This is a genomic window from Carboxylicivirga litoralis (genome assembly GCF_025499605.1).
In the GTDB taxonomy this organism is placed as follows: Bacteria; Bacteroidota; Bacteroidia; order Bacteroidales; family Marinilabiliaceae; genus Carboxylicivirga; species Carboxylicivirga litoralis.
This window is the reverse complement of sequence record NZ_JAFMVC010000020.1, coordinates 1-57,671: the sequence shown is the minus strand read 5'-3', so window position 1 is coordinate 57,671 and position 57,671 is coordinate 1. Positions and strand designations below refer to the sequence as shown.

Annotated in this window: 48 protein-coding genes (1 of these 48 running past the window's edge); 32 read left to right on the top strand and 16 right to left on the bottom strand. The window is 39.4% G+C overall.

Translation table 11 applies throughout. From position 1 onward, the window contains the following. Positions 1–841 carry the 3' portion of a DEAD/DEAH box helicase gene (locus J1N10_RS16180; protein ID WP_262327774.1) on the top strand. Its footprint begins 491 nt before the window's first position, so the window shows 841 of its 1,332 coding nt (coding positions 492–1,332); its start codon lies beyond the left edge, outside the window; the stop codon is at positions 839–841. A gap of 19 nt (positions 842–860) precedes the next feature. Next, a complete protein-coding gene (locus tag J1N10_RS16175) occupies positions 861–1,841 on the top strand; it encodes a diacylglycerol/lipid kinase family protein (RefSeq protein ID WP_262327773.1) in 981 nt (326 codons plus the stop codon). A gap of 171 nt (positions 1,842–2,012) precedes the next feature. On the opposite strand, the gene yidC is transcribed toward J1N10_RS16175, so the two are convergent. Together yidC and J1N10_RS16165 are read right to left on the bottom strand one after the other, a co-directional pair. Beyond that, positions 2,013–3,857, bottom strand: a complete 1,845-nt coding sequence (gene yidC, locus J1N10_RS16170; protein WP_262327772.1) for a membrane protein insertase YidC — start codon at positions 3,855–3,857, stop codon at positions 2,013–2,015. Between the two features lie 21 nt (positions 3,858–3,878). Continuing rightward, a complete protein-coding gene (locus J1N10_RS16165) occupies positions 3,879–5,480 on the bottom strand; it encodes a CTP synthase (RefSeq protein ID WP_262327771.1) in 1,602 nt (533 codons plus the stop codon). Between the two features lie 293 nt (positions 5,481–5,773). Here J1N10_RS16165 and J1N10_RS16160 point away from each other — a divergent pair, with 293 nt between their 5' ends. After that, on the top strand, positions 5,774–8,341 hold the full coding sequence (locus J1N10_RS16160) for a phosphoenolpyruvate carboxylase (protein ID WP_262327770.1): 2,568 nt from the start codon (positions 5,774–5,776) through the stop codon (positions 8,339–8,341). A gap of 77 nt (positions 8,342–8,418) precedes the next feature. On the opposite strand, the gene J1N10_RS16155 is transcribed toward J1N10_RS16160, so the two are convergent. The 5 genes from J1N10_RS16155 to J1N10_RS16135 all read right to left on the bottom strand — a co-directional run bounded on the left by J1N10_RS16155 (position 8,419) and on the right by J1N10_RS16135 (position 15,023). After that, positions 8,419–9,675, bottom strand: a complete 1,257-nt coding sequence (locus tag J1N10_RS16155) for an alginate export family protein (protein WP_262327769.1) — start codon at positions 9,673–9,675, stop codon at positions 8,419–8,421. 210 nt (positions 9,676–9,885) lie between these two features. Continuing rightward, positions 9,886–11,400, bottom strand: a complete 1,515-nt coding sequence (gene nrfA, locus J1N10_RS16150) for an ammonia-forming cytochrome c nitrite reductase (protein ID WP_262327768.1) — start codon at positions 11,398–11,400, stop codon at positions 9,886–9,888. Between the two features lie 28 nt (positions 11,401–11,428). Beyond that, positions 11,429–12,013, bottom strand: coding sequence for a cytochrome c nitrite reductase small subunit (gene nrfH, locus J1N10_RS16145; protein WP_262327767.1), 585 nt, complete (start codon positions 12,011–12,013; stop codon positions 11,429–11,431). A 190-nt stretch (positions 12,014–12,203) separates the two neighbouring features. Next, positions 12,204–13,832 carry a hydroxylamine reductase gene (gene hcp, locus J1N10_RS16140; protein WP_262327766.1) on the bottom strand — a complete coding sequence of 543 codons (1,629 nt, stop codon included), beginning with the start codon at positions 13,830–13,832 and terminating at the stop codon, positions 12,204–12,206. A 219-nt stretch (positions 13,833–14,051) separates the two neighbouring features. Next, complete coding sequence (locus J1N10_RS16135; protein WP_262327765.1) at positions 14,052–15,023, bottom strand: ATP-binding protein; 972 nt, start codon at positions 15,021–15,023, stop codon at positions 14,052–14,054. 118 nt (positions 15,024–15,141) lie between these two features. Here J1N10_RS16135 and J1N10_RS16130 point away from each other — a divergent pair, with 118 nt between their 5' ends. The 9 genes from J1N10_RS16130 to rimO all read left to right on the top strand — a co-directional run bounded on the left by J1N10_RS16130 (position 15,142) and on the right by rimO (position 22,628). After that, on the top strand, positions 15,142–15,807 hold the full coding sequence (locus tag J1N10_RS16130) for a Crp/Fnr family transcriptional regulator (RefSeq protein ID WP_262327764.1): 666 nt from the start codon (positions 15,142–15,144) through the stop codon (positions 15,805–15,807). Next, positions 15,808–16,512 (top strand): N-formylglutamate amidohydrolase, encoded by a 705-nt coding sequence (locus tag J1N10_RS16125; protein ID WP_262327763.1) that lies wholly within the window; start codon positions 15,808–15,810, stop codon positions 16,510–16,512. It abuts the gene before it with no gap. Positions 16,513–16,633: 121 nt separating this feature from the next. Continuing rightward, entirely contained in the window at positions 16,634–17,869 is a 1,236-nt protein-coding gene (locus J1N10_RS16120; RefSeq protein WP_262327762.1) for a M48 family metallopeptidase, read from the top strand. Positions 17,870–17,989: 120 nt separating this feature from the next. After that, positions 17,990–19,243: a competence/damage-inducible protein A gene (locus J1N10_RS16115; RefSeq protein WP_262327761.1), complete on the top strand. Its 1,254-nt coding sequence runs from the start codon at positions 17,990–17,992 to the stop codon at positions 19,241–19,243. Between the two features lie 149 nt (positions 19,244–19,392). Beyond that, complete coding sequence (rpmB, locus tag J1N10_RS16110; RefSeq protein ID WP_262327760.1) at positions 19,393–19,635, top strand: 50S ribosomal protein L28; 243 nt, start codon at positions 19,393–19,395, stop codon at positions 19,633–19,635. 12 nt (positions 19,636–19,647) lie between these two features. Beyond that, on the top strand, positions 19,648–19,836 hold the full coding sequence (rpmG, locus tag J1N10_RS16105) for a 50S ribosomal protein L33 (protein ID WP_200465062.1): 189 nt from the start codon (positions 19,648–19,650) through the stop codon (positions 19,834–19,836). 12 nt (positions 19,837–19,848) lie between these two features. Beyond that, the gene (locus J1N10_RS16100; RefSeq protein ID WP_200465063.1) at positions 19,849–20,001 is read left to right on the top strand and encodes a DUF4295 domain-containing protein; all 153 of its coding nucleotides are present in this window, start codon (positions 19,849–19,851) and stop codon (positions 19,999–20,001) included. A 201-nt stretch (positions 20,002–20,202) separates the two neighbouring features. After that, positions 20,203–21,153, top strand: coding sequence for a signal recognition particle-docking protein FtsY (gene ftsY / locus J1N10_RS16095; protein WP_262327759.1), 951 nt, complete (start codon positions 20,203–20,205; stop codon positions 21,151–21,153). Between the two features lie 164 nt (positions 21,154–21,317). Beyond that, positions 21,318–22,628 carry a 30S ribosomal protein S12 methylthiotransferase RimO gene (rimO, locus tag J1N10_RS16090; protein WP_262327758.1) on the top strand — a complete coding sequence of 437 codons (1,311 nt, stop codon included), beginning with the start codon at positions 21,318–21,320 and terminating at the stop codon, positions 22,626–22,628. A gap of 68 nt (positions 22,629–22,696) precedes the next feature. Here rimO and J1N10_RS16085 read toward each other — a convergent pair whose 3' ends face one another. From J1N10_RS16085 to gldB, 3 genes are read right to left on the bottom strand one after another with little or no spacing between them, the layout of a single operon-like run. Next, positions 22,697–23,239, bottom strand: coding sequence for a 5-formyltetrahydrofolate cyclo-ligase (locus J1N10_RS16085; protein ID WP_262327757.1), 543 nt, complete (start codon positions 23,237–23,239; stop codon positions 22,697–22,699). Beyond that, positions 23,232–24,029, bottom strand: coding sequence for a nitrilase-related carbon-nitrogen hydrolase (locus J1N10_RS16080; RefSeq protein ID WP_262327756.1), 798 nt, complete (start codon positions 24,027–24,029; stop codon positions 23,232–23,234). The genes J1N10_RS16085 and J1N10_RS16080 overlap by 8 nt, the downstream gene beginning before the upstream one ends. A 10-nt stretch (positions 24,030–24,039) precedes the next feature. After that, positions 24,040–25,038, bottom strand: a complete 999-nt coding sequence (gldB, locus tag J1N10_RS16075) for a gliding motility lipoprotein GldB (protein ID WP_262327755.1) — start codon at positions 25,036–25,038, stop codon at positions 24,040–24,042. Positions 25,039–25,167: 129 nt separating this feature from the next. Here gldB and J1N10_RS16070 point away from each other — a divergent pair, with 129 nt between their 5' ends. The 3 genes from J1N10_RS16070 (at position 25,168) to J1N10_RS16060 (ending at position 28,274) form a co-directional block, all read left to right on the top strand. Further along, positions 25,168–25,797: a porin family protein gene (locus J1N10_RS16070; RefSeq protein ID WP_262327754.1), complete on the top strand. Its 630-nt coding sequence runs from the start codon at positions 25,168–25,170 to the stop codon at positions 25,795–25,797. Between the two features lie 33 nt (positions 25,798–25,830). After that, positions 25,831–27,480, top strand: a complete 1,650-nt coding sequence (locus J1N10_RS16065) for an NAD+ synthase (protein WP_262327753.1) — start codon at positions 25,831–25,833, stop codon at positions 27,478–27,480. 86 nt (positions 27,481–27,566) lie between these two features. Further along, positions 27,567–28,274, top strand: a complete 708-nt coding sequence (locus tag J1N10_RS16060; protein ID WP_262327752.1) for a Crp/Fnr family transcriptional regulator — start codon at positions 27,567–27,569, stop codon at positions 28,272–28,274. A gap of 64 nt (positions 28,275–28,338) precedes the next feature. Here J1N10_RS16060 and J1N10_RS16055 read toward each other — a convergent pair whose 3' ends face one another. The 3 genes from J1N10_RS16055 to J1N10_RS16045 form a co-directional block, all read right to left on the bottom strand. After that, the gene (locus J1N10_RS16055) at positions 28,339–28,506 is read right to left on the bottom strand and encodes a DUF362 domain-containing protein (RefSeq protein ID WP_212191099.1); all 168 of its coding nucleotides are present in this window, start codon (positions 28,504–28,506) and stop codon (positions 28,339–28,341) included. 177 nt (positions 28,507–28,683) lie between these two features. After that, positions 28,684–29,868: a M20 metallopeptidase family protein gene (locus J1N10_RS16050; protein WP_262327751.1), complete on the bottom strand. Its 1,185-nt coding sequence runs from the start codon at positions 29,866–29,868 to the stop codon at positions 28,684–28,686. Between the two features lie 123 nt (positions 29,869–29,991). Next, complete coding sequence (locus J1N10_RS16045) at positions 29,992–32,298, bottom strand: family 20 glycosylhydrolase (RefSeq protein ID WP_262327750.1); 2,307 nt, start codon at positions 32,296–32,298, stop codon at positions 29,992–29,994. A gap of 330 nt (positions 32,299–32,628) precedes the next feature. Here J1N10_RS16045 and J1N10_RS16040 point away from each other — a divergent pair, with 330 nt between their 5' ends. The 5 genes from J1N10_RS16040 (at position 32,629) to lpdA (ending at position 38,878) form a co-directional block, all read left to right on the top strand. Then, entirely contained in the window at positions 32,629–33,714 is a 1,086-nt protein-coding gene (locus J1N10_RS16040) for a DUF1573 domain-containing protein (protein ID WP_262327749.1), read from the top strand. Between the two features lie 79 nt (positions 33,715–33,793). Continuing rightward, positions 33,794–34,906 (top strand): methylmalonyl Co-A mutase-associated GTPase MeaB, encoded by a 1,113-nt coding sequence (gene meaB, locus J1N10_RS16035; RefSeq protein ID WP_262327748.1) that lies wholly within the window; start codon positions 33,794–33,796, stop codon positions 34,904–34,906. Between the two features lie 42 nt (positions 34,907–34,948). Further along, positions 34,949–36,049 (top strand): redoxin domain-containing protein, encoded by a 1,101-nt coding sequence (locus J1N10_RS16030; RefSeq protein ID WP_262327747.1) that lies wholly within the window; start codon positions 34,949–34,951, stop codon positions 36,047–36,049. A 152-nt stretch (positions 36,050–36,201) separates the two neighbouring features. Then, positions 36,202–37,299: a TlpA disulfide reductase family protein gene (locus J1N10_RS16025; RefSeq protein ID WP_262327746.1), complete on the top strand. Its 1,098-nt coding sequence runs from the start codon at positions 36,202–36,204 to the stop codon at positions 37,297–37,299. 187 nt (positions 37,300–37,486) lie between these two features. Then, complete coding sequence (lpdA, locus tag J1N10_RS16020; protein WP_262327745.1) at positions 37,487–38,878, top strand: dihydrolipoyl dehydrogenase; 1,392 nt, start codon at positions 37,487–37,489, stop codon at positions 38,876–38,878. 48 nt (positions 38,879–38,926) lie between these two features. Here lpdA and J1N10_RS16015 read toward each other — a convergent pair whose 3' ends face one another. Further along, positions 38,927–40,393 (bottom strand): sensor histidine kinase, encoded by a 1,467-nt coding sequence (locus J1N10_RS16015; RefSeq protein WP_262327744.1) that lies wholly within the window; start codon positions 40,391–40,393, stop codon positions 38,927–38,929. Between the two features lie 191 nt (positions 40,394–40,584). Between J1N10_RS16015 and J1N10_RS16010 the strand changes: the two genes are divergently transcribed. The 7 genes from J1N10_RS16010 (at position 40,585) to J1N10_RS15980 (ending at position 50,558) form a co-directional block, all read left to right on the top strand. Then, the gene (locus J1N10_RS16010; protein WP_262327743.1) at positions 40,585–42,360 is read left to right on the top strand and encodes an alanine/glycine:cation symporter family protein; all 1,776 of its coding nucleotides are present in this window, start codon (positions 40,585–40,587) and stop codon (positions 42,358–42,360) included. Continuing rightward, on the top strand, positions 42,360–42,896 hold the full coding sequence (locus J1N10_RS16005; protein ID WP_262327742.1) for an RNA polymerase sigma-70 factor: 537 nt from the start codon (positions 42,360–42,362) through the stop codon (positions 42,894–42,896). The genes J1N10_RS16010 and J1N10_RS16005 overlap by 1 nt, the downstream gene beginning before the upstream one ends. 544 nt (positions 42,897–43,440) lie before the next feature. Continuing rightward, complete coding sequence (locus J1N10_RS16000) at positions 43,441–44,424, top strand: FecR family protein (protein WP_262327741.1); 984 nt, start codon at positions 43,441–43,443, stop codon at positions 44,422–44,424. 168 nt (positions 44,425–44,592) lie between these two features. Next, positions 44,593–47,949 (top strand): TonB-dependent receptor, encoded by a 3,357-nt coding sequence (locus J1N10_RS15995; protein ID WP_262327740.1) that lies wholly within the window; start codon positions 44,593–44,595, stop codon positions 47,947–47,949. Between the two features lie 19 nt (positions 47,950–47,968). Beyond that, positions 47,969–49,489 carry a RagB/SusD family nutrient uptake outer membrane protein gene (locus J1N10_RS15990; protein WP_262327739.1) on the top strand — a complete coding sequence of 507 codons (1,521 nt, stop codon included), beginning with the start codon at positions 47,969–47,971 and terminating at the stop codon, positions 49,487–49,489. Positions 49,490–49,662: 173 nt separating this feature from the next. Continuing rightward, on the top strand, positions 49,663–49,950 hold the full coding sequence (locus J1N10_RS15985; protein ID WP_262327738.1) for a lysine exporter LysO family protein: 288 nt from the start codon (positions 49,663–49,665) through the stop codon (positions 49,948–49,950). A 2-nt stretch (positions 49,951–49,952) separates the two neighbouring features. Beyond that, on the top strand, positions 49,953–50,558 hold the full coding sequence (locus tag J1N10_RS15980; protein ID WP_262327737.1) for a LysO family transporter: 606 nt from the start codon (positions 49,953–49,955) through the stop codon (positions 50,556–50,558). A 142-nt stretch (positions 50,559–50,700) separates the two neighbouring features. Here J1N10_RS15980 and J1N10_RS15975 read toward each other — a convergent pair whose 3' ends face one another. Together J1N10_RS15975 and J1N10_RS15970 are read right to left on the bottom strand one after the other, a co-directional pair. Further along, the gene (locus J1N10_RS15975; protein WP_262327736.1) at positions 50,701–51,006 is read right to left on the bottom strand and encodes a GIY-YIG nuclease family protein; all 306 of its coding nucleotides are present in this window, start codon (positions 51,004–51,006) and stop codon (positions 50,701–50,703) included. Between the two features lie 89 nt (positions 51,007–51,095). After that, a complete protein-coding gene (locus tag J1N10_RS15970; RefSeq protein WP_262327735.1) occupies positions 51,096–51,554 on the bottom strand; it encodes an META domain-containing protein in 459 nt (152 codons plus the stop codon). Between the two features lie 82 nt (positions 51,555–51,636). Here J1N10_RS15970 and J1N10_RS15965 point away from each other — a divergent pair, with 82 nt between their 5' ends. The 5 genes from J1N10_RS15965 (at position 51,637) to J1N10_RS15945 (ending at position 57,355) form a co-directional block, all read left to right on the top strand. Then, entirely contained in the window at positions 51,637–52,176 is a 540-nt protein-coding gene (locus J1N10_RS15965) for a hypothetical protein (protein ID WP_262327734.1), read from the top strand. A 240-nt stretch (positions 52,177–52,416) separates the two neighbouring features. Then, positions 52,417–53,520: a DNA polymerase III subunit gamma/tau gene (locus tag J1N10_RS15960; RefSeq protein ID WP_262327733.1), complete on the top strand. Its 1,104-nt coding sequence runs from the start codon at positions 52,417–52,419 to the stop codon at positions 53,518–53,520. Between the two features lie 365 nt (positions 53,521–53,885). Then, positions 53,886–54,146 carry a hypothetical protein gene (locus J1N10_RS15955; protein ID WP_262327732.1) on the top strand — a complete coding sequence of 87 codons (261 nt, stop codon included), beginning with the start codon at positions 53,886–53,888 and terminating at the stop codon, positions 54,144–54,146. A gap of 223 nt (positions 54,147–54,369) precedes the next feature. Beyond that, on the top strand, positions 54,370–56,598 hold the full coding sequence (locus J1N10_RS15950; RefSeq protein WP_262327731.1) for an NADP-dependent isocitrate dehydrogenase: 2,229 nt from the start codon (positions 54,370–54,372) through the stop codon (positions 56,596–56,598). A gap of 283 nt (positions 56,599–56,881) precedes the next feature. Beyond that, a complete protein-coding gene (locus J1N10_RS15945) occupies positions 56,882–57,355 on the top strand; it encodes a DUF4199 domain-containing protein (RefSeq protein ID WP_262327730.1) in 474 nt (157 codons plus the stop codon). Positions 57,356–57,671: the final 316 nt, after the last annotated feature.

Here is a 57,671-nt window from a genome sequence, read left to right as displayed (position 1 = left end):
GTTGGAGCAAATTCAGGAGTTATTACCCGATAAACGCCAGAATTTAATGTTTTCGGCAACCGTGACAGATGATGTTGAAAACCTGATAAATCAATGGTTTTATAACCCGATAAGAGTCGAAGTAGCGGCTACAGGGACACCATTGGAGAAAATATTTCAATCGGGGTATATCGTTCCCAACTTTTACACAAAACAAAACTTACTGGTTCATTTGCTGAACGCTGATGAATCCATGGATAAAGTATTGGTGTTCGTTCAGAGCAAAAGCATTGCTGACTTATTATTCGATCTTCTATCTGCCGATTTCCCGGATGAGATTGGGGTCATACACTCCAATAAATCACAAAACTTCCGTTTCAGAATGGTGGAGGAGTTTTTGGAAGGGAAGAAGCGAGTACTGATCGCTACCGATTTGATTGCCCGAGGAATGGACATCAGTCATGTGAGCCACGTTATTAATTACGACTTACCCGAAACAGCCGAGTCGTACATTCACCGTATTGGCCGAACAGGACGTGCCGATGCTGATGGTTTATCCATTGCTTTTGTCACTGAGAACGATGAAGAAATTTGGACATCTATTCAGCGCCTGATGAAAAAGGATGTTAGCCTTGACCCGATGCCCGAATGTGTGAAGGTAAGCGAGCGATTACTTGAGTCAGAAAAAGAGGTGTTGGCGGGTATGAAAGTGATTAAAACTCCTAAGATCACTGTTCAAAAAGGCACTGCTTTTCATGAAAAGAAAGAGAAAAATAAAAAGACCAACCAGGGGGGCTCTTACCGTCGTAAGTTAGCAGCCAAATATAAAAAGCCCAAAACAAGAGGGCAAAAGAGAAAATAAGCTGATGTAATCTCCTACTATGAAGAATCGTGTTTTATTTATTATCAACCCCATTTCAGGCATAGGCAAGCAACGCACCGTTGAACAAGCAGTTGAAAGTGAAATTGACCATGAAAAGATAACTGTTTCTATTGCCTATACCGAATATGCTGGTCATGCGCGCGAATTAGCGGCTGACGCGGTTGGTAAATCTGACGTGGTTGTTGCTGTAGGCGGCGATGGAACGGTTAATGAAGTTGGATCGGCATTGATCAACACAACAACAGCATTGGCTATTATTCCTACCGGATCGGGTAATGGGTTGGCGAGGTTTCTTGATATTCCTTTGCGTGTTAATCGTGCTTTGCAGGTCATTAATCATATGGTGGTTAAAGATATTGACACGCTTCTGGTTAACGATCAGGTGTCGTTAAACGTGGCTGGTATAGGTTTTGACGGCCACATTAGCCATAAATTTGCCAAACTTAAAAATAGGGGACCTGCCGGTTATATGCGCTTAATCACCAGTGAATATGCCAAATATAAGTCCTCGGTGTATCGCATCTCAATTGATGGTAAAACCTATGAACTGCCTGCTTTTATGATAACACTGGCTAATTCGTCGCAATGGGGCAATAATATCCATATTGCACCCCAGGCAAAAATTGACGATGGGCTTATTGATGTTTGCATTATCAAAGAGTTTCCGATATACGATGGTCCTTCGCTGTTAATTAGTATCCTCGACCAAAGTGTTGACCAACGCCGTTATGATGTTGTAACGAAAGCCAAACATATTGTCATTGAAAGCAATAACAAACTGATTGGTCACCTGGATGGAGAACCGATTGAACTGGGCAAGCAGGCCGAAATAAAAATAAAACCGCTTTCACTTAGGGTGATTGTGCCACCAAAAGACTTCCGTAAAAACCTGCTGGATCCTTTAATGGAACTCAAGGAATTACTACCTCCTTTGCCAACTATACCAGGTATCCCCAAAATCAGGGGCGAGAGGGAGTAGACTTCCCGTCGCTGATGAAGTATTTCCCATCGCGAAAGTAACTGAATAGAATATACATGATTTAGGGAAACGCAAACTGGCATACATGACTCGCAAAGTTGATAAAAGACTTTTCAGAAAAAAAGCCGTTCTGCAAATGCAAAACGGCTTTTGTATATCTGATAACTTCCGTTACTTTTTCTTTCCCTTTTTAGCTGCCTGAGCTTGTTGCTTCTGCATGTCTTCTAGACGCTGCTGGAATTTAGACTTCTTAACAGGCTTCTTCTTATTGGCATTCAACTTAGCTAATAACGCATCCTCATCCACAAAACGACGGATTAATAAGGTCTGTCCAATGGTAATCAAGGTTGAGATAAAATAGTAGTAACTCAAACCTGATGCATAGTTGTTAAAGAAGAACAAGAACATCACCGGCATCATGTACATCATACCTTTCATACCAGGCATTTGCTGACTGCTTTGTGTCATTTCCTGGTTAATCTTGGTGTAAACAATGTTGGTAATGGCCATCAACAAACAGAATAAGCTTACATGGTCGCCATAGAATGGAATTTCAAATGGTAACTGGAAGATGGAATCATAAGACGATAAATCTTCAGCCCACAAAAATGCTTCTCCGCGTAATTCGATTGACGCTGGGAAGAACTGGAACATGGCAAACAGGATAGGCATTTGTAGCAACATCGGTAAGCATCCCCCCATAGGGTTAACACCAGCTTTGCGGTACAAGGCCATGGTAGCTTGCTGGCGCTCCATTGCTTTTTCCTTTGGTATCTTATTGTTAATCTCTTCAATCTGTGGCTTCAATACCTTCATCTTAGCTGTAGAAACATAAGACTTGTAGGTAAGCGGGAAGAGAATAAGTTTAATAAGAATGGTCAACAACAAGATGATTAAACCATAATTTCTGATAAAACCTTCGAAGAAGTGGAATACTTCAATAACACCAAGGTTAATGTAGCGTAATGGTCCCCATCCTAAGTAAACTAACTGACGAAGCTGATATTCTTCTTCATAAGGTTGAAGCTCTTTAAAATCATTAGGTCCAAAATAGAAATGAAAGCCTAAGTTATCGTTACCTGTGTAAGGCACGTTTAACTGAGCCTTAGCATTCATAATTAAACGCTCATTTTTGTCTTCAGGACCTTCAGTCGATACTTCGCCACTTAAAAAGTTGTCTTTGGCAATAAATACAGATGAGAAGAACTGGTCTTTAAAGGCGACCCATTGTACTTTAGTACTTAGTTTTTCAGTATCAGAGCTGGCTGCATTAATATGGTCAACATCTTCCTGGGCAAACTTAAAATACACACCTGATCGCTGACGCTCAAAATCAGGTGCTTTCTCCTGAGCATCCATACGCATGTTCCACTCAAGCCCCAGTGAACCAGTGCTTGTAGTCATGATGCTGCCCATATCGCGTGTGGTGATATTGAAATCGGCCATGTAACTGTTGTCTGGTAATTCATACGAGAACACCATTTCACCTTCAGCGGCCTTGATAACAAAATCGGCTTTATTAGATGACGATTTGGCTACATTAAAAAATAAGTCGTTGGTGTGGAAGTTACGGTTGCTGTGCGTAAAGTAAAAACCAAAGCGGTTTTGATCGCCACTCATTAGTTCAACCGGGTTGCCTTCAAACGTGTTGTATTCTTTTAATACAACAGAGTAAATACGTGCTCCTTTGGTTGATATCTTAATTTTAACCAGGTTATTCTCTAATGTTACAAACGACTGCTGACCCTCAGAGGCCTCAGCAAATAAACCATAACGGCTTGTTTTTTCAGCAGCGATCGTAGACGAGTCTTTTGTTGCTTCAGCTTTTTGGGCCTGTTGCTCTTTTACGAGAGCCGCTTGTGCCTCAGCTTCAGCACGCGTTTTTTCTACCATTGCAATAGAGTCACGGCGGTGTTGCTGTTGAGCCAATTGCTCTTCCGATGGTTTGTTAATCCACCAGAAGAAAGCCAGAATAACGGTGATTAGTATAATTCCGGTTATCGAATTTCTATCCATTTTATTTTTTTGAGTGTTAGATTATTCTTGAATTGCAGCTTTAATAAAAGCCATAAAAATTGGGTGTGGTTTTAAAACGGTACTACTGTATTCTGGGTGAAACTGAACACCAACAAACCACTTGTGTTTTGGAATTTCCATAATTTCAACCAAGCCAGTGTCGGGGTTGCAACCAGCAGCTTTCATACCCGCTTTCTCGTAGGCTTCCAAATACTCATTATTGAACTCATAGCGGTGGCGGTGACGCTCTTTCACGTCGGCTTTACCATATGCGTTAAAAGAGTTACTGCCTTCTTTAAGATTACAGTCGTATGCTCCTAAACGCATGGTGCCACCCATATCAGTTACATTTTTCTGATCCTCCATTAAGTCGATGACCGCATCAGGTGTGCGCTCGTTCATTTCACGCGAGCTAGCATCTTTAAGGTTTAATACATTGCGTGCATATTCAATTACAGCACACTGCATACCAAGACATATTCCTAAGAATGGAATGTTGTTTTCACGCACATATTTAATGGCTGATAATTTACCTTCAATACCACGATGTCCAAAACCAGGTGCCACTAAAACGCCATCTAAGCCATTCAGTTTTTCTGCCGCATTCTGGTCGTTTAATTCCTCTGAATGAATTAACTCAACCTTGGTTTTACGGTCGTTGTAAGTACCTGCATGATTTAATGCTTCAATAATTGACTTATAGGCATCGGCTAACTCAACATACTTACCAACTAAACCAATCTTAACAGTTTTTTCGGCTTTGTACAATTTATTAAGGAAGCCTTTCCACTCTTTTAATGCCGGCTTTTTATCAATAGGTAAATCAACTTTCTTCAAAACGATTTCATCCAATCCTTCTTCCTGCATTTTAACAGGTACTTCATAGATGGTTTTTACATCTATTGATTGAATAACGGCTTTGCTGTCAACGTTACAGAATAACGCCACTTTACGGCGGATATCCTGCGAAAGCTCATGTTCGGTACGCAACACCAATACATCGGGTTGAATACCGTTTTCAAGTAATTGCTTAACGGAGTGCTGCGTAGGCTTTGTTTTTAACTCGCCCGAAGCATTTAAGTAGGGCACCAGTGTTAAGTGAACAACGGCAGCATGATTGCCCAGTTCCCATTTTAACTGACGAACAGCTTCAACGTATGGCAAGGACTCAATATCGCCCACCGTACCACCAATTTCAGTAATGACAAAATCATACTTGTGCTTTGAGCCCAGTAATTTGATATTGCGCTTAATTTCATCGGTAATGTGCGGGATAATCTGAACCGTTTTACCCAGGTAGTCACCTTTACGTTCTTTATTAATGACGTTTTGGTAAATACGACCGGTGGTAACATTGTTGGCCTGAGATGTAGGAACATTCAAAAAACGTTCGTAATGACCTAAATCCAAATCCGTTTCGGCCCCATCTTCTGTTACAAAACATTCTCCATGCTCATATGGATTTAATGTTCCTGGGTCAACATTTAGATAAGGGTCTAGTTTCTGAATGGTTACTTTATAACCTCTTGCTTGTAATAATTTTGCTAATGAGGCTGAAATAATTCCTTTTCCCAATGAGGAGGCAACACCTCCGGTTACAAATACATATCTTGTTTCCGGCACAACAATAGTTTTATTAGTTTCTGATTACTCAATACGAGTCCTAAAATTACAAGCTACAAAGGTAGAAAAATACCATAAAAATCGACCAACTTCTTTTTAAATTAATCAGGATGTGTTTCTTATTAGTATTCGCTTAATAAAAGCTTAAAAAAATATAAAGAAATATTTCTTGATAGTAATACTCTTAAAAACATCTTATCTTTGTTTTTGTTATTAATTATTGGGTTTATCTTATAAATTATAAGGCAGCCTATTGATTATGTATTCAATACACAAACTAGAATCGTATTAGAATGAACCAAATTGAGAAGTCATACACAGAGTTGGTGGAGTTAAAGTATCAACTCTACAATAGCTTGTTTCTCACTCTACCATTACATGGGGTTCAGCAAACCGGTTTATTATTGCCATTGCTGAATGAGGCCTGTGTTAAAGGATTCGAAAATGGGAAATCGCCAACAACCATTATCAACGATTTTTTTAAAGAGCATAAACCCGATTTGTCTGAACGGGAGCGTATATCGTTTCTGTTTAAAATAATCCAATATGTTGAGCGCCAGATTGTTTTGATTGATGCTTTGGAAGAGGCGGCTTATACGAAGATTCATCGAATTAATGATTCAGATTCGTGGGGCAGGATTAAACAAAAAGTGGAGAACAGAAATCTGGAAGAGCAGATGGATGAATTGCTGGATACTTTTGGTATTCGAACAGTCTTGACCGCTCACCCAACTCAGTTTTATCCAGGCCGCGTGTTGGCCATCTCTACAGACCTGACTGAGGCAATTACAAATGATGAAGTTGGTTATGCAAGAGATTTACTTCAACAGCTTGGTAAAACACCATTTTATCGCAAAAAGAAGCCGTCAGCATATGACGAGGCCATGGCACTTAGCTGGTATTTAGGCAGTATTTTTTATCCGGCAGTTGGGGAACTTTTAGACCGTATTGATGAATTTTTTCCTGGCAAAATAGATCATAACAAAGAGTTGATAACCATGGGTTTCTGGCCCGGAGGCGATCGAGATGGTAATCCATTTGTTAAAGTGGACACCACATTAAAGGTGGCTCGCAAATTGCGTTTTACCTTATCAACCTGTTACCATGCCGAGCTTAAAGCCATTAAGCGTCGTATGAGTTTCGAAGGTGTTTATGATATTCTGAATGAGCTGGATGAGCGCTTTAGCGAAGAACTGACAAATGCCAACGGAGAGAAGAATGTTGACTTAAACTACTTATTAGTGCAACTTGATAGAGTTGAGAAGTTACTGAAAGAGGAGCATCAGAGTTTGTTTATCGATAAGGTGAAATCGTTCAAACGTAAAATTAAGCAGTTTGGTTTCTTCTTTGCCAGCATCGATATTCGTCAGGATAGCCGGGTGATTGGTAAAGCCTTTAATGAAGTGATGCGCATCAATCCTGAACTATTCCCTGAAAACATGTGGGAATTGCCGGAAGACAAACAATTGAACCTTCTTTTAAAGGTGAAAGGCCGTATTGATACCAGTGTGTTTGAGGATGAATTGGTGCGCGATACATTGGAGTCGCTGAAGGCCATTCGTACCATACAGAATGAGAATGGACAACGTGCAGCCCACCGCTATATTATCAGTAATTGTCGTGGTACCATTGATATTGCTAAAGTAGTGGCTTTGGCACGTCTTTGTAGCTGGGGCGATGAGTCCTTATCGTTGGATGTAGTACCATTGTTTGAAACTGTTGATGACCTGAAAGGTGCCGGCCAATCAATGAAAACGCTTTATAATCATCCGAAGTATAAAACACATTTAGCCAATCGTAAAAATCGCCAGACTGTGATGCTGGGATTCTCCGATGGAACAAAAGACGGTGGTTACCTGATGGCTAACTGGGGTATTTATCGTGCCAAGGAAGATATCTCGCTTATTTCTCGCGAAAGCGATGTTGAAGTGGTGTTTTTCGATGGACGAGGAGGACCTCCAGCCCGCGGTGGTGGTAACACGCATTTGTTTTATTCGGCATTGGGTAAAACCATTGATAGTCATCAGATTCAGTTGACTATACAGGGGCAAACAATTAGTTCGCATTACGGCATTAAAGAAGCAGCGACACATAATTTAGGTCACTTGCTTACTGCAGGTTTTGAGAATAATTTATTTAATCGTACAGCTTCTGATTTGAGCGAAAGTCAGCGTCATTTAATACAACAGATGTCGGAAAGTGGCTATGAAAAGTATGCCGACTTAAAAGCACATCCTTTGTTTATTCCTTTTCTTGAGGAGCGAAGCACTTTAAAATATTATGGTTTAGCAAATATTGGCAGTCGTCCATCGAAAAGAGGAGCCAGTGATAAACTGAAGTTTGATGATTTACGAGCTATTCCGTTTGTAGGAGCCTGGAGTCAATTGAAGCAAAATGTGCCAGGATTTTATGGTTTGGGGACGGCTTTGAAAGCACAGGAGGATGCTGGTAAACTTGAAGACTGTAAAGAATTGTATAATTCTTCTATCTTTTTTAAGGCTCTGATTTCGAATAGTATGCAGAGTATGAGTAAAACTAACTTCTCTTTAACGAAATACATGGAGAAGGATGAGAAGTTTGGTGAATTCTGGAAAATTATTCATAACGAATATCTATTGACAAAGGAAATGGTGTTGAAAGTGTCGGGCGACTCAGTATTGCTGGCTGACAATGCGCGCAGCAGAAACAGCATTCGTTTACGAGAGAATGTAGTTCTTCCACTATTAGCTATTCAGCAGTATGCACTGATTGAAATCCAAAAGCTTCAAAATAAACCTGAAGATGAACACTTAGCATTGTATGAAAGAATGGTAATGCGTTCATTGTTTGGAAATATCAATGCCAGCCGTAATTCAGTCTGATAAAATCTTTTATACTATTGAAAGAGCCGCCTTCATTACGAAAGCGGCTCTTTTCTATATTAATGCCGGAAACTTATTTAATCTTTTTTCGACTCATATAAAGTAGGCTTGAAGGTTAGCATCACCCATGCCCAATGATTGCCCTTTTCTTCGACTGTTTGTGCCGGATATTTAATGTCGTATAGTCCATCACCGGCAAACATGTGAGAGTAACCGAAGTCAAGCTGTACTTTTCCTTTGTGCGAATAGCCGCAGAATAAATCCACTTCTGTGCCTAGTCCTTGATTACCGCTTGCCACTTCGCCATGAGCACTAAAGAAGTGAAGGGCTGCGTTAAATTTGACTTTACCAGGCTTAAAATTGGCTTTGGCGTAAATGTCGTGCAATCCAACATTATCAATGTGGTTGCCAACATAGAAGTAGTCCATCAGGCCGTTAAATTTGTGATTGGTGCCAAAAAATGGATTGAATGAGTTGTTTTTGTCGGCGCCTACCTGGTCGGTACCGGATAATAATTCATAACCACCTCCAACATTAAAGGTCTCACCAAGTGCTGCGGTAGCATCAACTGAAATATTAAATGCCGAAACATCATTTCCGGCGACATCTTCGCCAAACTGATAATAGAAATTACCGGCCAGTTTAACACCGGCAAGTTGGGTTTTTATATGCGTTCCTGCTGTGCGCGTGCATCTAACGCCTTGATCAGTATTTACTGGAGCATCCTTAAAATAAGGGCGTCCCACACTCATAAACAAAAGACTGGCTGAATAAGAATCGCCTTCTCGGTTCAACCATAAATATTGCATGCGCTTGTAATAATCTGGTCCGATATACACATTACTGTTCAGGGTTGAATTGTTGTAAGCTAAACCGAAATGGACATTAAGACTACCAGTGTATTTAAACACAGCCACATCATGAGAGCGAGCCTGCTGAGCCCAGCCAACACTACCTAACATTCGGTGGTCGTCATAAACCAACTGCTGGCGACCGGCTTTTACCGAAAACGTTTGATTAATAAACCATTCGGCCCAAGCCTGATGTAAGTATACTGTTTCATTACCATTGGTAGTTAATTGCTTTTCTGCTCCCCAATTGCGAACATCCTGCATCACAATGCCAATGGCAAAATCTTCATTTTGGTAATCCAGGTTCAAACGAGTTCGCTGACTGGTGATTAAAGAACCATCTGTGTCGTCGGTGGCAGGCATTTTAGTGCCGTGACTGTACTCGGAACGAGGCCTTACTTCGGCTGAAATCTTTACTTGTGCGTATAATGTGCTTCCTGCTAAGAGTAGAATAGCAAGTGCGAATATATTTTTCAATTTCATAAGAGTTTGATTTAGATGATGAAAAGAAACGAGTCTATTAAAAAGATTCGGTCATCGAGTTGCTCCCTGAGCTTGTCGAAGGGGAGTCGAGATGAATATTATTTATTGTGATGCTTAATAGATAATCACTTCGACTCTACTTCGGCTTCGCTCAGTAACCATTCTCAGTGAACGATGAATATTATTTTATGATACTGTATCTTTTTTCATTTATTTCATAGAAGTAGCGTAACCAGCTTCACGCTTTTTAGCTTCTTCTTTCCACTTTGGCAATAAAGTTTTTAAGAATTCATCTTTTTCGCCCTGAAGTTTTTCAACTGGTAAGCCAATAAATTCCTGAGCTTTAGCTTTTGTGGCGATATCCGGATAAGGTACTTCTTCGTTATGACCTAAATCGGCAAGCAGACGAGCTAATTTAATTCGACCTTCCTGAGCAACTGTAATGCCAGTTGAAATGACACGCCCAATTTCAACCGGAGAGTGGAAGGAGCCCCCATGGCTGGCAGCTGCATAATCCCAGCGCCATTGTGCATGACGGATGTCCGTTAAGATGGCCTCCATCTGGTGTTCTTTAGCTCCTAAATCCCAAGCTAGTTTAGCTTCAACATGCATGCGTACGATTAATTCTTCCAATTTATCGCGGTTTTCAATAATCCGGTCCTGACGCTCATAAACATCTTCAATTAAGCTGGCCGTTTCTTCGCGGTGACAAACCTGGCAAGAGTTGGCTACATTATTTAAAGGGCTCTGGATATGGTGATCCGTAAACTTGATACCACCTTCACTTTTGTAAGGCATATGGCAATCGGCACATGACACACCTCTTTTAGCATGAACGCCGGTTGAGTATACTTCATAACCAGGGTGTTGAGCTTTCAGCATAGGCGCACGGCTCAGTTTATGTGTCCAGTCAGAGAATTCAATCTCATCGTAGTACTCTTCCATCGCTTCAACCGACATTCCTTTATCCCATGGAAAAGTCAAATAAGGTGATCCCGGGTGAGATTTCTTATTAAAATAATATTCTACATGACACTGAGCACACACTAATGAGCGCATTTCCTGGTGAGAAGCCTGGTTGATGTCTTTTCCCATTCTTTCAAAAGCTTCCACCAATGCAGGGCGTGTAACCTTGAGGTTCATTGTCTTTGAGTCATGACAATCGGCACAACCGATACTGTTCATTACTTCGGAACCTTTTTCGTCCCATGTGCCTTTGTAGAATTCAGCTGGCCCCATTTCTGCCATTAAACGTGGTACATCTGGACTTTTGCATGTCCAGCAAGTATTTGGCATCGGACTCTTTCTATCTTCTGTCGGACCACCTGTACGCAATGTGTTATGAATATCTTCAACAGCATAGCCGTGTCCACGCCCTTGGTTATAGTCTTTGGCAAAGCCATAACCGGCCCACAAAACTACTAATCGAGGATCAACTTCTAGCATATCAATCATGGCTGCACCGTTGTATTTACTGGCAAAAGTGGTGTCTTTGGTTTTCATATACGATTGGTACTCTTTGGGGAAGTTTTGTCCCCAAACTTCGTTGCGTGGTTCTGTTGGTGAATGTTTTACTTTAGGTGTATAGGCAAATACAGCCTCAGCACGTCTCTCCATTACAGATGAAGCTAATAGGCCTAATAGAAATACTACAACTATTGTAACGAAAAATAATACCCAGCCTAGCAAGGGTTTTTCCTTTATTTGTTCTCGTATAGGTTTCATATTATTTATAGATTTTTTTTGATTTAGGTTATTGATTATTTAAGTCTTTAAGCCAGTCGGGAAGAGGACTTTCGGGAACCGGCACTCGGGCATTAGGCACGCTCGATAAGCTGTTAACTCTTCCGTGGGGTGTTTCGCGGTGACAGTCAACACAGAGACGGTCGTCAATGTTACGGTGAATATTGGGCTTGTGTGCCAATAGTTTATCATCAGTAATCAACTGTTCGTGACAACGGATACAATTTTGCTGCACAACATTTCGACCTTCCTCCTGAATGAAGATGACCTGCGGTTCGGCTCTCATCGTAAAAACAGAAGCATGTCGCATTCCATCTTTTGCTTTGAAGAAATAGGTGTTAAAAACATTGTCTTGTGGAACATGGCAATCATTGCAAGTGGCCACTTCGCGGTGTGCACTGTGGCTCCAGGTAGCAAATTGTGGCGCCATAATGTGGCAGTTAACACATGTTTTTGGATTGTCCGATAAATAAGAATGAGCCCTAGACACGTAGAACACATAAAAGCTCAAACCAACGAAGACACCGGCAGCTAAAATAACCGGGACTTTCCAGTGTTCAGGAGGCTTGAGAAAGTCAATTAGTTTTTTATTCATACAGCATAGATTTAGATTAGTGAACTATAAGATACTTTGATTTAAAGGTTTTTTCAATTGATTGAAGTGATTAAATACTTATTAATATTTAATATAAATAACTGGAAGATAGGTGATTGCGAAGTGAGAAGCCTGCATCTTTTTCAAGATGCAGGTGCAACCATAATTATTTAGAAAATTCATATGAAAACTAGTTGATCCACTTTTGAATATCTTCTTTTACTGTGCTAATCCCTCCAATACCAAAGGTTTCAACCAATATTTTAGCCACATTTGGTGATAAGAATGCGGGTAATGTAGGTCCCAGGTTGATGTTTTTAACGCCCAGGTGCAGAAGAGCTAGTAACACAATAACAGCTTTTTGTTCATACCAGGCAATGTTGTATACGATTGGTAGGTCGTTAATGTCATCCAATTCAAATACCTCTTTTAATTTTAATGCAGTTACAGCCAAACTGTAAGAATCGTTGCATTGACCTGCATCTAAAACGCGTGGAATACCACCAATATCGCCTAAGGGCAATTTATTATAACGATACTTGGCACAGCCGGCTGTCAAAATAACGGTGTCCTGAGGCAGTTCATTTGCAAATTCGGTGTAGTAGTTACGGTCATTCATGCGACCATCGCAACCAGCCATTACAACAAATTTCTTAATGGCACCACCTTTCACGGCTTCAACCACCTTGTCGGCTAACTGCAATACCTGGTTGTGAGCAAAACCACCCACTATTTCACCTGTTTCGATTTCAGTAGGAGAGGCACATTTTTTAGCATGCTCAATCACTGCTGAGAAATCTTTTGCGTTGCCATTAACTCTGTCGGCAATGTGCACACAACCATCAAAACCAGATGCACCAGTCGTGTAAACGCGGTCTTTGTATGAGGGCTTAGGAGGAACAATACAGTTGGTTGTAAATAAGATGGGGCCATTGAAGGTTTCAAATTCTGAGGTTTGTTTCCACCAGGCACTACCGTAGTTACCGACAAAATTTTCATACTTCTTAAATTTAGGATAGTAATGAGCGGGTAGCATTTCGCTGTGTGTATACACATCAACGCCCGTTCCTTGTGTCTGCTCCAATAGCTCTTCCAGATCTTTCAGATCGTGACCAGAAATCAGGATACCTGGGTTTGTTCCAACACCAATGTTTACAGTCGTGATTTCAGGATTACCAAACGACTCTGTATTGGCTTTATCCAACAACGCCATTACATCAACACCAAATTTACCACATTCTAGTACTAAACCAACCAGTTCATTAGCTGAAATATCCTCAGAAAGCGTAGCTACCAGTGCTTTTTTAGCGAAGTGATAGATGGCTGCATCTTCATAGCCTAAATTCCAGGCGTGCTCACCATAAGCGGCCATACCTTTAAGTCCGTAGGTCAATAGCTCTTTTAACGAACGGATATCTTCGTTTTCAATGGATAAAATACCAATTAAAAGCGCTTTTGATTCCATTTCGTTTTCATTGGCTGCTCTGTAAGTAGCACAATCGTGTAAGTCAGAAGTGTCAATCTGAGCTTTTAACTCATCCTGTACCTTATAACCTTCTTTGATTTTTGCAATAATCTTGTTGCGATCGAAGTTGGCATTAGTAATCGTTATAAATAACGAATCGATAATATACTTGTTAGCAACAGCTGTGTCGATGCCTTTTTCATCGGCCAATTGACTAATTAAAGCCACTCCTTTTGTAGTGTATAGCAATAAATCCTGAAGATTAGCCACATCTTCGGTTTTACCACAAACTCCCTTAACAGAACAGCCAACACCCTTCGCTGCTTCCTGACATTGGTAACAAAACATACTCATGATTACTGGTTTTTAGTTATATTGATTATTAATACTTTAAGTTTTTAAAAAAAAGTGGGAAATGTCAATGTTAAGGTGACTACCCCGGAAAACTTTGGACGGTTTTGACATTTCCCACTGCTACCTAACCCAAATTATATTGTTGTTGGTTGTAAGTCAGTAGCTGGTAGTGGTGTTTCCCTTACTAATTTCCCGATTCACTACAAACTACTGACTGACTTACACCCACTCTTCACTCAAAATTTCACCTTCGATAGATACAATGGCTACTTTAACTGGAATTTTACGCGAAGCTTGCTCAACTGCTGTTTTTGCCAATTGTAACAAGCCTCCGCAACAAGGTACCTGCATAATAGCAACGGTTAGTGTATTAATTTTCGCATTATCTATCAAGCTGATTAATTTATCCAGGTAAGAATCTTGTTGACTATCTAATTTAGGACAAGCAATACCAACACTTTTTCCCTTTAAGAATTTACTGTGGAAATTCCCCATGGCAAAGGCTACACAATCAGCGGCTAATACCATGTCCGAATCGCGGAAAGACGGCATCATCGGATTGATCAGGTGCATCTGAACAGGCCACTGACGTAACTGTGAAGGTGCATCACCATTATTTACTGCTGCTGCAGCAAAGGTTGGCCGTTCAATGGTTTTAGGTGCAGAACCCGGACACCCTCCACCAGCAGTAGCAACGGATGGACGTTCAATAACACGAGGAGTTGAACCCGGACAACCACCTCCGGCATGCCCCATTTCCAAAACAGATGGCTTTGCCTGCTCTGCCTGAGTAGCTTCAGGTTTATGACCATGTACTTCTTTTATTACATCATTTAATGGAAACTCCAAATTGGTCTCATTTTCTTTTAACCAATTGACTGCTTGCTTTAAAAAAGTAAATTCATTATGGTCTTTTAGATGCTTTAAATGAGCAATAACAGTATTTATGCCTTTATCAACCATTATCTCCATCACTTTTATTTCATCATATGGCTCAGCTTCTCGTTTTTCGATGGTCATGGCATCTTGAGGACAGTGATTTAAACACGCACCTAATCCATCGCACATTAAGTCGCTTATCAATCGTGCTTTGCCATCGATAATCTGAAGGGCTCCTTCGTGGCACGAGGGGATGCAAACGCCACAGCCATTACATTTATCCTCGTCTATTTTTATCATATCTCTTATCATCGCAGATGCTTTTTTATCAATTTTACAATGCAAATATAGGGTGATGGAAGAGGGAAGGCTGTAACAAATGTTACAAAATCGAAATTAATTTATAATTTGGTACAAAATTACTGAATTCATGGAAGCATTAGTAAAGTGTCCTTTATTTAAAGGTATAGAGTATAAGGAAATATGTCAATTGCTTGAGAAGATACCTTATCAGATAAAAAAATATGAGAAAGGGCATATGATTGCTCAAAGTGGTGAAGAATGCCGCTCGTTAATGATTATGTTGTGCGGAAGTGTGAAAGGCGAAATGGTTGATTATTCAGGTAAAGCCATTAAAATTGAAGATATTGAGCCGCCCAAGCCTGTGGCTGTTGCTTTCCTGTTTGGTGAGAACAATACTTGTCCGGTTAATATTGTCGCCAATAATCATGTCGAGATGTTTCATTTGCCCAAAAAATCAGTTATTGCATTGATGCAGTCAAGTTCTGCATTTCTTAATAACTTTATGAATATGATATCGAGTAAAACACAGTTTTTAACCGATAAAATCCGCTTCTTATCTTTTCAGACCATTCGGGGGAAAATTGCACATTATTTACTGCAACTTTCCGGGTCAGTTGAGGGAGAAATAGTATTGCCAAAAAGTCAGGAAGAATTAGCAAATTTGTTTGGCGTTACCCGACCGTCGTTAGGAAGGGCACTGCGTGATTTACACAACGAACACATTATCGAAGCTAAAGGCAAAAGTGTGAAAATAATTAACCGGGAATTATTAATTAAGCAATTGAAAAAGTAAATGATGAATAACAAAAAGGTGGTAGTACTATCGTGTGAGCATGCCGGTAATGATATACCTTTTCAATATCAAAAGTTATTTCAAAACGCGACTAAAGTGCTTCAAACACATCGTGGTTATGACCTGGGATCTAAAGAGTTGTTTGATTTGATTAATTCGGACTATATTACACATAAACAAAGTGCTACGTCCAGTCGTTTGTTGGTAGATGTTAATCGTTCGCTCTATCGGCGAACCTTATTTTCGGAATTTACTAAGTGCCTGTCGAAAACGGAGAAAAAACAACTACTTGATGACTACTACTATACCTTTCGACGACCTTTTGAAGCTGAAGTGGAGAAACTTTGGCAACAAGATAAGACTGTATTGCATCTGTCCGTTCATTCATTTACACCTGAATTAAATGGGGAAGTCAGGCAAACAGATTTCGGTATATTATATAACCCCGAACGAGTAGAAGAAAAACAATTTGCCAGGCTTTGGAAAGCTGAATTAAATAAAATTCTGCCAGAATGTCGTGTGCGATTTAACTATCCATTCAGGGGAAAACCTGATGGTTTTGTGCGGCATTTCAGAGATTTGGAAGGAGAGAAATACCTGGGCATTGAGTTTGAGATGAACCAGAAATATGCAGGTGATACAGAGTTTAAAAAGAAAATAGCGGAAGCTTTTAAATATGCTGTTGATACTTGGATTAAGCAATAATATTTCCCGCTGATAGCACATATTTTCGCAGAGGTGTGAATGGTTTATGCAATTGTTTTCTGTGCTCATCTTCTTAATCTGTGTAAGCTTTTTATACTTTTGTGCTTCAAAATATTATTAAATGAACGCAGAACATATCTTTTACATTATTATAGCCATTGTTGCGTGGCAGTTTTTATTCGACCAATGGCTCGACTATCTAAATCACAAAACCGTTAATACGAAAATCCCTGAAGAACTGGAAGGTGTTTACGATGAAGATAAGTACCGCAAGCAACAGGATTATAAGAAAGCCAATTACAGTTTTGGCCTGCTTAGTGAAATAGTGAGTTTTAGCGTGATGATGGCTATGTTATTTTTAGGTGGTTTCGCTTTGATAAATAATTGGGTGACGGAGATAAGCTCAAATGTAACAGTACAATCGCTTCTGTTTTTTGCGGTTATTGGTGCTGGTTCGTCAATTATTAGTTTGCCATTTAGTATTTATGGAACATTTGTTATTGAAGAACGCTTTGGCTTTAATAAAACAACACCCAAAATATTTATACTGGATATGCTTAAATCAGTGCTTCTTTCTGTTGTGATTGGAGGACCACTAATGGCATTGGTGATTTGGTTATACAGTATTGCCGGCAACCTTTTCTGGTTATACGCCTGGATGGTTATCAGTGGTTTTACCATTTTTATGACGATGTTTTACACCTCACTTATATTGCCGTTGTTTAATAAGCAAACACCCCTGGAAGAGGGCGAGTTGCGCGATGCCATCGAATCGTTTTCGGTAAAAGCAGGTTTTAAGTTAGATAACGTATTTGTAATGGATGGCTCGAAACGAAGCACCAAAGCCAATGCGTTTTTTAGCGGTTTAGGAAGCCGTAAGCGCATTGTTCTATATGATACTTTAATTAAAGATTTGAAGGCAGAAGAAATAGTGGCGGTCTTAGCCCATGAAATTGGCCATTATAAGCTTAAACATACTTTATGGGGAACAATAACTGGTGTTATCCAAATGGGCATCATTTTGTTTGTATTTGGTTTGGTGGTGGGGTCACCATTGTTATCACAGGCTTTAGGCGTAAACGAACCTAATTTTCATATTGGTCTATTAGCTTTTGGCATTTTGTATTCACCAGTATCATTTATTGCCGGTATCTTTATGACGATTTTATCGCGGAAAAATGAATATGCCGCCGATGCTTATGCCAATGGTTTCGGCTTGGAAGAAGCTTTAATCAGTGGTTTAAAAACAATTTCATCAAATGCCTTAAGTAATTTAACGCCGCATTCGTTGTATGTGTTTTTTCATTATTCACATCCACCCTTATTGCAGCGTATAAGAGCCATAAAAGAAAAATAATAAGTTTGTTGTAATGGTTAATTATCAATGGTTAATTGTGAATAGTTAGTGAAACTAATTGGTTTTTGACATTTAAAAATATCAACTCCTCAACTTTTCAACTCTTCAATTTTAAAAGAAATGGATGTAGAAATTATAACCATCGGTAACGAATTATTAATTGGTCAGGTGATTGATACCAACTCAGCATGGATGGGGCAGCAGCTGAACGACGCCGGTTTTGATGTGGTACGTATTACTTCAATTCAGGATACGCGCCAGGCCATTATCAATGCTATACACGAGGCCATGTTGCGCGTTGATATTGTGCTATTGACTGGCGGATTAGGTCCCACCAAAGACGATATTACAAAAGAAACATTGGCCGAAATATTCAATTCGAAACTGGTGTTTAACCAGCAGGCTTATGATACCATGACGACTCTGTTGAAAGGTCGCGTAAAAGGCATTAATAAACAAAATGAGAGCCAGGCTTATGTGCCGGAATGTTGTGAAGTGATTACGAATCCTGTGGGAACGGCTCCCGTTATGTGGTTCGATGAAAAAGGAAAGGTGATTGTGTCGATGCCTGGCGTGCCTGTTGAGATGAAAACAGCCATGAGTAATGAAATTATCCCTCGATTGAAGAAACGTTATAACACCGGCCATATAATCCACAAAACCATTCAGGTTTTTAATATTCCTGAAGCTGTTTTAGCAGAACAATTAGAAGAGTGGGAGGATCGGATTCCTGATTACATTTCACTGGCTTATTTGCCTAGTCCAGGTAAGATTCGCCTGCGCTTAACGGCTAAAATGGGCAACAAAGCTCAGGCTCAAGCAGATATTTCTTCCCTGGTTAAGGATTTATATGCGTTGGTTGGAGATAATATTTTCGGAGAGGAAGATTTCCCTGTACAACAGCTATTGGGAGAAGTATTAAAAGATAGAAATCAAACCCTTGCGACGGCAGAGAGTTGTACGGGGGGTAATATCGGGCATCTGTTGACGAGTATTCCAGGCAGTTCAGCTTATTTTAGAGGAGGCGTTATTGCCTATGATAATGCCATTAAAGAAAGTGTGTTGCATGTTCGAACAGAATCTTTGGAAGAAAATGGAGCAGTGAGTCAGGAGGTGGTTGAACAAATGGCTGAAGGGGTAAGGCAATTGATGAAGACGGATTATGCAATCGCCACCTCAGGCATTGCAGGTCCTGATGGCGGAACGGATGAAAAGCCGGTTGGTACAGTTTGGATTGCAATAGCCGGTGATTTTGGTGTACATAGCCAGTGTTTTAATTTTGGTAAAATCCGGACAAGAAACATTCAACGTTCATCTGAGGCGGGATTAATTATGCTACTTCAGGAATTAAATAAAGAGAAAAAAAAGTCATAATTTTGCAATCAGAATGCAAAGGTTAGATCGGATGTAAAGAAAAAATGAAAAAACTATTGAATTATAAGTTTCAATATTTGTATTATCCGATAAAAATGCCTTATTTTGCGCTCTGTTTGAAAAATGTATCCGAAAAAAACTGTTGAGCGATGTCAAGAGTATGTCAAATAACTGGTAAATCATTCATGGTGGGAAATAATGTTTCTCACTCAAAAAGAAGAACCAAGAGAAGATTCGATATTAATCTTTTCAAAAAGAAGTTCTACTTACCTGAAGAAGATCGTTGGGTAAGCATTAGAGTATCTGCAGCTGGTTTGCGTATGATCAACAAAGTTGGTTTGTTAGCAGCCCTTAAGCAGGCGAAAGAAAAAGGATTTATTGCTAACTTTTAATAAGGAGTAGAAATGGCAAAGAAAGCAAAAGGTAATCGCGTTCAGGTTATTTTGGAGTGCACTGAGCACAAAGAAAGCGGACAGCCAGGAACTAGCCGATATATTACCGTAAAGAACAGAAAAAATACTCCTGACCGCATGGAGTTGAAAAAGTATAATCCGATTTTGAAGCGTGTTACTTTACACCGCGAAATCAAATAAAACTGATTAACCATGGCAAAGAAAGCAGTAGCATCCTTGCAAAAAGGTGAAGGTAAAGGTCACACTAAAGTGATCAAAATGGTAAAGTCTGAAAAAACCGGAGCTTATACATTCCGTGAAGAGATTGTACCAAATGAAATGGCAAAAGAATATTTCAAGAAGTAATTTTTGAAATACAACTTATAGCACAAAAGCTTCCTTGTTTTCAGGGAAGCTTTTTTGTTGAATTATGTTTGAGATGATAGATTAAAGACAAAAGAAACAAGACTGATGAAATTCTACTTAAAATCAGTCTTGATACCTATCTCTTTTATCTTGTGTCTAACATCTTTTTTATATCTTTAAGCCCTCAAAAAATTAATATTCATGGGTTTATTCGGGAGCTTTAACAAAGCCAAGAAAGAAAGTCTGGATAAAGGACTGGCCAAAACGAAAGAGAGCGTATTTAAAAAGTTGACACGTGCTGTTGTTGGAAAAACGACAGTTGACGACGATGTGCTTGATGATTTGGAAGAAATATTGATTACTTCGGACGTAGGTGTGGACACGACGCTTAAAATCATTGAACGCATTGAAGAACGCGTTGCTAAAGATAAGTTTTTAAGCACCTCTGAGTTGAATGATATCCTTCGCGAAGAAATTGCTGAACTCTTAGCTGAGAATAAATCAGGTGACGTCAGTCAGTTCGAACTGCCCAAAAGTGAGTATCCCTATGTGATTATGGTGGTTGGTGTGAATGGGGTTGGCAAAACAACAACCATTGGTAAGCTGGCCAACAAGTTTAAGCAAGCTGGTAAGAAAGTTGTTTTAGGAGCTGCTGATACGTTTCGTGCTGCTGCTATTGATCAGCTAGTGGTGTGGGCCGATCGCGTAGATGTGCCAATCGTTAAGCAAAGCATGGGTTCTGATCCGGCTTCTGTCGCCTTTGATACTTTAGAGTCGGCTAAAAACCAAGGTGCCGATGTAGTGATAATCGATACAGCTGGTCGACTTCACAATAAAGTCAACCTAATGAATGAGTTGACCAAAGTGAAGCGAGTAATGCAAAAGATTGTTCCTGATGCACCCAATGAAGTGCTATTGGTACTGGATGGTTCAACCGGGCAAAATGCCTTTGAGCAAGCCAAGCAATTTACCAAAGCAACCGAAGTATCAGCTTTGGCCATTACTAAGCTGGATGGAACGGCTAAAGGTGGTGTGGTCATTGGTGTTTCTGACCAATTTAGCATCCCGGTAAAATACATTGGTATTGGTGAAGGAATTGATGACTTGCAGGTATTCAACCGCGACGAGTTTGTTGATTCATTATTTAGATAGATTATTGAAGTGTAGCATGAACATTTTTCATGCTTTTAACTTATTATATTAAAATACTATGGGATGCCATCTTTATATGCTACACGCTAATAAAGATGGCATCCTTTTAAGAGTAGAGTTGATGTCTTTCAACTGTATACTCTAAACTGATAAACTGTATAAAGATGTCTGTGCCAAAAGGAAAGAAAGTAGATGTTGTAACCCTTGGTTGCTCTAAAAACCTGGTAGATAGCGAGTTTTTGATTCGTCAGTTTAAAGCCAATGGGATTGAAGTAGCACACGATGCAGAAACACCAGAAGGTGAAGTCGCAATTATAAATACTTGTGGTTTTATTGCTGATGCAAAAGAAGAATCGATAGACACCATACTGGAGTTTGCTGAGGCTAAGAAACGTGGCGATATCAAGCAACTGTATGTAATGGGTTGCTTATCGGAGCGCTATCCGGGACAATTGAAGAAAGAGTTGCCCGAGGTTGATAAATTCTATGGTAAATTTGACTGGAAAGATATTGTTGGAGAAATAGGCGCCACCTATCGTCGTGATTTGATGAATGAGCGCTCTTTAACAACACCTGGGCATTATGCTTATTTAAAGATATCTGAGGGCTGTAATCGCACCTGCAGTTATTGTGCTATTCCTATTATTACCGGTAAGCATGTGAGTCGCCCCATGGACGATTTATTGGATGAAGCCAAGCGTTTACGTGATACAGGTGTGAAGGAGTTACAGGTAATAGCACAGGATTTGTCGTTCTATGGCTACGACTTATACAAAGACTATAAACTGGCCGAACTATCAGAAAAATTGGCCGGTATTGATGGTATAGAGTGGATTCGCCTACATTATGCTTATCCTGCTGGTTTTCCGATGGACGTGCTTAAGGTGATGAACGATAATCCGAAGGTTTGCAATTACCTCGATATTGCGCTTCAGCACATTAGTGATAATATGTTGGGCATTATGCGCCGTAGGGTTAGTAAGAGTCAAACCTACCGGTTAATGGAAGAAATGCGTAAGCAAGTGCCCAATATTCACTTGCGCACCACATTTATCACCGGGCATCCAGGTGAAACCGAACAGGATTTTGCTGAGATGGAGCAGTTTGTCAAAGACATCCGTTTTGAGCGATTGGGCGTTTTTCCATATTCTCACGAGGATGATACCTATGCACATAAGAAATATCAGGATGATATACCTGATGAAGTGAAACAGGAGCGTGCAGACCGTATTATGGAAATTCAGAATGGAATAGCTAAAGAAATAAATGCCGGGAAGGTTGGTAGAAACTTAAAAGTGATTATCGATAGGGAAGAGGGTGATTATTTTGTAGGTCGCACAGAGTATGACTCACCTGAAGTGGATCAGGAAGTTCTCTTGCATAAAGATGAGAATAAGGAGCTGAATGTAGGTGATTTTTACAACGTGGAAATTACCGATTCAGAAGATTACGATTTGTTTGGAATAGCGAAGTAAATTATAGAACCAAATAAAAAAGATGTCATCTTTGTTAGCGATAAGTTACAAAGATGACATCTTTTATTTTATAACGGATTGATAACCGTATCCATCTTAATATCGTGCGCTTCTACGGGTACAAGGTCTACCATTTGGAAATCAAAAGCGAGGGCAATTTTTGTAGCTGTAGGTATACGTTTTAAAATACGATCGTAATAGCCAGCTCCTCGTCCCATGCGATTATTATTAGCATCAAAAGCAACACCAGGAACAATAACCAGTTCAATACTTTGTTCATCTTCTACCTCAGGCCCGTTAGGCTCAGGAATGCCATATTTATCGCCTGCAACCAAAGAATCTTCTCCTGTGTATTGAACGATTTTTAGATCATCGCCATTGATGACAGGCAGATATATTTTTTTATTCTTAAACCACTTGTTAGCCAATGCTTCTGTTGGTACTTCATCGGGTAGTGACCAATACATTAAAATGGCTTTGGAAGCCTTAAAAACGGTTGATTCCTCCAGTTTCTGATGGATTACATCCGCTTGTCTGCTTCGTTCTTCGGGTGTGAATTGCCTTTTAAATTGCTTTATTTGTCTTCTGAGTTCTTTCTTTTGCTCAATCATTAATGCCTGTTTTTAAATCACCGTAAACATCACTTCTTCGGTCGCTGAATACATTATTTCGTGCCGTAATGGATTTTGAATTGGCCAAACTTAAATCAATTTCGGCGGATAATAGCTGACTTTCATCGTTACTGCCTCTAATAATGATGTCTCCATTGATGTCAGCTAAAACAGACTGACCGGTAAAAGTTAAATTACCTTCTGTTCCAATTCGATTAGATGTGGCTATAAAGCAACGATTAACCAAGGCATAGGACGGTGTGACGCTTTGGCAATAGGGCAATACTAAGTTAGATGGATGTGCTATTAATTGAGCGCCTTTTAAGGCAAGTTGGCGCCATGCTTCCGGAAACATCCAGTCGAAGCAGATTAGCATACCTATTTTGCCGATAGGTGTATCAAAAACCGGCAGCCCTTTATTGCCCGGTTCAAAAATATTTTTTTCATTGAGAAACAAATGGAGCTTTCGATACAAGCCAATGACTCCTTCTGAATTAATCAATACTGATGAATTATACAGTTTATCGCCATCACGTTCACAAAAGCCACTGACAATATGTGTCTTTTTATTTTTGGCAATCGCAATTAAATGCTCTAAAAAGATGCTCTTATCAATTGCTTCTGAATTATCAAATGCATCTTGCTTATCTTTAAAATTGTACCCCGAATTAGCTAATTCAGGCAGGATATAAAGTGCGCTATCAGTATCACCGATTAAGTGATTAATAGCATCCAAATTAGTTTGTAGCTTATTAAGTTGTGGCGAAAATTGTACAATGCTAATTCTCATACAAACTGGTTTAAGGGCGATATCTGGACTCGCGTAAAATTAAATGAGCGTCCTTATTATTTAATAAGTCTCTAAGCGATGTGTTCGGGTTATTTTCCATGTAAGCTTCAATAATTCTGTAACCCAGAAATACAGCGGCTTTTCCTGGAGATTCCTGTCCGAAATAATAAGTAAACGGACTGTCACCTACATATTTTTGAATGACCATACGCTCTGTATTGTACAAATGCTTTTGTTCAACCATGCTGGCCCAAATATCTGCTTCATGCCTGTTGCACCATTTCATTTGCGAATCAGAATAATCAAATAATAATGTATCTTTTATATCAGGAATCATTTGTTTGATAAAGTATTGCACCTTGCCTTGCGAAATCATCTTACTTACAACATCTTCGTTTTTTGTTTCAAGTGAGAAATTACCAACAGCCATTGCTTTCATTACATCAGGTACAAGTTTTTCCGGAGACATTTTACGTCGTAAATATTGCGGTATAGCTAGCCATTCGTAAAACTCACAATCGGCACCAAGGTATTTTTCGACGCTAACAGAAACCCAACCCGAGTCCATCGCGATGGATTGGTTGAAATAGGAGGTGTGAAAATAGACTCGTGGAATTTCTGCTTCAGGAAAATAATATTTATAATGCTTAAAGGCCTCAGTTAACTCTTTAGCCAACTTTTTGGTGTCCGAATATTGCTCATTACAGGCTTTGTAAACATCTCTGTTGTCTTCGTAATTCAAAAAGCTGGCAATAAAATTTTTGTATTCAGGGTTTGACGGGCTTCCGATTTTAATAATTTGCTGACTGTAGGCAGCCAAATAGGTGCCATATTTTTGGTGTAAGTTTTTTATCTCATTATCTAAATTGTTTTCATCCATCTCAAATAAGTCAATGAAAAACAACTGAGGCTCAATCGATACATCAACATGACTAACATTGGGACCTTTGGGCTTGCAGGCTGTTAATGCCAGGCTGATTACAGTGAGAAAAAATAATATTTGCTTCATGGTTATAATTTCAAATAATAGGTAAAAATACGAAAGCTTCGAAAATATGCAGTTAGAGACAAAAAAAAGTGGATGAAATCCATGTTTTAACTATGTTTGTAGTGATTTTTCAACCTAAATTGAATTATAATGAGACAATCAACCCTCCTTTTATTGCTAGGATTATTTTTGGTAACAACAATTAATGCCCAGGAAAATAAAAGAACCCGTTTATCTTTCGTTTTAAGTCCGCAAATATCGTGGTTAAATTCCGATGATAATTCGGTTGATAGCAATGGTAATTTGTTTGGCTATAATTTTGGTGTGGTAATGGATCGTTTTTTCGATACAAATTATGCCTTTTCTACGGGTTTAACTATTAATACAACCGGTGGTAAACTAAAATATAGCGATGAAATTCCTTCGTATTTAGAAGGAGAGAATGCCGCTACATTTCGGTTAAAATATATTGAAGTACCATTGGCTCTGAAGCTAATCACCAATGAATTTCATCGTTCACGTTATTACGGACAATTTGGTTTGTATACACAATACAACATCAAAACCAATGATGGAGATGGTAATTCGATAGGCAGTGAAGTCAACTTTTTTGATATGGGTTACCAATTAGGTGGAGGAATGGAGTATTCATTAGGTAGCGACACCTATTTAATGTTAGGATTAATATATAGTGGTGGCTTTATGGATGTTACAGATAATGACATTGATGGAAAAGCCAGCCTCAACCGTTTTACATTTCAGTTTGGTATTATCTTCTAGGAATCATTAATATTTAACAAGTAACAAGTAGTAATGAAGATTGTATTAGCGCAATTAAACTATCACATTGGCAACTTTGAGGCCAATGCTGATAAGATGATTAAAAGTATTGAAGCAGCTAAAAGTGAAGCAGCCGATTTGGTTGTTTTTTCTGAATTATCAGTATGTGGTTATCCACCCTATGATCTTTTGGAGCGAAAGGAGTTTATCCAGAGTTGCATTGATACAATTGATTTAATTGCCAAATCTTGTGTTGGTATTTCTGCCATAGTTGGTGGACCTGAGATAAATCCTGAGCCGCAAGGTAAGAACCTGTTTAATACGGCTTATGTGTTGGAAGATGGAAAGGTAAAACAAATTGTGCGCAAAACGCTTTTGCCTAATTACGATGTGTTTGACGAATACCGTTATTTTCAGCCAAACATCTTATTTGAATTAGTAAAGATTAAGGATAAAAAGATAGCCTTAACTATATGCGAAGATATCTGGGACGATCAACCGGTGGCAAACGCTTTTGCACGAGATAAACTGTATACTTTATCTCCTATGGATAAATTGATGCAGCAAAAGCCCGATTTTGCGATTAACATTGCCGCATCACCGTTTTCATACACACAAGTTGATATCCGTCGCGATATTGTCCGCAATAAAGCTCGCCAGTATAAAATTCCATTCTTGTACGTTAACCAGGTGGGCGCTAACACTGAACTTATCTTTGATGGGAACAGCATGGTTGTTAACAGCAGGGGAGATGTAACACATCAGGCCTGTGCTTTTAACGAAGATAGTTTAAGTGTTGAGCTTGATGCCATTGACTCTGCTTCAAGTACACCGCCAAAAACAGCAAAGCCAATACAATTGATAAATGATGCCTTGGTGGCCGGTGTGCGTGATTACTTTCAGAAAATGGGATTTTCAAAAGCAACGCTTGGTTTATCAGGTGGAATTGATTCAGCTGTAACAGTTGCTATTGCGGCTGAAGCTTTGGGAAAAGAAAATGTGCGGGTGTTATTATTACCATCGCAATATTCGTCCGACCACTCCATAAAGGATGCGGTTGATTTAGCCGAGAATTTAGATATTCAATATAATATTGTGCCAATAAAGGAAATTTTCAATAGTTATAACTACCTGATGAGCCCTATTTTTGAAGGCAAAGAGGCTGATGTTACCGAAGAAAATATTCAGGCGCGTATTCGGGGCACTTTACTGATGGCATTATCGAATAAATTCGGACATATTCTTTTGAATACCTCTAATAAAAGTGAGGCCGCTGTAGGTTATGGTACCTTATACGGTGACATGAACGGTGGTTTATCAGTGTTGGGTGATGTGTATAAAACCGATGTGTTTAAATTGGCCCGTTATATTAATCGCGATAAGGAAATTATTCCGGAAAATACCATTGTAAAGCCTCCATCAGCTGAATTAAGACCTGATCAGAAAGACTCAGATTCGCTACCAGATTACGATGTGCTGGATGCGGTGCTGTTCCGTTATATCGAAAAAAATCAATCGCCAGAAGAAATCATAAAGGATGGATTTGAGGAAGAAACAGTTAAGAAAGCTGTGCGTCTGGTAAATATGAATGAGTACAAGCGTTTTCAGACACCGCCAACCTTAAGGATTTCTGGTAAAGCATTTGGTATTGGGCGTCGAATGCCTTTAGTTGCAAAATACTGATGTATTTTCCCGCTTTTTTGCTTGAATTTTAAGCGCATAATCATAAATTTGTATGTTATACAACATAGTTTTATAACACCCTTGTAATGCCTGTTAAGAAAAATAATACCCCTGTAGATCCCACAATAAAAGATATCCCAAAGCTGTATAATATTCTTACAGAAGAGGAAAAGCAGTACCTGTTAGAAAATCATTCAACGGTATATTACAAAAAGAATGACATCATTTATCAGGAGGGCGAGAAGCCAACCGGATTGTTATGCTTGGGGAAAGGTAAAGTAAAGATCTTTAAAGAAGGAGTAAGTCGGCGCGAGCAGATTGTGCGTATGGCATCGGCTCCTGATTTTATCGGTTACCGGGCTCTGTTTGCCGAAGAAATGCACATTGCCAGTTCAGAGGTAATAGAGCCTTGTACTATCTTTCATGTGCCCAAAAAAGTTATTTATAATCTGATGAAGACTAATCCTGCCTTATCAATGGCCTTCATTAAGTCGTTTGCCAGCGAATTGGGATTTGCACGATACCGAACGGTCACGTTAACGCAAAAGCACATTAGAGGCCGTTTAGCTGAAAGTTTATGTGTGTTAAGAGATATTTATGGATTTGAAGAAGATAAACAAACCTTAGCCGTGTATTTATCTCGTGAAGACTTGGCTAATTTCTCTAATATGACTACTTCCAATGCTATTCGAACGTTAAGCTCATTTGTGAATGAAAAGGTTTTGGCAGTAAATGGGCGTGTTATAAAGATTCTTGACTCAGAAACCTTGCAGCGTATCTCGCGATTAGGATAATACTTAGACTTATATATACTAAAAAAGCCCCTAACGGGGCTTTTTTATTTTTGCTTGTAAAAGCTTATGCTGGGTGAATTGCCTCAGTAGGGCAAACATCAGCGCAAGTACCACAATCAGTACAAGCTTCAGCATCAATTTTATAAATATCTCCTTCTGAGATAGCTTCTACTGGACATTCGTCAACACAAGTACCGCAAGCGATGCAGTCTTCATTAATTACGTAAGCCATTTTTTTGTCTTTATTGGTTATTATTACACAAGCAAAATTATCTGCTTTTTTAATTAAAAAAAAGATTTCCTTTCGAAAGTAGTTTATTTTGAAAGGTTATAAATAAGGCTTTAAGGTCTTTTATTATTCAAACACCTGTGCATTAGCTGGTTTTACTGGTGTTTAGACGGTTTCTAATTAATCTTCGCGCATAAATTTATAGCCCAGATATGCCATTAAGCCAGCCGCTGTTTCTAACGAATCCTCATTTAAGTTAAACTGTGGGGTATGTAAACTGCCTGTTTCGCCATTTTGTTGTTCCACTCCGAAACGATAAAAAGTACAAGGATACTTTTGTGAATAATAACCAAAGTCCTCAGCAGTCATTCTGGTTTGCATTAATTCTGTCGCCTCATTTCCCATGAACTTTTGTGAGAAGCTAATCGCTTTTTCGGTAACTACTTCATTATTGTACACCATGGGATAGCCATCTTTAATATCAATGTCCACATCGGCCCCCATTGATTGCGCTGTGCCTTTTGCAATAGCTTTTATTTTTTCTTTAATGATAGCTCTCCATTCTTCGTCCATGGTACGTAAAGTGCCTGCAATCTCAACTGTTTCGGGGATGATGTTCGTTGCTCCGTTAGCTATGACTTTACCGAACGAAAGCACAGTAGGAATTTGGGCAGGTACAATGCGGCTTACTATCTGCTGCAATGCAACAATAATATGCGAAGCAATCAATACATTATCAGTTAAAGCATGGGGCATAGCTGCATGTCCACCTTTACCTTTAACAGTAATATAAACTTCATCGCCTGATGCCATATACATGCCACTTTTAAAGCCCACATGTCCACTTTTCATATTTGGTAATACATGCTGGCCAATAATAATTTCTGGTTCATGATCATCAAAGCAACCTTCTTCCATCATTAACTTAGCGCCACCGGGAAATACTTCTTCTGCCGGTTGAAAAAGTAGTAGAATGGTTCCTTCCCATTCATTTTTCAACTCATTTAATACCATTGCTGCGCCTAACAGGGCAGCACTATGTGCATCATGGCCACAAGCATGCATGACTCCTTCGTTACGAGACGTGAATTCCAAACTACCTGATTCCTGTATTGGTAAAGCATCCATGTCAGCACGTAAAGCAATGGTTCGTTTATCAGGATTTTTACCTTTTAAATAGGCTATAATACCTGTTTTAACAAAACCTGCCTTATAAGGAATACTCATTTTATCAAGCTGTTCCTGAATGTATGCTGATGTTTGATGCTCTTCAAATGATAATTCAGGGTTTTGATGAATATGTCTTCTTATTTCAATTATCTGGCTTAGGTATTGCTTAGTGAGTTCTTTGATTCGCGCTTTCATAATGGTGTTTTAATTCAGATGAAAATTTACCATAAAGTGTTAATATTTTAAATCTTCGTTACAAAGATAACACGATTGTACAGAATCAAAACACTTGCCTTCAATGCAATTGAGATTTGGAATCTAATCATAAAAAAACGCTGATGGGATTAGTCTGGTTTCAGTCCCATCCGGAGAGATAACATTCAAATTAAAATACTGGTAACCTGTTGTTTGAAAGTAATAAATTTTAGCATCATACATACCTTTAGACAAGGCAATGGCTCCTTTTTCCACTTTCTTACCGTGGATTCCATCATTGTTAACCACCAATTTATTATTGATATACAAAGCACTACCGTCGTCAGAGTTAAGGCTGAACTCATAGATGCCTTTATCATTTGCATGAAAATAACCATTGTAGATAAGTCCATATCCTTCATTGTGTGCAGAATCGGGCAAAAACAGTTGTCTCGCAATGCCTGATTCATTCTTACTAATGTTCTGTATTTCTTTAACAGTCTTGAAACGCCCCTTATGTAATGAGTAACGCAAGCCAGGGAGTTTATCAAGCGATTTTTTAAGCGGTTTCTGAAACGAGAGTTGATTTAAAGTAATGATAGCCGTTTTACTTTTATCACCAGTTTCTTTATTAATAGTTATGGCCTTGATAGTTCCCGACTTTTTTACGGCTATATTGTGCGTGAAGAGTTTCGAAGAATTAGTCGGTTCGGAACCATTAGTAGTATACCTTATTTCATATTTGTTTGAAATATGCTTGAAACTCATTGTGGTAGGATGAGTAAAGTTAAGCTGCTCATTCTCCACAATAGGCTTTGGTACTTCATAGAAATAATTAACTCCAAGCACTGATAAACGCTCTTGGTGTGTATCTAACTTTTGCATAAAAAATGCCCAGTCCTTATTGCTTTTTTGTATCCAACTGATTTCTGAAAATGCACATAAACGAGGATATAGCATGTAGTCCACTTTTTTGCTATCGCTTATGTACTCTGTCCAACAATTGGCTTGAATACCAATAACAGACTTCGATTCCTCTTCTGTTAGGTTGTCAGACACCGGTTCGTAACAATAAACATCTTTAAGAGGCGTGTAGCCACCAATGGCTAAAGGATGATTTTGTGGCTCGCACTGGTAATGGTCGAAATATAAATAGCTATTAGGCGATTGTACAATTTTATTGTTGTTTTTAATCGCGTCCTTTATTTCAGCATCATCTTGCCATACAACAATGGTGGCATTGGATAGTGATTTATCGGTCATGATTTCATCCCAACCAACCATACTTTTGCCCAGACTTTCCACTATTTTTTGTATTCGTTTTATAAAAAATAGTTCTAACTCGTTCTCATCGGCCAGTTCATAATCGCTGATGCGCTGTTGACAATGTTTGCAATTTCGCCATCTTATTTTTGTACATTCATCACCGCCAATATGAATGTATTGTCCAGGAAAAAGCTGCGCTACTTCAGTTAATATATCCTTTAAAATGACATAACTTGATTCTTTACCCGGACAAATAACATCGTCAAAACCACCCCAGCGAGTAGCCACCTCATATGGGCCTCCCGTGCAACCCAACTCTGGGTATGAGGCCAAGGCGGCCAATGCATGACCGGGCATTTCTATTTCCGGAATGATAGTGATATGGCGCTCCTGGGCATATTTAACTACCTCTTTAATGTCTTCTTGAGAATAATAGCCTTCATAAACTTCATTGTTGTATTTGAGAGGGATATTAGCGGCGTGACCAACCACAGTTTTACTGCGCCTGGAGCCAATCTTCGTAAGTTTTGGATACTTCTTGATTTCAATGCGCCACCCCTGATCATCGGTTAAATGCCAGTGAAACACATTGATTTTATAGAGAGCTAAAATATCTATTTGTTTCTTGATATCTTCAATAGAAAAGAAATGACGAGCAACATCCAGATTTAAACCACGATAGTTAAAACGAGGATAGTCTTTAATGTAGAGTGCTGGAATAATCCAATGATTATTCTTTTCAGTTTTATTTGGTAATAATTGTCTCAGGGACTGTATGGCATAAAATAATCCTTGCGCAGAGGAAGCGGTAATTGCTATTTCGTTAGCGGAAACCTCTAACGCATATGCCTCAGGATTATTATTTTGCTCGTTGTTGATGGCAAAACTGATAAAGTTGGTAGGTGGTTGGCTATCTATAATTTGCAGTTCGATATCAGTGCTTTCTTTTATTAAAGACTGGAAGTAAGAAATGGTGTTAAGTACCGTTTTATCAAGTCCTTTGTAAACAATTTTCGTAGTATGATTAAGCTCAAATTGGCCTTCGTGAACACTTAATTGATTAGGTTGCGGGATAATGTGTATTGACTGAACGTCTTTTTCGATTGGCTGTTTACAGCCTGTTACGCATAAAACAAATAATAGGAGCAGATAGGATTTATTCATAATAGAAACAGACAATTGTATTCTTGTTATAAGATAAAATGAATGAAACAAAAATAGTTTTTTAATTTTCATAAGCTATAAAAAGATTATCGAAACCATATAAAAATAAAAGTCGATAAAGTTCAATTTATCGTATTTATGAAAAGAAGAGATACTTAAACAGAAAGTATTAATGGCGTGTTAAAATAGCTGAACGACCCCAATAGATTATAATTTATTTATAGATTTGTGTTTTGTTGCTGCAATACTGTAACACTCAACATTAGTATTGCGTAATTAGATGAGTTCAAAAAGAAACTTAGATTTAGTACTTAAAAACTTAACTTAACGATGAAGAAGTTTTTCATATTTACACTCTTTGCTAGTTTATTAGTTGGTTATGTAAGCGCCCAACACGCAAAACCAAATGTTGCATTTGATAAAACCATTCACAACTTTGGAGAAGTAAAAGAAGATGGAGGTGTCAGGCAGTTTCAATTCCAATTTAAAAACACTGGTGGTCAGCCCTTGGTGTTGCACAATGTAAAGGCTTCATGTGGTTGTACAACACCACAATGGACGAAAGCACCTATTCCTCCGGGAGGTTCAGGAATGGTGAAAGTAACATTCGATCCTCGTAACCGCCCTGGTAATTTTAACAAAACCATTACAGTTAGTTCCAATGCTCAAAATGCAACGGTGATTTTACGAATCAACGGTAAAGTACTGCCTCGCGAAATGACTATGGAAGATATTTATCCTCGTAATATGGATAAAATCCGTTTAGAGACATCGCATTTGGCCTTTACCAGTATGACGCCGGAACAGGTAAAAGAAGAGAGCATCAAAATAATTAGCACATCGGAGCAGCCAATAAAATTGGGCTTTCTTAATGTACCGCCACACATCAAGATAAAAAGCGTTCCTGAAGTTATTCAGCCTGGCAAACCAGCTGTAATTACAGCAACATACGACGCCAAGGTAAAAAATGACTGGGGGTTTGTGACTGATAATATTTTCATCATTTTTGATGATGTGAGAAATTATTCAAATCGTGTAACTGTTAGTGCTTCTATACAGGAAGATTTTGCATCGTGGGATGAGGAGAAGCTTAAGAATGCACCTGTTACTAGCATTACAGAGAAGAATTGGAACTTTGGAGAAATCAAGCAAGGTGATGTGGTGAAACACCAGTTTGAAGTAAAAAATACCGGTAAAACAGAGTTGATTATTCGCAAAGTGAAAGCGTCGTGTGGTTGCACGGCTATTAAACCGGCTAAAACCATTTTAGCTCCAGGCGAAACAACCCTGATTGCAGCTGAATTTAATTCAAGAGGAAAAAGTGGTCGGCAAACAAAAACGGTGAGAATTACCACCAATGATCCTAAGGCAACAACAACGACCCTTATGATTACCGGGAATGTGAAAGTCAATTAATTAAAACAAACGAATACGAATAAGGAGAGTTAACAAAGGTTTAGCTCTCTTTTTTCTATTTTATAATATCGAATAGTACATGGCGAAAATGGATGATCATCATCATATTGAGAATGATCCTGATTTTAAAGGTCTAAAAGTTAATAAAGGAGTTGAGGATGCGCCATCGATAAATCCTAACGCCTCTAAGCGTATTATCAAAAGGAAACGGCAATTATCCATTGATGAATATGTGAATGGTATTTTAGATGGAAATGTGACGATTTTAAGTCGTGCCGTTACCATGGTAGAAAGTTCGCTTCCTGAACATCAGAAGATAGCTCAGCAAATTATTGAGCGTTGCTTGCCACATGCCGGTAAAAGTATTCGCTTAGGCATTACAGGTGTGCCAGGCGCTGGTAAAAGTACGTTTATCGAGTCGATGGGCATGCATATTATCAAGAATGGTGGGAAATTGGCAGTGTTAGCCATTGACCCTTCAAGTGAACGTTCAAAGGGAAGTATTCTGGGCGATAAAACCCGTATGGAAAAGCTTTCCGGAGAGAAGGATGCGTATATCCGACCTTCGCCATCTGCCGGTTCATTAGGCGGTGTGGCACGAAAAACGCGTGAAACGATTATTCTTTGTGAAGCGGCTGGCTTTGATACCATTTTTATTGAAACAGTTGGTGTGGGGCAGTCAGAAACAGCGGTTCACTCCATGGTTGACTTCTTTTTACTATTGATGCTGGCTGGTGCAGGTGATGAGTTACAGGGCATTAAACGTGGAATTATGGAAATGGCAGATGCTATAACTATCAATAAAGCCGATGGAGAGAATGTGAAGCGTGCTAAACTGGCTCAGGCTGAATATCGCAGTGCGTTACACCTGTTTCCCCCAACAAAGTCCGGGTGGACTCCTGAAGTAAAAACCTGTTCGTCGTTATATCACCAGGATGTAGATAAAATCTGGGATATGATTTTGGAGTATGTGAAATTAACCAAAGAAAATGCTTACTTTGAAGCCAACAGACGTTCTCAGGCCAAATACTGGATGTACGAAAGTATTAACGAACAATTGCGTAATAATTTCTATCATCATCCGTTGGTTAAAGAAGCATTAACGGTGAATGAACAGCAAGTACTGAATGATGAGAAAAGTTCGTTTATGGCTGCCAAAGATTTACTGGATAACTATTTTGAGAATCTATAAATATAATATACACAACCTTAATAGGTTTAAATGATTAATCACATGAAAAAAGTTTTGTTAGCCATCTTTGGTGTTGCAATGTTGGTTGGATGTCAGCCAAAGTCTTATGAAGTTACAGGAACACTTGAAGGTGCTACATCGGAAAGAGTTATCTTGAAGAAAATTGAAAAAGGTCAACCTGTTAATGTTGATACTACCGAAATGGTTAATGGTGTATTTACTTTCGCCGGAAGCGTCGATGCACCTGAAATTTATATTGCTGTAGTTGACGGTAAGCAGCAACCAGCCGTTTTCTTTATTTCAAATGATAAAATCAATATCACTGGTAACGTTGATAAATTATCAGAAATTGAAGTAACAGGTTCTGAGTTGACTGACATCTTAACACAATTTAATGATGAAATTCCTGGTCAGGATAGGACTCAGGAGCTTCAACAGGAGTACCAGATGGCATATATGAGTCAGGATGCTGATAAGCAAAAAGTGATTCAGGAAGAAATGCAAGCGATAATGGAAGATCAGCGTGCCTACTTTAAAAACTTTGTTGATGCGAATGCAACAAACGAATGTGGTTTATTTTTGGCTTTAAACATGGCTGGTTCATTAGACTTGGAAGAACTCCGCGAGTTGGTTGCTAAGTTTGAGCCAACGATGGCAGCACATCCTTATTTTAAAGAAATGAATGATTTGCTTGGCCCATTGGAAGAATTTGAAAAAGCACAAGCAGCTACTGCTGAAGGTGCTGTAGCTCCTGATTTTACTTTAAATACACCAGAAGGAGAAACTGTTTCATTAAGCAGTTTTAAAGGTAAATATGTGTTGGTTGATTTCTGGGCAAGCTGGTGTCAGCCTTGTCGTCAGGAAAATCCTAATGTGGTAAAAGCCTACAAATCGTTTAATACTAAAGGGTTTGAAGTGGTAAGTGTGTCAGTTGACAGAGATGCGGAAGCCTGGAAAAAAGCGATTAAAGAAGATGGCTTAACCTGGACACAAGTTTTAGCTACTGAAGAGTCGGGTGTTGCAAAAGCTTACGCTATCCAAAGTATTCCTAGCACTTTCTTGTTAGACAAAGAAGGTAAGATTGTTGCTAAGAACCTAAGAGGAACTGCTTTAGAAGAAAAATTGGCTGAATTGCTTAACTAATTGTAGTTCACCGAGAGAATATGAAAAGTCACCTTTTTTGAGGTGGCTTTTTTAGTATACATATTTTGATATGTACATTCGTGCAAGTATATTTAGGCTCTCATATTAAACAACCCAGACTATTGAAACAATAGTCTAAAAACATTCATTAAATGAAAAATCTATTATTCTTTGCCTTTGCAGCTTTGGTAGCTTTGGCATCGTGCCAGCCACAGGCGGCAAGTTTTAAATTAACTGGTCAGCTTGAAGGTGCTACTGATAAAATTGTTACTATTAGCATCTACGACAAAGACGGAGTGAACGTAAAAGATACTTTAAGCATTACTGATGGTGTCGTTAACTATTCTACCGAGTTAGCTGAACCTGTATTTGTATTGTTAGGCGAAGCTGGTTCGCGAAACACCTTAAACTTTTTTGCAGAGAACGTTGATTATACCATCAATGGATCATTAGATAAAATTGCAGAAGCCGAAGTAACGGGTGGTGCTGTTTACAATGTTTACAAGTCGGTTAGTGACGCTGTAAAAGAAATAGGCGAGAAGAATAATGAATTGAAAAAAGCCTATGGTGAGGCTGGTCAGGCTGGTGATACAGCTAAGCAAAAAGTCATCTACGAAGAGTATCAAGCTAACCAGGAGTCATTAGAGAAGGTGCAAATGGACGTTGTAGAGGCTAACCCAATGTCACCTGCTTCTGCTTTTATCGTTAACAATGTATTCGGACATGGAGCTATCGAAGAAATGAAAGAAGGTTTAGCCAAACTGGACGCATCGCTAAATACATCGACTTACTACATCGCTTTAAGTGAGAAAATTACAAAATTAGAAGCTGTTGCGGTGGGGCAAATGGCACCGGATTTCACAATGAACGATCCGGAAGGCAATCCTGTAGCCCTGTCTTCGTTCAAAGGAAAATATCTGTTAGTTGATTTCTGGGCGAGCTGGTGTGGTCCTTGTCGTCGCGAGAATCCTAATGTTGTAAAATTGTATGCCGAGTTTAAAGACAAAGGATTTGACATATTAGGTGTGTCATTAGACCAAAAAGAAGACGCATGGTTAAAGGCCATTGAAGATGACCAATTGACTTGGAACCACGTTTCTGACCTAAAAGGTTGGGGCAACGAAGCAGCTAAATTATATGCTGTTTCGGGTATTCCTCACACTGTGTTGTTAGACAAAGAGGGTAAGATTATTGCTAAAAACCTTCGCGGAGAAGAGTTACACGCAAAAATTGCTGAGTTGTTAAACTAAGATAAACACTTACATATAAGCTATTAAGGAGGCCATGTGCCTCCTTTTTTATTTTCAATACTTGATATTTGTCGTTTTATTTCAAACTCTTGGCCGCTAATTTTGTTTATGTAATCGATGTGTCATAATTTGACTTCCAATAAAAGGAACTTAAAATCTGAATAAATAGTAATAAAATAATAATAAGATGAATTACGATTTAATAGTAATAGGTAGTGGTCCGGGAGGATATGTTGCAGCCATCAGGGCATCACAGTTAGGTTTAAAAGTGGCCGTTGTTGAACGTTCTGAGCTGGGTGGTATTTGTCTTAACTGGGGCTGTATACCAACCAAATCACTGCTTAAGAGTGCAAATGTTTTTGAATACCTGAAGCATGCCGCTGATTATGGCGTTAAAATAGAAGGCGAAACGAGTGCCGATTTCGAAGCGATGGTAGCTCGTAGTCGTGGTGTTGCCGATGGCATGAGTAAAGGAATTCAGTACTTGTTTAAGAAGAATAAAATTGAGGTGATCCAGGGAACTGGAAAGCTATTGGGAAATAAGCAGGTTGAAGTGCTGAATGAAGCAGGAGAAAAAACCGTTTATACCGCTGAACATATTTTATTAGCAACCGGAGCACGCAGTCGTCAGTTACCAAATTTACCACAGGATGGCGAGAAAGTAATTGGATACCGCAAAGCTTTAACGCTTGATAAGAAGCCTGAATCGATGATTGTGGTTGGTTCTGGTGCCATCGGAAGTGAATTTGCTTATTTCTATAACACCATCGGTACAAAAGTAACTTTGGTGGAGTACATGCCAAATGTTGTGCCTGTTGAAGACGAAGAAGTTTCGAAGCAATTAGGACGTTCGTTTAAAAAGGCCGGCATCAAAGTGATGACTGGAGCTGAAGTGACCCAGGTTGATACTTCTGGCGATAAAGTTAAAGTCGTTATTAAAAACAAGAAGGGTGAAGAAACACACGAAGCTGATATCGTTTTATCTGCTGTTGGTATTTCTCCAAATCTTGAAAATCTGGGCCTTGAAGAAGTGGGTGTGGTTGTGGAGAATGGTCGCGTAAAAGTGGATGAATTCTACCAAACAACTGTTCCAGGCGTTTATGCTATTGGCGATATTGTTCCGGGTCAGGCCTTAGCTCACGTCGCCTCAGCCGAAGGTATTATTTGTGTTGAGAAGATTACCGGTCATAACCCTGAACCATTGGATTATGGCAATATTCCCGGATGTACATATACGTCTCCTGAAGTGGCCTCAGTGGGTATGACTGAGAAAGCTGCCAAAGAAGCGGGGCATGAGTTGAAAATTGGTAAATTCCCATTTTCAGCCTCTGGTAAAGCAAGTGCAGCCGGTCATAAAGATGGGTTTGTTAAGCTTATATTTGATGCCAAATACGGCGAATTACTGGGGGCTCACCTGATTGGTGCCAATGTAACTGAGATGATTGCAGAGTTAGTTACAGCTCGTAAGCTGGAGACAACCGGCCATGAAATTATCAAAGCAGTTCACCCTCACCCAACCATGTCGGAAGCGGTGATGGAAGCTGCAGCGGCTGCCTATGATGAAGTGATTCATATTTAATGAAATCAAGATACTATTTTAAAGGCTGTCATTTATTGACGGCCTTTTTTATTTCTCTTTGGCCTGTTTTATACGCAGGAAAGCGATGGTGAACGTACTGCCTTTACCTACCAGACTTTCTACTCGTATCTCGGCATTGTTTTTCTCTGCCAGTTCTTTGCACAATAATAAACCGAGTCCGGTTCCGGGTTCATTATTCGTTCCTGGTGTTGAAATATTGTTCTCGATATTAAATAAACGACTTATTTGCTCTTCGGTCATTCCGATACCTGTGTCTTTAATCTTTAATAAATCAAAATCACCTTCAGTGCCGGTTGATATTTCAATGGTGCCATCATTATTGGTGTATTTGATGGCATTACTTAACAGATTGCGCAGTACCGTTTTAATCATATTACTGTCGGCACAAACTGTGGCCATCGGATCAACCTGATTAATAAGTGTAATGCGCTTGTGTGCAATATTATGAGATAACAAGGCCTGGGCTTCATAAACCATAGTGGCAATTCGCACAGGTGTCAATTGTTGTTTGGTAAGATTATTTTGCTGTTTCGACCAGTCCAATAGATTGCCCAGTAGGCCAAGGCCTTGGTGAGCTGAATGCTGAATGGTTTTTAAGATGTCTTTTATTTCAGTTTTATTGTACTGGCTGTAATCAGACAGTATAAGATCGATAATCGATGTTTGAGCCGAAAATGGCGATTTAAGATCATGCCCAATGATACTGAATAGTTTATCTTTCGTCACATTTGCTTGTTGCAGTTCCTCTTTTTGGTGCTCGATCAGTGCTTTTTGATCAGCCAACTTCTTATTTAAACGCTTTTCTTTGCGGAGTTGTAATTCAGCCAATTCATTTTTTTGCTTCTCAAGCGCCAGGTTTAATTCTGAACTGCGTTTTAAGTTGACTGTAGCCAGATGTTTAGCGTTTAATCGGTTAATCATCTTTGGAATACTATACAAGAAGTAGCCCATCACAAGCAAATAGGCGCTTTTATATATTTGCCCGGCCCAATTGGCCGATGCCACTTTTTCGAGTAAGTCTGGTTCAATATGAGGTGATCGAATGGCATAAATGATATTGAAGCAAATAACCGAGTATAGTGCCGAAAAAACCACCAGGCGTTTATCATACCTTAAAACAGACAATAAAATGAGTACAGGGTATAAAAAAACCGAAGCTGCTGTTGTAACGGCAATTGGCTTAAAAAGAAATGAGTAATTAAAGATATGAATGGATAATATAGTGATGTCGATGGTTGACGACATAAAACGGATCCAGGTGGCGCTTCCATATTTTCGTAGCAGGATGTTTATAACAGCATTGTAGAAAATATAAAATGTGGCCAGCAGAAGAGACGTTAATGCACGGTCTGTTTCACCGGAATAGTAGATATAACCAATAAAGATAAGTATGACAGAGATTAATACCCATCTAAATTTTATTACCTCTTGTTCGCCCCAGACCGCGTCCTCCTTAAAAAGCTTCTCAAATTGTTCAGTGTTAGGTTTGTGCATAATTTAAAGTTAGGAAAACAAAAATAGTGGAATTTTCATTTTAGCCAATACCTTCAAATATAATTCAATGCAAGACCTGATATTATTGTACTTTTTGTTTGGATAAGCCCTTTAAAAATTTGGTTATATCACTACCAAAGCCAATATTTGTGTGAAAATCTACAAATACAAAATTATTAACCACAAAATCTATGCAGGCATTAAATGACTTTTTGCTATTGATTGACTCGTATATCGGTAGCCACCTTTGGTTTGTACTATTACTTCTGGGTACCGGTATCTTTTTTACCATATATCTTAAGTTTCCCCAGGTTAGATACTTTAAATATGCTTTACGAATTGTAAGAGGTCAGTTCGATAAAGAAGATGATGAAGGGGATACTTCACACTTTCAGGCATTAACAACAGCATTGTCAGGAACGGTAGGAACAGGTAATATTGCCGGAGTAGCATTTGCGGTTCATTTGGGCGGTCCTGCTGCATTATTCTGGATGCTGGTAACCGCTATGTTTGGTATGACTACCAAATTTGTAGAAGTAACATTATCGCATAAATACCGTGAAAAAGCACAAGATGGTACAATCGCTGGTGGGCCGATGTATTTTATGCGTAAACGATTAAACATTAAAACAGCATCGGGTAAGACCATTAAAACAGGCTATTGGATTGCAGCTATTTTTGCCATTGCCACTATTTTATCATCCTTTGGAACAGGTAGTTTACCGCAAATTAATAGTATCTCCAATTCCTTATTCTCTACTTTTGGAGTACCACACATGGTAACAGGGTTGGTGTTGGCTATTCTTCTTGGTTTTGTAATTATTGGTGGTATTAAACGTATTGCTAAAGTAACATCGCGCCTGGTGCCAGCCATGGCAGCCATTTATTTTATTGGAGCGATGGCCGTTATTTTGTTTAATTATGAAAATATCTGGCCCTCACTTCAAGCCATTGTTGGTGATATTTTTACCGGCTCATCGGCAACAGGTGGTTTCTTGGGTGCCAGCATTGCTTTTGCTTTTAACCGGGGAGTTAACCGTGGTCTTTTCTCCAATGAGGCAGGGCAGGGGTCTGCACCAATTGCCCATGCTGCTGCCAAAGCGCACGAACCAGTTTCAGAAGGTTTAGTGGCTTTACTGGAGCCATTTATCGATACCATTATCATATGTACTTTAACGGGCTTTGTGTTATTATCATCGGGTGTGTGGAGTGAGAAGCTGGACAATCGTTTTCAGTTGGCTGACTTGCAGGTGCTAAATACTATTGCTATTACCGACCAGACGGATGAAGGAAAACTAGAGCTTTCACAACACATTAGTGGCAAAGAAACACTGCCGTTATTTACTGGTAAAATGGGCGTTAAAGATGGAAAGATTAGTACTCCTGTCCGTTTAATACACGCCCGTTCATTGGCAGAAAACGTGGTTGTAAAGCAAGGTAAAGAGCTTTATAATGGTCAATTAGATGTGGTGGACGGTAGTGTCATTATTAAAGACGAAGAACTGGGTTTATTAGAACGCATAAAATCACAGTTCAGCCATTCTGGCAATAATAAAATTGTGATTGAAGGACAATCCTTGATTCACAGTGCACCATTAACAGCTGTAGCTTTTACCAAAAGTTGGTTTGGAAATTTTGGTCAATATATAGTATCTATTGGCTTGTTACTATTTGCTTTTTCTACCGCTATTTCCTGGTCGTATTATGGTGATAGAGCCGTTACTTACCTGTGGGGTTCAAAGTATGTTATCTGGTATCATTTTGTCTATGTAATTGGCTTTTTTGTGGCCTCTTTTATTGATACAACCATTATCTGGACCTTGTCGGGTATTACCATTGCTTTAATGACTATTCCAAACTTATTTGGATTGTTATTTTTGCACAAAGAGATGAAAACAGATGTGAAGCAGTTCTGGAAAGAGTACAAAGACCGCTTCCCAGAAGAGAAAAATATACCGCAGGATTAATGAAACAAATGCCTCAAGCAGAAAGTATTAAATCAAGGAAGGAGTTTGAGCACTTCTTTAAAATGCATTTTGATGACATGGTGCGGTACGCAATGAAATTTGTGCACCGCACTGATGTGGCATCTGATATTGTGCAGGAGGCGTTTGTTAAACTATGGGAACTTCGTGAACGAATTCTCGTAACTGTTTCAATTAAAGCCTATTTATATAAAATCATCTACAACCTCTCACTTAATTATATCGAACAATTGAAAGTGCACACTCAGCATCACGAATCGATGTATTCAGAATTGATCGAGATGGAAGTGGATTATTATAAAGAAGAAAAGAGCCTGCTGCAGGAAGAACGCATGGACCTGTTGCGAAAAATGCTCAGGGAATTACCCAAAGGCTGCTATGAAGTAATAGACCTGAGCCGCTTTCAAGGCTTAAAAACTAAAGAAATTGCCCACAAACTGGATGTACCTGTCCGCACCATTGAAACACGCATTTACCGTTGCATCACAAAGCTAAAAGAGTTGGTGAGGTACGCGTAATAAATAACAAAAACCACCTGAAAAGTCTTGTTTGAGGATAAAGAAAAGATACTTCCCACTTCCAAGTCATTATACCATTCAAAAATGGCTCAAGTTCCAACCAAGATCATTCCCGACCATCAACTAATTGTTTTGGACGCTTCAAAAATTATTCACTCCCATCTGGCTATTTGTCGTTTTCTATAGTCATATGTTGTTTTAGTTACGTTGTAAATAATACCAAATGTATTACAAAATGAGCCTTAATCATTTTGCTAATTACATTGGTTAATGTCGATACATAATCAAAGTGACTTTAAAAAGCGAAGCGCTATAAAGGCGCATTTTGATTAGTAAACGGTATAAGTAAATGGTGATGAAGAATGAGTTGCTCATGGTAATTTTTATCTGAAGGGTGTTGATTGCTGTATTGTTATGGCTTAGTGCTATTTAGGGAGAGTATAATCTAAGTCGATACAATGGATGTGATTTTTTCTTTAACTTTTTTCATTTTTATTGACGTAGTTTTAGTAATTCACCTGTCATCCCTATACAAGAACGAAAAATGAAAGAACGAAACGATATAGAAGCGCTCATAATTCGCAGCCTGGATAAAACTGCTACAGAAGAAGAATTGGGCGCTTTAAAACAGTGGATAAATCAATCGGAGCACAACAAGCAATCCTACTTCGAGTTTAAAGATGTGTGGGACGCTACGGAGGCTAAGGTGCCTTCGAGGCAAAAGGCATGGAAGAAGGTAGAAGCGCAATTGTCGGTAAAAAGAATACTACCTGGTTGGGCCATGGAAATACTAAAAATTGCATCGGTTGCTTTGGTCGTTGCCTTTGCAACTTATTCTGCTTTTAAACTCCCGCAAATCAAGGAGACAGATAGTACTTTTGTAAGAGTAATTGTTCCCAATGGTTCGCAATCGACAGTGGAGCTGGCCGATGGAACGAAAGTGAAATTGAATGCAGGGTCTGAGTTGATTTATCCCTCTGTATTTAATCGAAAAGAGCGGCATATTACCTTAAAAGGAGAGGCGTATTTTTCGGTTCATCACGATAAAGCGCATCCTTTTATTGTATCAGCAGGCGATATTGAAGTGCGCGTGCTGGGTACCGAGTTTAATGTAATGGCTTATCCTGAAACTGAGCGGATAGAAACCACATTGGTAGAAGGGAGTGTCTCGCTCAATAGGGCCGGTGCTGATTATACCAAAGGTATCATCTTAAAACCTGGTCAAAAAGCCATTTATGCTCAAGGTAAAATGGCCGTGAATCAAGCTAATTTAGCACTTGTAACCAATTGGACCAACAAAGGTTTTAACTTTCAGAATACCAGTCTTGAAGAGCTGGTGATACGTTTGGAGCGATGGTATGATGTGGACATTATTATACAAAGCGAAGCTGCTAAGCAACTATCATTCACTGGTAAGTTTAGAAATAAAGAAACAATCTGGCAAATATTAGATGCCATTAAGATGATAACGCCTATCGATTACACCATAAAAGACGATAAAATTTATATAACATTAATAACAGAATAGCCTATGATATAGGGACAGAAACAAAACGACCGGAACGATGCGGCAACATCTTCCCGGTCTGATAATTTTTAAAACAAGTTTAAAAGTAAATCATTCAAAAGTATGAAAAAAAAATTGAATGGCATGAGGCATAGTGCCCCATGTCTAAACCCAAAATTTTGGAAGATTATGAAACTGACAGTGGTTTTAATGATTTTCGGAATGGTTCAGATTTCTGCGTCAACCTATTCGCAGAATGTGAAACTAAACCTCAAACGTGGTCAAAATACTTTGCAACACGTTTTTAATGAAATAGAAAAACAATCTACATTTACTATCTTCTATCAGGATGATCAGGTTAATCTTAATAAAGAAATAGCTCAAAATCTTCAGGGTGGCGAACTGGTTGAAGTGTTAGACAAAGCACTGGAAGGAACTGGTTTAACCTATAAGATCAACGATAAAATCATCATTATTCTTGAAGAAAAGACCAACCGCACAGTTCAGCAGGATGTGACCATCACTGTTAAAGGGCGCGTTATGGGTGTGGACGGCGAACCGTTGCCGGGCGTTAATGTGTTTATTGAAGGCACAACCACCGGTACTATAACCAACATTGATGGTGATTATGAATTGGCAGTAGAAGGAGCCGATAAAAACATTGTGTATTCTTTTATTGGCTATCAAACGCAAACGATTGCGGTAAATGGTCGTTCTCAGATAGATATCACTTTGGTGGAAGAGTCAATTGGCCTGGATGAAGTGGTAGCTGTCGGTTATGGTGTTCAGAAGAAAAGCGACTTAACAGGTGCGGTGGCCAGTGTGAAGAGCGATGACTTGCAGAAAATTGCCACAACCAATGCAAGTGAGCAGTTGCAAGGGCGTATGGCCGGAGTTTCTGTTATAAAAAGTGGTGGCTCACCTGGTGCAGGCGTTTATGTAAAAGTGCGTGGTGTTGGTACCGTTGGCAATAACAACCCGCTTTATATCATTGATGGTATTCCGGGTAGCCTTTATTTTGTTAATCCAAGCGATATTGAGCGCATGGAAGTGCTGAAAGATGGTGCTGCGGCTGCTATTTACGGTTCACGTGCGGCTAATGGTGTTATTTTGGTGACGACTAAAAAAGGTAAGGAAGGAAAGGCTAAAGTTGATATTGAGAGTTACGTAGGATCAGTGAATGCCAACGATCAATACGATTTATTAGATGCTCAAGGTTACCGTGATGTACATAAAATGATGGTAGACAACTACAATATGTACGTGTCGGATGCCAATAAGGAGCAAATGCCAGCTTATGTAACCAGTCCGGGCGATTACCCACATAACACTGATTGGCAGGATCAGGTGTTCCGTTCTGCATTGATTCAAAACCACACTGCTCGTGTGAGTGGAGGAAATGAATTGGGTAATTATAGCTTGTCAGCTGGTTATGCCGATGAAGAAGGAACCGTCATTGGCTCTGATTTTCAGAAATATAACTTCCGCTCACGTACCACTATTAAAAAGGGACGTTTTGAGTTTGATGGTAATGTGGCCTACTCTGAAACAAAGCGTGAAGATTACTCTTTGTCATTAAGAGAGACCTATCACATTTCGCCATTAATTCCGGTGTATGACGACACTCAGGAATCTGGTTTCGGACAAGCTTACGGTGATTTACCGGCGCACAATAACCCGGTTGGTGTGGATCACTTCAACGAAAATGAAACACGCATCCAGTTTTTTGTTGGTAACCTTATTTCGAAATTAGAATTAACCGACTGGTTGAGTTATCAGTTAAATCTTGGTTTCCAGAATAGTAATGAGCATGAGAATTCATTTCACCCGCCTTATATAATCAATATTAAGGAGCAGGATTACCAATTCTCTAACGTTTACAACAAAAAAACAAACTGGAGAGAACGCATTGCAGAACACTTGTTGCAATTTAATAAGGATTTCAATAATCACAGTGTTCAAGCGGTTGCTGGTTATACAGCCACAAAGCAAACCAGCGAATGGATGTGGGCCAATGTTGAAGGTTCTAAAATTGACGAAGATGGTAATAAGGTACAAGTGCCGTTTCTCGATGAGAATTTCAAAACATTAGATGCCGGCGAAGGAGGAACTTATACGGCCGGCGGTTCTAATTATACCTATACACGTACTTCGGTTTTAGGGCGTATCAACTACTCGTACATGGGTAAATATTTATTTCAGGCTTCAGTTCGCCGCGATGGTTCCTCTAAATTTGGTGAAAACAATCGTTATGGTACCTTCCCTTCATTTGCGTTAGGGTGGAGAGTATCAGAAGAAAGCTTTATGGATAATGTTGGTATTATTTCGAACCTTAAGTTGCGCGGTAGCTGGGGTAAATTAGGTAATGAGATTACACTTGATTACTATGATCACCAATCATTAATTACAACACTTAATAAATATTGGGGTGGATATGTACAGGGAGCTGGTCAGTTGCCTTGGATTGGTAGTATTGCCAATGATTTAGAGAATAGAAATTTGCAGTGGGAAACAACCATTTCTACCAACATTGGTGTCGACTTTGGTTTATTCAACAATAAACTATCGGGTGTATTAAACTACTACAGAAACGATACTGAGGATATGTTGGTGTTGCAACGTATGCCTAGTTCTGCCGGTGTAGATGATCCAATTTTGAACGTAGGTAAAATCCGTAACAGCGGTATTGAGATTGAATTGAACTATCGCAATAAAATTGGTCAGTTAGGTTATAACATCACCGGAACTTTGTCGACATTAAACAACGAAGTGCTGGAGTTGGCCGAGAAAGACCAGGTATTGTATGGTGCAGGCCTGAAGTATGGCAGTACACACATCCCAACTCAAACTCGTGAAGGTTACGAAATTGGATCATTCTTCCTTTATCAGGCTGATGGTATTTTCCAGAGTATGGACGAGGTTAATGCTCACGTGAATAAAGACGGTGATTTATTGCAGGCTAATGCTAAACCTGGTGATGTTCGTTTTAAAGATATGGATGGTGACGGTGATATCGATGTAGATGACCGTACTTATTCAGGCACAGGACTGGCTAAATTAGAGTATGGCATCAACCTTGGCTTGGATTATAAAGGCTTTGATTTCTCAATGTTCTGGCAAGGTGTTAGCGGTAACAAAATATACAATGGTAACCGTTTCGAAATGGAAGGGATGGATTCAAGACGTAATTTCTTATCCTCAACTTTAAATGCATGGACTTCGGATAATACCAATACTAGTATGCCGCGTGCTGTTTTAAACGATCCAAACCTAAATAATCGCGAGTCAACACGCTTCCTCGAAGATGGTGCTTATTTAAGGCTTAAAACTGTACAGTTGGGTTACACTATCCCTAAGCAGTTGACTGAAAAAGTGGGAATCGAACGTCTTCGCATGTATGTGTCGGGTCAAAACTTATTGACTATCACCGATTATTCCGGACTTGATCCTGAAGTAGGTCGTTCAAGCGTATTAAATACAGGTGTTGACAGGGTATTGTATCCACAAACACACTCAGTATTATTCGGAGTTCAAGTTGGTTTCTAATTGCTAAAACTAAAATAATATGAAGTCTATAAAATATATAATTGGTTTATTGTTTGTTGCGCTTCTGGCAGTTAGCTGTGGCGACGACTTTTTAGAGGAAACAGCACCAGATAAGCTCAATACATCAGTTTACTGGCGCGACTATAATGATGCTGATGCCGGAATGGCAGCAGTATATTCTCACTTAGAGATGTTTACTGGCTGGGATGCTTTTGTTGAAGGCCGCAGTGTTATTGAATATTATCGTTCGGATATGACTGTGCCGGGAGCTGATGCCAGCAACTACCCATGGTGGACAGAGCACTATCATTTTTCGTTTGACAAAGGTAATTATGCCATCTTATTGTTATGGGATAATAACTACCGTGGCATTAACTATGCCAACCAGGTGATTGACAAGTTACCGGGTATTCCTGAAGATAAGATTACGGCAGAGCAGCGCGAGCAGCTAATGGCAGAAGCACGCTTTATGCGAGGCTATTATCACTTTAAACTACTGATTAATTTTAATCAGATTATTGTAAGAGATAAGTATCCTGAGAGTCAGTCTGACTTATTTTTACCTTTAGTAGAACGTGCGGTCGCCTGGGATTTTATTATTGAAGATTTTAAAGCAGCACAAGCTTTAAAACCACTTAAATCGCAGGATAAAGCAAAGCTGGGGCGAGCCACACAAGGAGCGGCTTTCGCCTACTTAGGCAAAGCATATTTGTATCGTTCGGCTGAAGATGCTACCAACAAAAGCATGTACTTAACCGAAGCGCAAAAAGCCTTTAACACGGTTATTTCAGGTGGTGATTATGATATTGAAGCCGATTTTGAAGGTCTGTTTGATGGTACCAACGAAAACAGTTCAGAATGTATTTTTGCTCTTCAGATGTCGCCTGTTGTTGAGGGAGGGGCATCCTATTCAAACTGGCAGAACTACTTTATTGGCCCTGCTGAGCTTGATTTTTATGGTGAAGTATATGGTTCGGCAGAGCTTTTGACAGAAATGAAGAAAGAAGGTAATATTGGTTCAATTGGTCAGTTCGATGATCGTATGTATGGAACCATTTACTTCAATGACCCCTATTATAATGATAATGCCTACGTTCTTGGGTCAACATATGATGATGTTTTTGGTGCAGGCAGCACAACAGTAGCTTTCAAAAAGCATTATCCCAATGACCCATCAAGTGCCTGGAGTCGTTGTCATGTTGATCAGCCATTAATGCGTTATGCGGATGTGCTATTGATGCAAGCCGAAATTTTGAATCAAAGTAATCCTGCAGATGCCATTAGTTTAATAAATGAGCTGAGAACAAAGCGTGGCTTACCTGAGTATGCCGGAGCAACGACCGAAACGGCTGTTTTCGAACAGATAAAGCACGAGCGTATCATGGAATTTACCTTAGAGGGTTCACGTTTCTTTGATCTTCGTCGTTGGGGTATGGCCGATGAAATATTTGGCGACCGCGTTGGGTACAATAGCAATCAGTTGTATTATCCTGTACCAGAGGATGAAGAGAATGCTAACCCTAATCTGTACGGTAATTAATCTTAGTGTGTGATTTGGATTTATATGATGAAATGAACCTGCAACGGTGGGTTCGTTTCATCTCATAATAGGCTATTTAGTACAAGTTGGTTTAGGTTTCAATGTCAATAAGCCGCATATCTAAAATCTTGTGTCTTTTAGTCTTTTTCGATTAAATACCTATTTTTGAATTTATGACTTCATACATTGTTATTGCATTGTTTGCCGTGGGTATTGGCATCGGCTGGCTCATGCGCGATAAAGAAAAAGCCCGTAAAGGCGTTGATTCAGCAGTCACCTGGTCGGTGTACTTGTTATTATTTCTATTGGGTATCTCAGTCGGTATTAACGATGAGATAATCAACAATTTCTCGCGAATAGGCTATAAAGCGTTCTGGTTAACCTTTGGAGCGGTTGTGGGCAGTGTACTGCTGGCCAAAGTAGTTTATCAATTCTTTTTTAAAACGGGTAACGAAGAGTAACAATGAAGGGAAGTTTAATTATTCTGGCATTTTTTGCCGTAGGATTGGTTGGAGGTATTTATGATGCGTTTCCATCATGGTTGCTCAGTGAAGATTTAACGACTTATGCCTTATTTATTTTGATGTTCCTGGTGGGCATCAGCATTGGTAGTGATAAAAATGCCTTCTATGTGTTGCGTAAACTCAATTTCAAAGTCATATTAGTGCCCTTAACAGTTGTTGTCGGCAGTTTGGTGGGCACTTCACTTATCTCCATTCTGTTGAGTGATATCAATGTCAAAGAAGCCATGGCAGTGGGAGCAGGGTTTGGCTATTATTCGCTATCCAGTATTTTCATCGGACAATTACATAGTCAGGAGCTGGGCGTTATTGCTCTTTTGTCCAATATTTTCAGAGAAATCATCACCTTGCTGGCTGTGCCTGTTTTGGTTAAATACTTCGGCAAACTGGCGGGCATTGCAACTGGAGGAGCCACAGCAATGGATACAACACTACCTGTCATCGTGAAGTTTACAGGCAAAGACTATGGCATTATTGCCATTTTCAGCGGTATCGTCTTAACGATATTAGTGCCGGTTTTGGTGACTATGATATTAGAGTTCATGTAAGTCAAGTAGGCATAAGCTCATCATTCTTTGTTTATTTTGTATGGAGCTTGAAGAAAATAAAGAAAACACCTCGGATACGCTTGGTGAGCAGATTGTTGGGGCTCGCCGAGCGGAGTCGAGGCGAATTTATCTTAAAGAAGTGTTACCTATTTTCAGAAGCCGTATCATTCAGGCACTTTGACAATTTATGAAGTTTGTCAAAATCACTCTCAATCAAGGCCCTTTTCTTTTTTCTACTCCAATTTTGAATCTGTTTTTCACGATAAAACGCATCATCAATCCTATCGAACTCTTCTAGATAGACCAGTCTCACAGGTAAGCGCTTTCGAGTGTAATTGGCTCCATGACCTTTCGAATGCTCCATTATTCTTCGTTCTATGTCAGAAGTGCTTCCGGTATAAAAGGTGCCATCATTACATTGTAAAATATATGTAAATCCTTTTGGCATGATGTCATTTGATATTTGCACCTCGGCTCCGCTCGGTGAACAGATTGTAGGTCACCGAGTGGAGCCGAGGTGTATATTGTTATCAGTAATTACTCATTTTTCCTCATCTTAAATTCTAAAATAACATCACCATCCTTTATAAATTGCAGTATATCTCCTTTGGTTTTAAACTTTAAAGGTTGTTGAAGCAGCATAAAGTATTCATGCTCTGGTACTCCTTGACAAAACATCTTGGTTGAAAATATTTTACTAAAAGTAATGATGTCGCCATCTATGTCCACCTGACCGCCAAAGGAGTTGCAGCCACTGTTGCCACCAATTTTGTTTTCATTTTCATTAATAATTAATGTCGGAATTCGCTTGACAAAACCAACTTCTGATGGAGCCTGGCCCTGGTAGCTAACCAATTCCCAGGTGTTATTCTCCGTGAAGTTTTCGATGCTTGTTTTTTCTTGCTCAGCTATCTTTTGAGTGCCGGATGTGCTTTGTGCTGATTTACAACTCATCATCAATGAAATAGCGGCAAAAGCGATAATTAGTTTCTTCATCGTCATTAAAATTTGTTTTTGATTGGTTAAATTAGGCAATAAATATCGTGCCAGTTTGCACGCAATTTAAACAAATACTTATATGGATTCAATAGATATAAAAGTTGGAACAACCGTTGAGCATCCGCGATACGGCGAAGGCATTATTGCCAAAATTACCCTGGGAGCCTATATTGTTTATTTCGAAGATGGCGGTAAAATGGAGATTCCAAAGACCAGCACCAACCTCACCATTATCGAAAGTCCGGATGAAGGCAAGCCGGAAACAATTACCGCTCGTGACCTGCGCTATGCTATCGCTTCTGTTTTAGATGAATATGGCTCTTTGCCTGCTGAAGTGGAATTAGGACAAAAATGGATTGGAGGAAAAGTGATGTTGCATCCGTCCAATGACTCGCTTCAAGCTAAAGAAATCCCCATGGATACCTTCTTTAAAAAGATTATCATGGTGCGGGACCGTTTGCGCGTATTGGAACAGAATATCAACTCGTCGACATCGCTTAACGATGAAGAAAAAGTGCATATGCAGCAATACATCACCCGTGCTTATGGAAGCCTGACGACCTTCAATGTGTTATTTTCAGAGAAAGAAGATTATTTTAAAGGTAGTGGGAAGAAATAGAAAAGACATAAGAATAAAGAAATCTTACATGGGCTGTCTTCTTATGTCTTTTGTCTTTAAATCTTTTGTCTTTAAATCTTTTGTCTTCTGCTTCAATAAATGTTAATAACTTCTGAGTATCCAAATTGGCAGGGGCTCAAAGAAATTATATATTTGTCGTGCAATTGAAATTAGTTGTATTAGTCGATGAAGCTATAAATAAGTACTGTCTTCCGACTATTAAACTACTGGCTATTTAGAATGGAATACATTGTTTCAGCAAGAAAATACAGACCGTCTACCTTTCGTTCGGTAGTAGGGCAGGGCAATATTACCACCACGCTAAAGAATGCGATAAAAAGCAATCATTTGGCACATGCGTATTTGTTCTGTGGCTCGCGTGGTGTGGGTAAAACCACCTGTGCGCGTATTTTTGCCAAAACAATCAACTGTTCCAATATCAACGATGATTTCGAAGCTTGTAATGAGTGTGAATCATGTAAATCATTCAACGATAATCGTTCATATAACATCCATGAGCTGGATGCGGCGAGTAACAATTCGGTGGATGATATCCGTAGTTTGATTGATAAAGTGCGTGTTCCGCCACAGCTTGGAAGTTACTCTGTTTATATCATCGACGAGGTTCATATGCTCTCACAAGCGGCTTTTAATGCCTTTTTGAAAACACTGGAAGAGCCACCACGTCATGCTATTTTTATATTAGCTACCACCGAAAAGCATAAGATACTACCAACGATTTTATCGCGCTGTCAGATATTCGATTTCAATCGGATTACGATTGCCGATGCTGTTGGGCATTTGAAATATGTGTCGGAAAGTGAAGGTGTAAAGGTTGAAGAAGAAGGCCTGGCCGTTATCGCCCAAAAGGCGGATGGAGCCATGCGTGATGCTTTGTCTATCTTCGACCAGATAGTGGCTTTTTCGGGTAAGGAAATCTCGTATCAGCAGGTGATTGAGAACCTGAATGTGTTGGATTATGACTATTATTTTAAGTTAACCGACGCCTTTCTGGCTGAAGATTACAAACAAGGATTGCTGACCTTTAATGAAATCTTGCTTAAAGGTTTCGATGCGCAGCATTTTATGGCCGGATTAAACAGTCATATGCGCGATTTGCTGATGTGTCGTGATGCCTCAACAGCTGCTCTACTGGAGGTAGGACAAACGACCAAAGAAAAATACCAGCAGCAGGCAGCCAACTGCTCCGTTGATTTCCTGTACGAAGCACTAAAAATTATTAATGATAGCGAGCAGCAGTACCGTGCTGCAAAAAATAAGCGTTTACACATTGAGTTTGCGCTCATCCGTTTGGCGCGTATTGTTACCGAAAAAAAAAAGTAGAGCCGTCTGATGAGATACCCATCATCACGGTAGGTAAAGTACAGCCAAAGGCCCCAACAACAAAGACTCCCCAACAAAATTCAGGCAATAAAGGTGGTGCCGCCAAAATTCCGCCTCCTCCCAAAGTAAATGGTGGAGGTAGTGTTGGACTTAAGTCCATCTCCTTAAAGAATCTGGCACAGAAAGTTCAGCAACCAGGTACACCATCGCCTAAAAAGGAAGAACAAAAGGTAGAAGAACCCATTGACCAATCCTGGAATGATACATTCGACCAGGAGAAACTGGATGGGGTATGGCGGGCATTCACGCGTCAGTATGAACGACAACCGCGTATCCATACCATCTATAAAAACCATCCACCGCTATTGGTTGAGGAAAATAAGCTGCTGATTAAACTGCGTAATAAAACACAGGAACATGAGTTAGGTAAGGAGCGTTCGACCATTACTTCTTTTTTAAGGCGGAACCTTAAAAATGCCCGGATTCAACTAAGTTTCGAAATTTCACAGGACGAGGATAATGGTCCGAAGAAAGCATTTACGGTGGCCGACAAATACAAAGTGATGTCGGAAAAGAACCCGGCTTTAGCGCTCTTTCGAAAAGAGTTTAATCTTGACCTTGAATAAAGAGATTTATTGTTAACAGTATAAGCTGTTTTATAGCATACTACAAAGCATTATTATGTTGCATTTTCATGATGAAAGTCAGGATGTAGTCGTTATATAACCGTAATTTTGTAATAACAATAAACCTTAATTATTAATAGTGGCTTTGAAAAAGGAAGATGACCTAAACACAATGGCTCATCAACTGTTACAATAGTCACGTATTCATTTAGAACGATTTAAAATGAGAACACAAACCCCTAAGATTATTTACACCAAGACAGACGAAGCACCTGCTTTGGCAACTTATTCGCTATTGCCTATTGTTGAGGCATACACTAAATCTGCTGGCGTTGAAGTTGAAACAAGAGATATTTCACTGGCAGGACGTATTATTGCCGTTTTACCGGATTACCTGACCGAAGAACAACGCACATCTGATGCCTTGGCCGAACTAGGAGCGTTAGCTAAAACCCCTGAAGCCAATATTATTAAACTACCAAATATCAGTGCTTCTATCCCACAGTTGCAGGCTGCCATCAAGGAATTGCAAGAAAAAGGGTATGCTTTGCCAGATTACCCGGAAGAGCCTAAAACTGAAAAAGAAGAAGAGCTTAAAGCACGTTACGATAAGGTGAAGGGTAGTGCTGTTAATCCCGTGTTACGTGAAGGTAACAGCGACCGTCGTGCACCGCGCGCGGTTAAAAATTACGCTAAAAAGAATCCACATTCGATGGGCGCCTGGTCAGCCGATTCAAAATCAAATGTAGTGAGCATGCCCGATGGCGATTTCTTTGGCAGTGAGCAATCAACTACCATTGAAAAAGCAGGTAGTGTCAGAATTGAGTTACAGGATAACAATGGACAAACAACCATTTTGAAAGAAAAGGTTGCTTTGCTGGAGGGGGAAATTATTGATGCAGCGGTCTTGAGTAAAAAAGCCCTTCGTAGCTTTTTAGAAACCGCCATTGAAAAAGCAAAAAATGATAATATCCTGTTCTCAGTACACCTGAAAGCCACGATGATGAAAGTGTCTGATCCAATCATCTTTGGTCAGGTGGTAGAGGTTTTTTTTAAAGAAGTATTTGAGAAATATGGCAATGTATTTCAGGAATTGGGTATATCAGCAAATAATGGATTAGGTGATTTATATGCGAAGCTTGAAAAACTACCGGCAGCTCAAAAAGAGGAGATTACCGCTGCTATAGATGCCTGCTATCAGAAACGTCCGGCTTTAGCCATGGTGAATTCCGATAAGGGCATTACCAACTTGCATGTGCCTAGCGATGTGATCATTGATGCATCGATGCCGGCGGCTATCCGCACATCTGGTCAAATGTGGAATGCGGAAGGTCAATCACAGGATGCTATCTATACCATCCCGGATCGTTCTTATGCTGGTGTTTACCAGGAAACAATGGATTTCTGTAAGAAGCATGGTGCTTTTGACCCAACTACCATGGGTAGCGTTTCAAACGTTGGTTTGATGGCACAGAAAGCTGAAGAATATGGTTCTCATGATAAAACATTCCAGATAGCAAGTGCTGGTACAGTCAAAGTAATAGACCAGGACAATAAGGTATTACTTGAGCACCAGGTGGAAGAGGGTGATATCTGGCGTATGTGCCAGGTGAAAGATGCCCCTATCCAGGATTGGGTTAAACTGGCTGTTAACCGTGCTAAAGCGACCGATTCACCTGCTGTTTTCTGGTTAGATAAAGAGCGTGCCCACGATAGTCAATTGATTAAAAAGGTGAACCAATACCTGCCAAATCATGATACTGCAGGACTTGATATCCGTATTTTATCTCCTGTTGAAGCGACACGCTTCTCCTTGGAACGTATTATCAAAGGTGAAGATACCATCTCGGTAACCGGCAACGTATTACGTGATTATCTAACGGATTTATTTCCGATACTTGAAGTGGGCACCAGTGCTAAAATGCTATCCATAGTGCCATTAATGAATGGTGGAGGACTATTTGAGACAGGAGCAGGAGGCTCGGCACCTAAGCATGTTCAGCAATTTGAGCATGAAGGGCACCTGCGTTGGGATTCATTAGGTGAATTCCTGGCATTAGCAGTTTCTTTAGAGCATTTAAGCAATACTAGTGATAATCCAAAGGCGAAGATATTGGGTGAGACACTGGATGAAGCTACAGGTGTATTGCTCGAAAACCGTAAGTCTCCATCACGCAAAGTGAATGAGCTGGATAACCGTGGCAGTCATTTTTACCTGGCGATGTATTGGGCACAAGCATTGGCTAATCAGGATAAAGATGCTGAATTAAAACAGTGCTTTGCGCCAATTGCTAAAGCAATGGCTGATAGTGAAACCACCATTGTAGATGAATTGAATGCAGCACAAGGCCAAGCGATGGATGTAGGAGGTTACTACGCACCGGTGTTTGAGCTGGCATCTAAAGCTATGCGACCAAGTAAGACCTTAAATGCGATTATTGATACATTATAAATATTGATATTCTAATAATTAGGAGGGTGGTGTGAAAAATTAAACGCACCCATTCCCTGAGTGTGGTTACTGAGCGGAAGTTGAAGTAGAGTTGAAATGATTATTGGCTGAATTTCAGGTTCATTAAAGTCACATCTCGACTCCGCTCGATGACCAATACATATTTAAATTATAAGCATTGATATTATACTATCGAAGCGGCATTAGGTAACGAACTTAATGTCGCTTTTTTTTGAACAAGGCCTGCCGGAAACTGTTTCATTAGCAACAAAAACATCATCCTATGAAGAAAATTGCTATTGAACTAAAGTGGGGCGTCATCTTTTTTGCCATTGTGTTATTATGGACAGTCTTTGAAAAGAGCATTGGCCTGCACGATGAACGCATTGATAAACACTATATTTTAACCAATTTCTTTGCCATTCCTGCTATTATAGTCTATGTGCTGGCTTTATTGGATAAACGCAAATGGCTTGGGGGTAGTATGAGTTGGTCGCAGGGATTTTTAAGTGGCTTGATAATTGCCGTTATTGTCTCTTTATTAAGTCCTTTAGGCCAATACCTGACGCATGAATATTTGTCACCTGAGTACTTTCCAAATATCATTGCTCTAACCGTTGAACAAGGGAAGATGACATTGGAGCAGGCCGAAGCCTACTTTAACTTGAATAACTACATCAAAGTAAGTATGCTGGGTGCTATCATGATGGGAGCCTTGACGGCCGGTATCGTAGCTATTTTTACAAGAAAAAAATAGGTGCGTTTCTAACCAGAAGATTGGGGTAAGCTGAGAGTAATCTGCACCACCTCACTACTTCATGGTGACGAAAATCCGCACCCTCTGAATTTAATAGAGGGACAGACAGACTGGATCGTAGAATAAACTGCGCTATTAACCTGAGTTCGATTTAAATTTCAGAATTCAGATTGTCATAAATAATTGATATACAAGGCAAATTTTGCAGGGCTAGCGAGCTAGCTCGAAAAATTTAACGCAGAAGATTAGTTTTTTATGACAAAGCATTGATGTTTCACTTGTAAACAGCGATTTTCTTCCCGAAATTTATTCAAAA

Excerpts from the sequence above, each read along its gene's own strand:
- J1N10_RS16125 (WP_262327763.1), top strand. The coding sequence starts at position 15,808 with ATGATGAATAACAAAAAGGTGGTAGTACTATCGTGTGAGCATGCCGGT.
- yidC (WP_262327772.1), bottom strand. The coding sequence starts at position 3,857 with ATGGATAGAAATTCGATAACCGGAATTATACTAATCACCGTTATTCTG.
- J1N10_RS16000 (WP_262327741.1), top strand. The coding sequence starts at position 43,441 with ATGAAAGAACGAAACGATATAGAAGCGCTCATAATTCGCAGCCTGGAT.
- J1N10_RS15945 (WP_262327730.1), top strand. The coding sequence starts at position 56,882 with ATGAAGAAAATTGCTATTGAACTAAAGTGGGGCGTCATCTTTTTTGCC.
- J1N10_RS16160 (WP_262327770.1), top strand. The coding sequence starts at position 5,774 with ATGAACCAAATTGAGAAGTCATACACAGAGTTGGTGGAGTTAAAGTAT.
- J1N10_RS16175 (WP_262327773.1), top strand. The coding sequence starts at position 861 with ATGAAGAATCGTGTTTTATTTATTATCAACCCCATTTCAGGCATAGGC.
- nrfA (WP_262327768.1), bottom strand. The coding sequence starts at position 11,400 with ATGAAACCTATACGAGAACAAATAAAGGAAAAACCCTTGCTAGGCTGG.
- J1N10_RS16015 (WP_262327744.1), bottom strand. The coding sequence starts at position 40,393 with ATGCACAAACCTAACACTGAACAATTTGAGAAGCTTTTTAAGGAGGAC.
- J1N10_RS16070 (WP_262327754.1), top strand. The coding sequence starts at position 25,168 with ATGAGACAATCAACCCTCCTTTTATTGCTAGGATTATTTTTGGTAACA.
- J1N10_RS15965 (WP_262327734.1), top strand. The coding sequence starts at position 51,637 with ATGGATTCAATAGATATAAAAGTTGGAACAACCGTTGAGCATCCGCGA.
- rimO (WP_262327758.1), top strand. The coding sequence starts at position 21,318 with ATGTCTGTGCCAAAAGGAAAGAAAGTAGATGTTGTAACCCTTGGTTGC.
- J1N10_RS15975 (WP_262327736.1), bottom strand. The coding sequence starts at position 51,006 with ATGCCAAAAGGATTTACATATATTTTACAATGTAATGATGGCACCTTT.
- J1N10_RS16030 (WP_262327747.1), top strand. The coding sequence starts at position 34,949 with ATGAAAAAAGTTTTGTTAGCCATCTTTGGTGTTGCAATGTTGGTTGGA.
- J1N10_RS16155 (WP_262327769.1), bottom strand. The coding sequence starts at position 9,675 with ATGAAATTGAAAAATATATTCGCACTTGCTATTCTACTCTTAGCAGGA.
- J1N10_RS15950 (WP_262327731.1), top strand. The coding sequence starts at position 54,370 with ATGAGAACACAAACCCCTAAGATTATTTACACCAAGACAGACGAAGCA.
- J1N10_RS16120 (WP_262327762.1), top strand. The coding sequence starts at position 16,634 with ATGAACGCAGAACATATCTTTTACATTATTATAGCCATTGTTGCGTGG.
- J1N10_RS15985 (WP_262327738.1), top strand. The coding sequence starts at position 49,663 with ATGACTTCATACATTGTTATTGCATTGTTTGCCGTGGGTATTGGCATC.
- gldB (WP_262327755.1), bottom strand. The coding sequence starts at position 25,038 with ATGAAGCAAATATTATTTTTTCTCACTGTAATCAGCCTGGCATTAACA.
- J1N10_RS16115 (WP_262327761.1), top strand. The coding sequence starts at position 17,990 with ATGGATGTAGAAATTATAACCATCGGTAACGAATTATTAATTGGTCAG.
- meaB (WP_262327748.1), top strand. The coding sequence starts at position 33,794 with ATGGCGAAAATGGATGATCATCATCATATTGAGAATGATCCTGATTTT.
- J1N10_RS15980 (WP_262327737.1), top strand. The coding sequence starts at position 49,953 with ATGAAGGGAAGTTTAATTATTCTGGCATTTTTTGCCGTAGGATTGGTT.
- J1N10_RS16135 (WP_262327765.1), bottom strand. The coding sequence starts at position 15,023 with ATGATAAGAGATATGATAAAAATAGACGAGGATAAATGTAATGGCTGT.
- J1N10_RS16010 (WP_262327743.1), top strand. The coding sequence starts at position 40,585 with ATGCAGGCATTAAATGACTTTTTGCTATTGATTGACTCGTATATCGGT.
- J1N10_RS16045 (WP_262327750.1), bottom strand. The coding sequence starts at position 32,298 with ATGAATAAATCCTATCTGCTCCTATTATTTGTTTTATGCGTAACAGGC.
- J1N10_RS16055 (WP_212191099.1), bottom strand. The coding sequence starts at position 28,506 with ATGGCTTACGTAATTAATGAAGACTGCATCGCTTGCGGTACTTGTGTT.
- J1N10_RS16130 (WP_262327764.1), top strand. The coding sequence starts at position 15,142 with ATGGAAGCATTAGTAAAGTGTCCTTTATTTAAAGGTATAGAGTATAAG.
- J1N10_RS16065 (WP_262327753.1), top strand. The coding sequence starts at position 25,831 with ATGAAGATTGTATTAGCGCAATTAAACTATCACATTGGCAACTTTGAG.
- J1N10_RS16005 (WP_262327742.1), top strand. The coding sequence starts at position 42,360 with ATGAAACAAATGCCTCAAGCAGAAAGTATTAAATCAAGGAAGGAGTTT.
- lpdA (WP_262327745.1), top strand. The coding sequence starts at position 37,487 with ATGAATTACGATTTAATAGTAATAGGTAGTGGTCCGGGAGGATATGTT.
- J1N10_RS16085 (WP_262327757.1), bottom strand. The coding sequence starts at position 23,239 with ATGATTGAGCAAAAGAAAGAACTCAGAAGACAAATAAAGCAATTTAAA.
- nrfH (WP_262327767.1), bottom strand. The coding sequence starts at position 12,013 with ATGAATAAAAAACTAATTGACTTTCTCAAGCCTCCTGAACACTGGAAA.
- hcp (WP_262327766.1), bottom strand. The coding sequence starts at position 13,832 with ATGAGTATGTTTTGTTACCAATGTCAGGAAGCAGCGAAGGGTGTTGGC.
- J1N10_RS16060 (WP_262327752.1), top strand. The coding sequence starts at position 27,567 with ATGCCTGTTAAGAAAAATAATACCCCTGTAGATCCCACAATAAAAGAT.
- rpmG (WP_200465062.1), top strand. The coding sequence starts at position 19,648 with ATGGCAAAGAAAGCAAAAGGTAATCGCGTTCAGGTTATTTTGGAGTGC.
- J1N10_RS15970 (WP_262327735.1), bottom strand. The coding sequence starts at position 51,554 with ATGAAGAAACTAATTATCGCTTTTGCCGCTATTTCATTGATGATGAGT.
- J1N10_RS15990 (WP_262327739.1), top strand. The coding sequence starts at position 47,969 with ATGAAGTCTATAAAATATATAATTGGTTTATTGTTTGTTGCGCTTCTG.
- J1N10_RS16080 (WP_262327756.1), bottom strand. The coding sequence starts at position 24,029 with ATGAGAATTAGCATTGTACAATTTTCGCCACAACTTAATAAGCTACAA.
- J1N10_RS16100 (WP_200465063.1), top strand. The coding sequence starts at position 19,849 with ATGGCAAAGAAAGCAGTAGCATCCTTGCAAAAAGGTGAAGGTAAAGGT.
- rpmB (WP_262327760.1), top strand. The coding sequence starts at position 19,393 with ATGTCAAGAGTATGTCAAATAACTGGTAAATCATTCATGGTGGGAAAT.
- J1N10_RS16050 (WP_262327751.1), bottom strand. The coding sequence starts at position 29,868 with ATGAAAGCGCGAATCAAAGAACTCACTAAGCAATACCTAAGCCAGATA.
- J1N10_RS15960 (WP_262327733.1), top strand. The coding sequence starts at position 52,417 with ATGGAATACATTGTTTCAGCAAGAAAATACAGACCGTCTACCTTTCGT.
- J1N10_RS16040 (WP_262327749.1), top strand. The coding sequence starts at position 32,629 with ATGAAGAAGTTTTTCATATTTACACTCTTTGCTAGTTTATTAGTTGGT.
- J1N10_RS15995 (WP_262327740.1), top strand. The coding sequence starts at position 44,593 with ATGAAACTGACAGTGGTTTTAATGATTTTCGGAATGGTTCAGATTTCT.
- J1N10_RS16025 (WP_262327746.1), top strand. The coding sequence starts at position 36,202 with ATGAAAAATCTATTATTCTTTGCCTTTGCAGCTTTGGTAGCTTTGGCA.
- ftsY (WP_262327759.1), top strand. The coding sequence starts at position 20,203 with ATGGGTTTATTCGGGAGCTTTAACAAAGCCAAGAAAGAAAGTCTGGAT.